54 protein-coding genes (2 of these 54 running past the window's edge) are annotated in these 55859 nt (G+C 70.9%); 33 read left to right on the top strand and 21 right to left on the bottom strand.

Annotated features, from left to right (window positions below):
* Nucleotides 1-188: the 3' portion of an RNA polymerase sigma factor gene (locus ACGFNV_RS09755; protein WP_393620897.1), read on the top strand. It extends 430 nt beyond the left edge of the window; 188 of the gene's 618 nt are visible here — the last part of the coding sequence; its start codon lies off the left edge, out of view; its stop codon occupies nucleotides 186-188.
* A 177-nt stretch (nucleotides 189-365) separates the two neighbouring features.
* Complete coding sequence (locus ACGFNV_RS09750) at nucleotides 366-1235, top strand: hypothetical protein (RefSeq protein WP_393620895.1); 870 nt, start codon at nucleotides 366-368, stop codon at nucleotides 1233-1235.
* A 19-nt stretch (nucleotides 1236-1254) separates the two neighbouring features.
* On the opposite strand, the gene ACGFNV_RS09745 is transcribed toward ACGFNV_RS09750, so the two are convergent.
* Nucleotides 1255-1833, bottom strand: coding sequence for a CGNR zinc finger domain-containing protein (locus ACGFNV_RS09745; protein ID WP_393620893.1), 579 nt, complete (start codon nucleotides 1831-1833; stop codon nucleotides 1255-1257).
* Nucleotides 1834-1936: 103 nt separating this feature from the next.
* Between ACGFNV_RS09745 and ACGFNV_RS09740 the strand changes: the two genes are divergently transcribed.
* From ACGFNV_RS09740 to ACGFNV_RS09730, 3 genes are all read left to right on the top strand, one after another.
* Nucleotides 1937-3100: an epoxide hydrolase gene (locus ACGFNV_RS09740; RefSeq protein ID WP_393620891.1), complete on the top strand. Its 1164-nt coding sequence runs from the start codon at nucleotides 1937-1939 to the stop codon at nucleotides 3098-3100.
* Nucleotides 3101-3449: 349 nt separating this feature from the next.
* Nucleotides 3450-4112, top strand: coding sequence for an RNA polymerase sigma factor (locus ACGFNV_RS09735; RefSeq protein WP_393620889.1), 663 nt, complete (start codon nucleotides 3450-3452; stop codon nucleotides 4110-4112).
* Entirely contained in the window at nucleotides 4112-5341 is a 1230-nt protein-coding gene (locus ACGFNV_RS09730) for a hypothetical protein (RefSeq protein ID WP_393620887.1), read from the top strand. Before ACGFNV_RS09735 ends, ACGFNV_RS09730 begins: the two co-directional genes overlap by 1 nt.
* A 199-nt stretch (nucleotides 5342-5540) precedes the next feature.
* Here ACGFNV_RS09730 and ACGFNV_RS09725 read toward each other — a convergent pair whose 3' ends face one another.
* Nucleotides 5541-6401, bottom strand: a complete 861-nt coding sequence (locus ACGFNV_RS09725) for a L,D-transpeptidase family protein (RefSeq protein WP_393620885.1) — start codon at nucleotides 6399-6401, stop codon at nucleotides 5541-5543.
* 277 nt (nucleotides 6402-6678) lie between these two features.
* Between ACGFNV_RS09725 and ACGFNV_RS09720 the strand changes: the two genes are divergently transcribed.
* Entirely contained in the window at nucleotides 6679-8259 is a 1581-nt protein-coding gene (locus tag ACGFNV_RS09720; RefSeq protein ID WP_393620883.1) for a methylmalonyl-CoA mutase, read from the top strand.
* 93 nt (nucleotides 8260-8352) lie between these two features.
* Nucleotides 8353-8934, top strand: a complete 582-nt coding sequence (locus tag ACGFNV_RS09715) for a Uma2 family endonuclease (RefSeq protein WP_393620881.1) — start codon at nucleotides 8353-8355, stop codon at nucleotides 8932-8934.
* A 23-nt stretch (nucleotides 8935-8957) separates the two neighbouring features.
* On the opposite strand, the gene ACGFNV_RS09710 is transcribed toward ACGFNV_RS09715, so the two are convergent.
* Nucleotides 8958-10349, bottom strand: coding sequence for an FAD-dependent oxidoreductase (locus ACGFNV_RS09710; protein WP_393620879.1), 1392 nt, complete (start codon nucleotides 10347-10349; stop codon nucleotides 8958-8960).
* Between the two features lie 71 nt (nucleotides 10350-10420).
* Between ACGFNV_RS09710 and ACGFNV_RS09705 the strand changes: the two genes are divergently transcribed.
* Nucleotides 10421-11071, top strand: coding sequence for a TetR/AcrR family transcriptional regulator (locus ACGFNV_RS09705; protein WP_393620877.1), 651 nt, complete (start codon nucleotides 10421-10423; stop codon nucleotides 11069-11071).
* An 11-nt stretch (nucleotides 11072-11082) separates the two neighbouring features.
* Here ACGFNV_RS09705 and ACGFNV_RS09700 read toward each other — a convergent pair whose 3' ends face one another.
* The 4 genes from ACGFNV_RS09700 to ACGFNV_RS09685 all read right to left on the bottom strand — a co-directional run bounded on the left by ACGFNV_RS09700 (nucleotide 11083) and on the right by ACGFNV_RS09685 (nucleotide 15833).
* Nucleotides 11083-12018 carry a class I SAM-dependent methyltransferase gene (locus ACGFNV_RS09700; protein WP_393620875.1) on the bottom strand — a complete coding sequence of 312 codons (936 nt, stop codon included), beginning with the start codon at nucleotides 12016-12018 and terminating at the stop codon, nucleotides 11083-11085.
* A gap of 110 nt (nucleotides 12019-12128) precedes the next feature.
* Nucleotides 12129-13322: an acyltransferase family protein gene (locus ACGFNV_RS09695; protein WP_393620873.1), complete on the bottom strand. Its 1194-nt coding sequence runs from the start codon at nucleotides 13320-13322 to the stop codon at nucleotides 12129-12131.
* Between the two features lie 202 nt (nucleotides 13323-13524).
* Entirely contained in the window at nucleotides 13525-14859 is a 1335-nt protein-coding gene (locus tag ACGFNV_RS09690) for an alpha-2,8-polysialyltransferase family protein (RefSeq protein WP_393620871.1), read from the bottom strand.
* Nucleotides 14856-15833 carry a glycosyltransferase family 2 protein gene (locus ACGFNV_RS09685; RefSeq protein WP_393620869.1) on the bottom strand — a complete coding sequence of 326 codons (978 nt, stop codon included), beginning with the start codon at nucleotides 15831-15833 and terminating at the stop codon, nucleotides 14856-14858. The genes ACGFNV_RS09690 and ACGFNV_RS09685 overlap by 4 nt, the downstream gene beginning before the upstream one ends.
* A 198-nt stretch (nucleotides 15834-16031) precedes the next feature.
* Here ACGFNV_RS09685 and ACGFNV_RS09680 point away from each other — a divergent pair, with 198 nt between their 5' ends.
* The 15 genes from ACGFNV_RS09680 to ACGFNV_RS09610 all read left to right on the top strand — a co-directional run bounded on the left by ACGFNV_RS09680 (nucleotide 16032) and on the right by ACGFNV_RS09610 (nucleotide 32836).
* Nucleotides 16032-17342 carry a DUF6716 putative glycosyltransferase gene (locus tag ACGFNV_RS09680; protein ID WP_393620867.1) on the top strand — a complete coding sequence of 437 codons (1311 nt, stop codon included), beginning with the start codon at nucleotides 16032-16034 and terminating at the stop codon, nucleotides 17340-17342.
* Nucleotides 17343-17374: 32 nt separating this feature from the next.
* Nucleotides 17375-18637 carry a cytidylyltransferase domain-containing protein gene (locus ACGFNV_RS09675; RefSeq protein WP_393620865.1) on the top strand — a complete coding sequence of 421 codons (1263 nt, stop codon included), beginning with the start codon at nucleotides 17375-17377 and terminating at the stop codon, nucleotides 18635-18637.
* Nucleotides 18638-18651: 14 nt separating this feature from the next.
* Nucleotides 18652-19587 (top strand): N-acetylneuraminate synthase family protein, encoded by a 936-nt coding sequence (locus ACGFNV_RS09670; protein WP_393620863.1) that lies wholly within the window; start codon nucleotides 18652-18654, stop codon nucleotides 19585-19587.
* A 38-nt stretch (nucleotides 19588-19625) separates the two neighbouring features.
* Nucleotides 19626-20720: a hypothetical protein gene (locus ACGFNV_RS09665; RefSeq protein ID WP_393620861.1), complete on the top strand. Its 1095-nt coding sequence runs from the start codon at nucleotides 19626-19628 to the stop codon at nucleotides 20718-20720.
* Nucleotides 20721-20881: 161 nt separating this feature from the next.
* On the top strand, nucleotides 20882-21232 hold the full coding sequence (locus ACGFNV_RS09660; RefSeq protein ID WP_133927478.1) for a DUF1330 domain-containing protein: 351 nt from the start codon (nucleotides 20882-20884) through the stop codon (nucleotides 21230-21232).
* 286 nt (nucleotides 21233-21518) lie between these two features.
* Nucleotides 21519-22760 carry a M20 family metallopeptidase gene (locus ACGFNV_RS09655; RefSeq protein WP_393620859.1) on the top strand — a complete coding sequence of 414 codons (1242 nt, stop codon included), beginning with the start codon at nucleotides 21519-21521 and terminating at the stop codon, nucleotides 22758-22760.
* 269 nt (nucleotides 22761-23029) lie between these two features.
* Nucleotides 23030-24058, top strand: coding sequence for a BMP family protein (locus tag ACGFNV_RS09650; RefSeq protein ID WP_393621482.1), 1029 nt, complete (start codon nucleotides 23030-23032; stop codon nucleotides 24056-24058).
* A gap of 554 nt (nucleotides 24059-24612) precedes the next feature.
* Nucleotides 24613-25668 (top strand): BMP family protein, encoded by a 1056-nt coding sequence (locus ACGFNV_RS09645; RefSeq protein ID WP_393620857.1) that lies wholly within the window; start codon nucleotides 24613-24615, stop codon nucleotides 25666-25668.
* Nucleotides 25669-25891: 223 nt separating this feature from the next.
* Nucleotides 25892-27574, top strand: coding sequence for an ABC transporter ATP-binding protein (locus ACGFNV_RS09640; RefSeq protein ID WP_393621481.1), 1683 nt, complete (start codon nucleotides 25892-25894; stop codon nucleotides 27572-27574).
* Nucleotides 27571-28689, top strand: a complete 1119-nt coding sequence (locus tag ACGFNV_RS09635; protein ID WP_393620855.1) for an ABC transporter permease — start codon at nucleotides 27571-27573, stop codon at nucleotides 28687-28689. The genes ACGFNV_RS09640 and ACGFNV_RS09635 overlap by 4 nt, the downstream gene beginning before the upstream one ends.
* A complete protein-coding gene (locus ACGFNV_RS09630; protein WP_393620853.1) occupies nucleotides 28689-29948 on the top strand; it encodes an ABC transporter permease in 1260 nt (419 codons plus the stop codon). The genes ACGFNV_RS09635 and ACGFNV_RS09630 overlap by 1 nt, the downstream gene beginning before the upstream one ends.
* Nucleotides 29945-30358 (top strand): cytidine deaminase, encoded by a 414-nt coding sequence (locus ACGFNV_RS09625; RefSeq protein WP_393620851.1) that lies wholly within the window; start codon nucleotides 29945-29947, stop codon nucleotides 30356-30358. Before ACGFNV_RS09630 ends, ACGFNV_RS09625 begins: the two co-directional genes overlap by 4 nt.
* Before the next feature lie 77 nt (nucleotides 30359-30435).
* On the top strand, nucleotides 30436-31719 hold the full coding sequence (locus tag ACGFNV_RS09620) for a thymidine phosphorylase (protein WP_393620849.1): 1284 nt from the start codon (nucleotides 30436-30438) through the stop codon (nucleotides 31717-31719).
* A 118-nt stretch (nucleotides 31720-31837) separates the two neighbouring features.
* Nucleotides 31838-32431, top strand: coding sequence for a Uma2 family endonuclease (locus ACGFNV_RS09615; protein WP_393620847.1), 594 nt, complete (start codon nucleotides 31838-31840; stop codon nucleotides 32429-32431).
* Nucleotides 32432-32449: 18 nt separating this feature from the next.
* Nucleotides 32450-32836 carry an STAS domain-containing protein gene (locus ACGFNV_RS09610; protein WP_393620845.1) on the top strand — a complete coding sequence of 129 codons (387 nt, stop codon included), beginning with the start codon at nucleotides 32450-32452 and terminating at the stop codon, nucleotides 32834-32836.
* On the opposite strand, the gene ACGFNV_RS09605 is transcribed toward ACGFNV_RS09610, so the two are convergent.
* The 3 genes from ACGFNV_RS09605 to ACGFNV_RS09595 all read right to left on the bottom strand — a co-directional run bounded on the left by ACGFNV_RS09605 (nucleotide 32720) and on the right by ACGFNV_RS09595 (nucleotide 36358).
* Nucleotides 32720-33736: a sigma-70 family RNA polymerase sigma factor gene (locus ACGFNV_RS09605; RefSeq protein WP_393620843.1), complete on the bottom strand. Its 1017-nt coding sequence runs from the start codon at nucleotides 33734-33736 to the stop codon at nucleotides 32720-32722. The genes ACGFNV_RS09610 and ACGFNV_RS09605 overlap by 117 nt on opposite strands.
* A gap of 106 nt (nucleotides 33737-33842) precedes the next feature.
* Nucleotides 33843-34985: a DNA polymerase III subunit beta gene (gene dnaN, locus ACGFNV_RS09600; RefSeq protein ID WP_393620841.1), complete on the bottom strand. Its 1143-nt coding sequence runs from the start codon at nucleotides 34983-34985 to the stop codon at nucleotides 33843-33845.
* A gap of 98 nt (nucleotides 34986-35083) precedes the next feature.
* Nucleotides 35084-36358 (bottom strand): MFS transporter, encoded by a 1275-nt coding sequence (locus ACGFNV_RS09595; RefSeq protein WP_393620839.1) that lies wholly within the window; start codon nucleotides 36356-36358, stop codon nucleotides 35084-35086.
* A gap of 63 nt (nucleotides 36359-36421) precedes the next feature.
* Here ACGFNV_RS09595 and ACGFNV_RS09590 point away from each other — a divergent pair, with 63 nt between their 5' ends.
* The gene (locus tag ACGFNV_RS09590) at nucleotides 36422-37375 is read left to right on the top strand and encodes a LysR family transcriptional regulator (protein WP_393620838.1); all 954 of its coding nucleotides are present in this window, start codon (nucleotides 36422-36424) and stop codon (nucleotides 37373-37375) included.
* A 14-nt stretch (nucleotides 37376-37389) separates the two neighbouring features.
* Here the strand turns inward: ACGFNV_RS09590 and ACGFNV_RS09585 are convergent, their stop codons facing one another.
* Nucleotides 37390-38151, bottom strand: coding sequence for an alpha/beta hydrolase (locus ACGFNV_RS09585; protein WP_393620836.1), 762 nt, complete (start codon nucleotides 38149-38151; stop codon nucleotides 37390-37392).
* Nucleotides 38152-38264: 113 nt separating this feature from the next.
* Between ACGFNV_RS09585 and ACGFNV_RS09580 the strand changes: the two genes are divergently transcribed.
* Nucleotides 38265-39428: an adenosine deaminase gene (locus ACGFNV_RS09580; RefSeq protein ID WP_393620835.1), complete on the top strand. Its 1164-nt coding sequence runs from the start codon at nucleotides 38265-38267 to the stop codon at nucleotides 39426-39428.
* A gap of 138 nt (nucleotides 39429-39566) precedes the next feature.
* Nucleotides 39567-39923, top strand: a complete 357-nt coding sequence (locus ACGFNV_RS09575) for an ATP-binding protein (protein ID WP_393620834.1) — start codon at nucleotides 39567-39569, stop codon at nucleotides 39921-39923.
* Nucleotides 39924-39998: 75 nt separating this feature from the next.
* Here ACGFNV_RS09575 and ACGFNV_RS09570 read toward each other — a convergent pair whose 3' ends face one another.
* The 5 genes from ACGFNV_RS09570 to afsQ1 form a co-directional block, all read right to left on the bottom strand.
* Nucleotides 39999-40202 carry a PspC domain-containing protein gene (locus ACGFNV_RS09570; RefSeq protein WP_133927460.1) on the bottom strand — a complete coding sequence of 68 codons (204 nt, stop codon included), beginning with the start codon at nucleotides 40200-40202 and terminating at the stop codon, nucleotides 39999-40001.
* Between the two features lie 113 nt (nucleotides 40203-40315).
* The gene (locus ACGFNV_RS09565; protein ID WP_393620833.1) at nucleotides 40316-40867 is read right to left on the bottom strand and encodes a VanZ family protein; all 552 of its coding nucleotides are present in this window, start codon (nucleotides 40865-40867) and stop codon (nucleotides 40316-40318) included.
* A gap of 207 nt (nucleotides 40868-41074) precedes the next feature.
* Nucleotides 41075-41689, bottom strand: a complete 615-nt coding sequence (locus ACGFNV_RS09560) for a hypothetical protein (RefSeq protein WP_393621479.1) — start codon at nucleotides 41687-41689, stop codon at nucleotides 41075-41077.
* A 26-nt stretch (nucleotides 41690-41715) separates the two neighbouring features.
* Nucleotides 41716-43272, bottom strand: a complete 1557-nt coding sequence (locus ACGFNV_RS09555) for a sensor histidine kinase (protein ID WP_393620831.1) — start codon at nucleotides 43270-43272, stop codon at nucleotides 41716-41718.
* Nucleotides 43269-43946: a two-component system response regulator AfsQ1 gene (gene afsQ1 / locus ACGFNV_RS09550; protein WP_037683450.1), complete on the bottom strand. Its 678-nt coding sequence runs from the start codon at nucleotides 43944-43946 to the stop codon at nucleotides 43269-43271. The genes ACGFNV_RS09555 and afsQ1 overlap by 4 nt, the downstream gene beginning before the upstream one ends.
* A 233-nt stretch (nucleotides 43947-44179) precedes the next feature.
* Here afsQ1 and ACGFNV_RS09545 point away from each other — a divergent pair, with 233 nt between their 5' ends.
* Complete coding sequence (locus ACGFNV_RS09545; protein WP_133927456.1) at nucleotides 44180-44926, top strand: SigE family RNA polymerase sigma factor; 747 nt, start codon at nucleotides 44180-44182, stop codon at nucleotides 44924-44926.
* A gap of 166 nt (nucleotides 44927-45092) precedes the next feature.
* On the opposite strand, the gene ACGFNV_RS09540 is transcribed toward ACGFNV_RS09545, so the two are convergent.
* On the bottom strand, nucleotides 45093-45728 hold the full coding sequence (locus ACGFNV_RS09540; protein ID WP_393620830.1) for a uridine kinase: 636 nt from the start codon (nucleotides 45726-45728) through the stop codon (nucleotides 45093-45095).
* A 128-nt stretch (nucleotides 45729-45856) separates the two neighbouring features.
* On the opposite strand from ACGFNV_RS09540, the gene ACGFNV_RS09535 reads away from it, so the two are divergent.
* Nucleotides 45857-46255: a hypothetical protein gene (locus tag ACGFNV_RS09535; RefSeq protein ID WP_393620828.1), complete on the top strand. Its 399-nt coding sequence runs from the start codon at nucleotides 45857-45859 to the stop codon at nucleotides 46253-46255.
* Between the two features lie 93 nt (nucleotides 46256-46348).
* Here ACGFNV_RS09535 and ACGFNV_RS09530 read toward each other — a convergent pair whose 3' ends face one another.
* The 3 genes from ACGFNV_RS09530 to deoC are packed head-to-tail and all read right to left on the bottom strand — an operon-like array spanning nucleotide 46349 to nucleotide 49630.
* Nucleotides 46349-47233 carry an aldehyde dehydrogenase family protein gene (locus ACGFNV_RS09530; RefSeq protein ID WP_393620826.1) on the bottom strand — a complete coding sequence of 295 codons (885 nt, stop codon included), beginning with the start codon at nucleotides 47231-47233 and terminating at the stop codon, nucleotides 46349-46351.
* Nucleotides 47226-48662, bottom strand: a complete 1437-nt coding sequence (locus ACGFNV_RS09525; RefSeq protein WP_393620824.1) for an aldehyde dehydrogenase family protein — start codon at nucleotides 48660-48662, stop codon at nucleotides 47226-47228. The genes ACGFNV_RS09530 and ACGFNV_RS09525 overlap by 8 nt, the downstream gene beginning before the upstream one ends.
* Before the next feature lie 5 nt (nucleotides 48663-48667).
* Complete coding sequence (gene deoC / locus ACGFNV_RS09520; protein ID WP_393621477.1) at nucleotides 48668-49630, bottom strand: deoxyribose-phosphate aldolase; 963 nt, start codon at nucleotides 49628-49630, stop codon at nucleotides 48668-48670.
* A 148-nt stretch (nucleotides 49631-49778) separates the two neighbouring features.
* On the opposite strand from deoC, the gene ACGFNV_RS09515 reads away from it, so the two are divergent.
* Both ACGFNV_RS09515 and ACGFNV_RS09510 read left to right on the top strand, forming a co-directional pair.
* Nucleotides 49779-50486: a PH domain-containing protein gene (locus tag ACGFNV_RS09515; protein ID WP_393620823.1), complete on the top strand. Its 708-nt coding sequence runs from the start codon at nucleotides 49779-49781 to the stop codon at nucleotides 50484-50486.
* 108 nt (nucleotides 50487-50594) lie between these two features.
* A complete protein-coding gene (locus ACGFNV_RS09510) occupies nucleotides 50595-52280 on the top strand; it encodes a hypothetical protein (protein WP_393620822.1) in 1686 nt (561 codons plus the stop codon).
* A gap of 96 nt (nucleotides 52281-52376) precedes the next feature.
* Here the strand turns inward: ACGFNV_RS09510 and ACGFNV_RS09505 are convergent, their stop codons facing one another.
* Nucleotides 52377-53558, bottom strand: coding sequence for a hypothetical protein (locus ACGFNV_RS09505; RefSeq protein WP_393620820.1), 1182 nt, complete (start codon nucleotides 53556-53558; stop codon nucleotides 52377-52379).
* Between the two features lie 197 nt (nucleotides 53559-53755).
* Here ACGFNV_RS09505 and ACGFNV_RS09500 point away from each other — a divergent pair, with 197 nt between their 5' ends.
* The 3 genes from ACGFNV_RS09500 to ACGFNV_RS09490 all read left to right on the top strand — a co-directional run.
* Nucleotides 53756-54247 carry a hypothetical protein gene (locus ACGFNV_RS09500; RefSeq protein ID WP_393620819.1) on the top strand — a complete coding sequence of 164 codons (492 nt, stop codon included), beginning with the start codon at nucleotides 53756-53758 and terminating at the stop codon, nucleotides 54245-54247.
* A 4-nt stretch (nucleotides 54248-54251) separates the two neighbouring features.
* Nucleotides 54252-54794, top strand: a complete 543-nt coding sequence (locus tag ACGFNV_RS09495; RefSeq protein ID WP_393620818.1) for a DUF1707 domain-containing protein — start codon at nucleotides 54252-54254, stop codon at nucleotides 54792-54794.
* A 116-nt stretch (nucleotides 54795-54910) separates the two neighbouring features.
* On the top strand, nucleotides 54911-55859 hold the 5' portion of the coding sequence (locus ACGFNV_RS09490; protein ID WP_393620816.1) for an FG-GAP-like repeat-containing protein. Its footprint extends 272 nt past the window's final position; 949 of the gene's 1221 nt are visible here — the first part of the coding sequence; it begins with the start codon at nucleotides 54911-54913; its stop codon lies off the right edge, out of view.

Below are 55859 nucleotides of genomic sequence, written 5' to 3'. Positions count from 1 at the left end.
ACCAGGCCGAGGCCGTGCTGCTGCGGGTCGTGGTGGGCCTGGACGGCCCGTCCGCGGCCCGCGTGCTCGGCAAGCGCCCCGGCGCGGTCCGCACCGCCGCGCACCGGGGCCTGAAGCGCCTCGCCCTCCAGTTGGGCGCGGAGAGTGTGACGGATGACGTCCCCCGGACGCTGGGGGAGTCGAAATGAACGGTGACGGCGGCAGACCGTATGGATCAGTGGGATCCGGATCGATCGGGTCCGGGTCGGGCTCGGTGGCAGCGGCAGCGGCAGGCTCCGAGCGGTTCGGTTCGCGCCGATGCGGCCGGTGGGACGGACAGGGACCCAGGAGCACAGGAGTACAGGGACACAGGGACGGAAACGGACATGGGTGAACGGCTGAACGGCGGCGGGCTTCCCGGCCGTCGGCGGGTGCACCCTGGCGACGCCGGGCCCGGCTCGGGACGGGTGGACGACGCGGCCGGGGTGGAGGCACTGCTCGCCGCCGCCATGCGCGGGAACGGTGTCGACACCGAGGCCGAGCAGCGTGCCGTGGCCGCGTTCCGCGCCGCCCGCGACTCCGGGGAGCACCGGGCGCGTACGCGGCGCCGGGACGACTGGCGGCCGCGTGAGCAGCGGGGCGGGGCGCGGTCGGTGAAGGCCACGCTGTCCGTGCTGGTCGCGAGCCTCACCCTGGGCGGTGTGGCGTTCGCGGCGATCGGCACGGGCGGCTCCTCGGACCACGGCGCCGGTGACGGCAGGGGCCGCGCCGAGCAGACGGCCGACACCCCGGGCGGGTCCGGCGGGCGGCCCACCGCCACGTCGTCGCCCGTGGGCTCCGGCCGACCGGACCACCCGGTCACCGCCCAGGACACCGAGGCCCACTGCCGGGCGTACGAGCAGGTCGGCGGCCGGGGCAAGGCGCTGGAGTCGACCGCCTGGCAGCGGCTGATCGAGGCCGCGGGCGGCGAGGAGAAGGTCGCCGCGTACTGCGCCGGGCAACTGGCGGGCAAGTCGGCCGCGCCCAAGCCGGGCAAGAGCGGGAAGACGGACGGCAACGGCCAGGGAGCCGGGAACGGCAACGGCCAGGACTCCGGGAACGGCAACGGCCAGGGCGCGCGGAGCGGCGGCGGCCAGAACGCCGGTGACGGTGGCGGCGGCGGTCAGGGTGCCGGCAACGGCGGCGGGGAAAAGGCCGAGCAGTCCAAGGACCAGGGGACCGCGTCCAAGGCTCAGAGCAAGGAGCAGGGCCGGTAGCGTCCATCCCGGCCTGCCCTCAATTGCTTTCTTGTCCGGGGTTTTTTCGCTTGTTGGCGTTGAAGCGCGCCTTCTTCTCGCGATTCCCGCACGTGTTCATTTCGCACCATTTGCGGGTACGGCTCTGGCTGGTGTCGAAGAAGGCGGCTCGGCAGGTCGGCGATGCGCACAAGGCCAGTTTTCCGTCTCGTTCGCCTGCGATGATGCTGATCGAGTCGGCGGCGATAACGCTGAGGGCGTCCTCTACGCAGGAAGCCGAGCTGAGTCGCCATTGTCGGTTGCTCTCGGGCGTCAGGACAGCCGCGGCGCGACCCCGAATGCTGCAGTCATTGATGACCTGGACGGCAGACGCAGGGAGAGGGTCCTGGATCGCGGCCGCTGTCAAGGCGGCGTGAATTGATTCCCTGAGTTCCCGAGCGAGTTCGTGCTGGGCGGTGGTGCAGGACTCCACGGCGAGGCCGTTCACCGCCAGCCAGTCGACGAGCCGCTGCGGCGTGGGAATGCGTTCCACAGCGTCGCCGCGACGCTCCGTCAGCGTCGCCGTGAAGCTGGTCGCCAGCACCTTGCCGAGGCGGAAGTCAGGGAACCGAGCCTGCATGGAACCACCTTAGCCGGTTGCATGTCGGCGTCGAGTCGCGCTAGAACCGTCTAAGCCGGTTCGCGACTGGCCCGGGCCGGTTCCCCCATGACCAGGAGGCCTCATGCCCAGCGACGTGCAAGCATTCGCAGCCCACGCGACTGACGCCGACCTCGACGATCTGCGCGCGCGATTGGCCGCGGCGCGGCTGCCGGAGGCCGAGACGGTCCATCGCGCCGCGCCCGGTCCGCGCCGGTGGGAACAGGGCGTTCCTCTGGCCGACCTCGTCGATGTCGTGGACTACTGGCGCACCGGGTACGACTGGCGGTCGTTCGAAGCGCGCCTCGACCGGATCGGCCAGTTCCGCACGACCATCGACGGCCTGGGAATCCACTTCCTGCACCGCCGATCCCCGCGCGCGGACGCCACTCCTCTGATCCTGACGCACGGCTGGCCGGGCAGCATCGCCGAGTTCATCGACGTAGTGGACGAGCTGGCAGATCCGAAGGATGCGGACACACCGGCGTTCCACGTCGTGATCCCGTCGTTGCCGGGCTTCGGCCACAGCGACAAGCCGACCACCACCGGGTGGGGAATCGAAAAGATCGCTGCCGCATGGGTGGAACTGATGGGAAGGCTCGGCTACAGCAGGTTCGTAGCCCATGGCGGCGACTGGGGAGGTGTGATCACCACGGTCCTGGGCGGCAGGTTCCCGGCGCACGTTCTCGGCATCCACACAACGACCCCGCAGGCACCGCCCGGGTCGGCAACGGACGGGCTGACGGCGGCCGAGCGCGAATGGGCCGAGGAAACCCGCGATTTCTGGCGCCACCGCGCGGCGTACGCGAAGCAGCAGGCGACCCGACCGCAGACCATCGGCTACTCGCTTGTCGACTCACCCGTCGGGCTTCTCGCCTGGATCCTCGACAAGTTCGCCGAGTGGACGGATACCGAGGACAGCCCGTTCGAGGCGATTTCCCGGGACAGGATTCTTGACGACGTCACCCTGTACTGGCTGACGCGGACCGGAGCGTCGGCGGCCCGCATCTACTACGAAAGCCACAACTCGCTCGACCCCGAACTTCGGGTCGACGTCCCGTCGGCGATCAGTGTGTATCCCCGCGACATCGAGAAGTGCCCGCGCGTATGGGCACAGGAGCGGTTCCGGCGGATCGTCCGATGGAGGTCGCCCGAAACCGGGGGACATTTCCCGTCGCTGGAGGTTCCCGAGTATTTCGTCAAGGATCTGCAGGAAGGCCTCGCGGCCGTGCTGGCCGCCGACCGGTGAACGCGGCCGGGTCCGAGCAGGAACGGAAACCGCGGAGACGACCGGGGCCGCCACCCCCCACAGGAGAGGCCCCGGCCGTCACACGGCACGGGCGCGCGCGGCGGCCCGTACTCAGTACAGCGCCGAGCGTGCGGTTTGTGTCACACCTCATGAGTCACGAGTTAGTTGCATGCTCTACGGACATGGACGCGCGGGGGTTTCACGCCGTAACGTGCCTTTCGCGCCGGACCGTGGAGGCCGGAGACCAACGCGACCACCGCGGTCCCGCAGGCCGCGACCATCGAAGGAATCACGACGGCGAGAACCCGGTCCGCGACAGCGGCCGGATTGGGCGCAAGAGGGGCGCGCGGTGCTGGGGGACGACGCGGAGCTGACAGCCGCGGTGCTTGCGGCACAGAACGGGGACGAGACCGCGTTCCGGGCTGTGTACCGCACGGTTCATCCACGGCTGCTCGGGTACGTCCGGACGCTCGTCGGCGACCTCGACGCCGAGGACGTCGCCTCCGAGGCCTGGCTGCAGATCGCCCGTGACCTCGCGCGGTTCAGCGGTGACGCGGACCGGTTCCGGGGCTGGGCCGCCCGTATCGCCCGTAACCGCGCGCTGGATCACATCCGTATGCGGGGGCGGCGGCCGGCGATCGGCGGTGACGAGACCGAGCTGACCGGGAAGGCGGCCGAGTCCGACACGGCGGGCGAGGCGATGGAGTCCCTGGCCACCGACCACACCCTCTCCCTCATCGCCCGGCTGCCGCAGGACCAGGCCGAGGCGGTCGTCCTGCGTGTGGTCGTGGGTCTGGACGCGAAGACCGCCGCGGAGACGCTGGGCAAGCGGCCCGGGGCCGTCCGCACGGCGGCGCACCGGGGGCTGAAGAAGCTCGCCGAGTTGCTCGGCGGAGATCCCGAATCGGCCGACGCACTCGACGCACTGCCCTCGCAGCGGGAGTCGCGCGGACGTGCGGTGACGCCCGCGGGTGTGACGCCGGCGAGCGCGCGGACGCAGAAGGGCATGTGATGGCCGACGAGCGCTGTGTCTCTCCGGGCAACAACCCCCGGACCCCCGGCCGGTGGCTGAACCGCGACACGGCGGAGCGTCTGCTGCGCGGGGAGCCCTTGGACAACGCTGTCGCCCCCGAAGCCCGTGACCAGGCACAACGCCTCGCCCAGGCCCTCGCCGCACTCTCCGCGCCACCTCTCCCGGCCGACGCCGAGCCACCGGGGGAGGCCGCGGCGCTGGCCGCGTTCCGCAAGGCGCGGGACGAGAGGGCGGCGGAGGCGTTCCCGGAGACCGGTGAGGTCAGGGAGCTCGACGCCGGGGTCGTCCGGATCGGCGGTCGGGGCGGCGGCCGGGCCTCGCAGGGTGAGCGGCGGCCCCGGTGGGGGCGGTCGGTGCGGCTCGGGTTGTCCGCCGTACTCGCCGCCGGGATGGTCGGCGGGGTCGCGGCGGCCGTCGGGGTGGGCGTTCTGCCGAAGCCCTTCGGCGGCTCCGAACCCGCACCCGGCGCCTCCGTGTCGGCCCCCGGGACCCCCGACGAACATCCGCTGCTGTCCCCCTCGCCGGAACTCGCACCGGGCGGCGAGGCCGCACCGACCACACCCGACGGCTCCTCCGGCAGCGCTTCGCCGAGGGAGACGCCCGGCGGCACACAGGACGAGGACTCCGGCGACCCGAGTGCTCCCGACACCGGCTGGAGCGGGGCCCCCTCCGCGTGCCGCGACCTGCGCGACGGCCGGGAACTGGACGCGACCCGCCGGCGCACGCTGGAGGAGGCGGCCGGCGGCTCGTCCCGAGTCCCCGGGTACTGCCAGGAAGTCCTCGCCGGTGACGCGGCCGGCCGCAACACCGGGAACGAGGGCAAGAACAAGGGCAAGAACAAGGGCGACGAGAAGGACAGGGGCCGCAACGACAACGGCCAAGGTCAGGGCCAGGGGCAGGGCCAGGGCCGGGGTCACGGTGGCAAGGGCGGCAGCGGCGGCAGGGGAGGCGACGAGAACCCGGGCGGCGACGACGCCCGGGGTCACAGAGGCGGCCGGGGCGGCAAGGCCGGAAAGCCCCACGCAGGCGGCCACGGCGGCGGCCACGGCCGCGGCCACCACCAGGGCACCGGCTCGGGCGACCATTCCGGCACCGGCACCGGCCACCACCACGGCGGCGCCCTGACCCCCACCCTCCTCCGCGCCCTGGAACCCCCGCACGTCACGGCCGTAGCGCCCCACCCCATAAACCCGCTCACCCCCTCCTGACCTGCGACATCACACCCCGCCAAAATTTTTTCGCGCGGGGTGTGACGTTTTTGAGGGGTGGTGCGCAGTACTCAGTGAGCCGACTGGTCATCGGCCCTCGCACAGAGCCGGGGTTCCCCCCGTACCCGCGGCTCGTGCACCTGGCGCGGGCGGGACACGTTCCCCCGGTCCCGTCCGCGCCCCAAACCCTTCCTCGCGCTCACCAGTAGACGACGACCTTGTCGCCGTTCCTCACCTGGGCGAACAGCGCCGAGATCGCCGCCTCGTCCCGTACGTTCACGCACCCGTGCGACGCACCGGCGTAGCCCCGGGCCGCGAAGTCCGCCGAGTAGTGCACGGCCTGGCCGCCGCTGAAGAACATGGCGTACGGCATGGGGGAGTCGTAGAGCGTGGACACATGGTTCCGGGACTTCCAGTAGACGTGGAAGACACCTTCCCGGGTCGGCGTGTACTGGGAACCGAAGCGGACCGCCATCGTCGACACCGTTCGCCCGTCGACCATCCAGCGCAGTGTCCGCGTCGTCTTGTTGATGCACAGCGCACGGCCCGTCATGCAGCGCGGGTCCGGTGCCGCGGCCGACTGACCGCCGGTCAGATACAGCTCCCACCGCCCCGGTTCGTGCGTCATCCCCACCAGCCGCTGCCAGGTGACGGTGTCCGTCTTGCCCGTCTGCGGCAGCCCCCGCTTGCCCTGGAAGCCCCTGACGGCCTTCTCGGTGGCGGGACCGTACGTCCCGGTCGGCCCCTCGAAGAGCCACGCGACCTGCCGCAGCCGTGCCTGGAGTTCGCGGATGTCCCGCCCGGTGTCGCCGCGGGACCACAGCACCCGCGCGGGCGGCGCCGTCGAGACGGGCGGCGCGGCGCTCGGCTCGTCGTCGTCCTCCGCGGGGGAGGACTTGGGCGTCGGTGTCCGCGTCGACGGAACCGTCGGCGTGGGGCTCGGCACCTCGACGTGCACCGGCGACCGCGACCGGTCCTGAGCCCCGTCGCCCTCGACCTTGCAGCCGCACACCGCCACCAGGGCCGCCACGCCCGCGAGTGCCGCGATCGATCTCCCCATGCCCGTAGTACGCACCACTGCCCCCCATCGACTCACCGTTGACCCGCGCACGAGTCCCCCGTGACATGTTTCCCCCGGAAGACGGGTGGCGAACGGGACGGCATTGCGGTGTCCGGGACCGCGGCGCAGGCTGTGAGACAGGTCCCAGCGAGGCTGTGAGGAAGCTCCCAGCGTGCTCCCCTCCACGGGGTGCACGCCCGCCGCTACAGTCCGTCGAAGGGTCGGTCTGTACCAGCAGGTAACTGCGAAGAACTGCTCAGCGGGAGGCATCACACCAATGGCGCGCGAGTCGGAGTCCGGACTGCCCATCGAACCGGTCTACGGGCCCGACGCCCTGGCGGGCTGGGACCCCGCCGAGAAACTGGGCGATCCGGGGTCGTACCCCTACACCCGTGGCGTGTACCCGTCGATGTACACCGGCCGGCCCTGGACGATGCGCCAGTACGCCGGCTTCGGCACCGCGACCGAGTCCAACGCCCGCTACAAGCAGCTCATCGCCAACGGCACGATGGGCCTCTCGGTCGCCTTCGACCTGCCCACCCAGATGGGCCACGACTCCGACGCCCCGATCGCCTCGGGAGAGGTCGGCAAGGTCGGCGTGGCCATCGACTCGCTCGACGACATGCGGGTGCTGTTCGGCGGGATCCCGCTGGACAAGGTCTCCACGTCGATGACGATCAACGCGCCGGCCGCCCTGCTGCTGCTCCTGTACCAACTGGTCGCCGAGGAGCAGGGCGTCAGCGCCGACAAGCTCACGGGCACGATCCAGAACGACGTGCTGAAGGAGTACATCGCGCGTGGGACGTACATCTTCCCGCCGAAGCCGTCCCTGCGCCTGATCGCCGACATCTTCAAGTACTGCAGGGCCGAGATCCCGAAGTGGAACACGATCTCGATCTCCGGCTACCACATGGCGGAGGCGGGCGCGTCCCCCGCGCAGGAGATCGCGTTCACCCTCGCCGACGGCATCGAGTACGTGCGCACGGCCGTGGCCGCGGGCATGGACGTCGACGACTTCGCCCCCCGCCTGTCGTTCTTCTTCGTCGCCCGTACGACCATCCTGGAGGAGGTCGCCAAGTTCCGCGCCGCCCGCCGGATCTGGGCCCGGGTCATGAAGGAGGAGTTCGGGGCGAAGAACCCGAAGTCCTGGATGCTGCGCTTCCACACGCAGACGGCGGGCGTGCAGCTGACGGCCCAGCAGCCGGAGGTGAACCTGGTGCGCGTCGCCGTCCAGGGCCTCGCGGCGGTCCTCGGCGGCACCCAGTCCCTGCACACCAACTCCTTCGACGAGGCGATCGCCCTCCCCACCGACAAGAGCGCCCGCCTGGCCCTGCGTACCCAGCAGGTCCTCGCCTACGAGACGGACGTGACGGCGACCGTCGACCCCTTCGCGGGTTCCTACGTCATCGAGAAGATGACCGACGAGGTCGAGGCGGCGACGCTGGAGCTGATGACCAAGGTGGAGGACCTCGGCGGCGCGGTCTCCGCGATCGAGCACGGCTTCCAGAAGAGCGAGATCGAGCGCAGCGCGTACCGCATCGCCCAGGAGACGGACTCCGGCGAGCGGGTGGTCGTGGGCGTCAACCGCTTCCAGCTCGACCTGGAGGAGCCGTACGAGCCCCTGCGCGTCGACCCGGCGATCGAGGCTCAGCAGGCGGAGCGGCTGGCGAAGTTGCGCGCCGAACGCGACCAGGCGGCGGTGGACTCGGCCCTGGCGTCCCTGAAGAAGGCCGCCGAGGGCGAGGACAACGTGCTGTACCCGATGAAGGACGCCCTCAAGGCGCGGGCGACCGTGGGCGAGGTGTGCAACGCGCTGCGGGAGGTCTGGGGGACCTACGTGCCGTCGGATGCGTTCTGAGCTGGGCGGTTGCGCCGTTTGGGTGATCACGGGCTGAATCCGCTCGGCCCCGGTTACGCTCGTTGCAGAGTGGGCCCCGAATAGGAGGACGCCATGGCCGTACTGCAGCAGGAGCTGACCCTGGCTGAGGCTGCCGACCAGCTCGCCCGTGCACTGCCTGGCCACCGCGTGGAGATTCTCCAGGGGAGGCTCATTGTGACACCGCCGCCGGATGGCTCGCATGCGCTTGCGCTGACGAAACTGGGCAGGGCTTTCGACCGCGCGGGGCTTGTTGAGGCGGGGTATGAGTACGTTCAGGGCGTCGGTCTCTGGCTGCCCACGTTGCCCGAGGACTTCGCGATTCCTGACTTCTCCATCGTCGACCTGGACTTCCGCGACGCCCACGTCACGAAGAACTACTACGCACCGAACGTCTTCCGCATGGTCGTGGAAGTGACGTCCTCGAACTGGTCCGACGACCTCGGCCCGAAGGTCGAGTGCTACGCAGCGGCCGGCCTCCCCGCCTACCTCATCGCCGACCGCAAACACGACGAGGTCCTCCTCTACACCGACCCGGCCGACGGCAAGTACCCCGACCCGCTCCGCTACAAGCGAGGCCAGACCGTCCCCGTCCCCGAATCCGTCCGTGTCACCCTCGACCTCTCCGTCGACACCCTCCTCGACGGCGACGACTGACCGGCCCGGTGGGTGCGTTGCTCCTAGAGGCCGACGCGCCGGGTGTACTCCGCCAGCCCCCTGGACGTTTCGCCCGCCCAGCCCACGTAACCGTCCGGGCGGATCAGGAACAGACCGGTGCCGTACGCCTCGTATGGGGGGCCCTGCACCAGACGTACCGCCGTGACCACGTCCGGGGCCTCGACGCCCAGCGCCAGCAGAGTCCAGTGCGGCCCTCTGAACGCGTCGAAGAGGCGTACGCCGTCGACCGTCGCGTCGGGGGCGCGGTCACCGGCACGCAGCGGGCCCGGAGTCGTGCGGGTCTCCGTCGTGAGGGACGACTCCCGGTAGCCCAGCCCTAGTTGACGGGTCGCCTCGCCGCGGCGGACCTCGCCGCGGTGGACGCGGGTGGACAGGCCCAGCATCTGGGCCGCGACGGCCCGCCGCTCCTCCTCGTACGAGTCCAGCAGGGCCGGGTCCGCCCCGTCCCGCAGGACCGCGCCCAGCTTCCAGCCCAGGTTGTAGGCGTCCTGGACGCTGGTGTTCAGGCCCTGCCCGCCGGCGGGGGAGTGGACGTGCGCCGCGTCGCCGGCGAGGAACACCCGGCCGGAGCGGAAGCGGTCGGCGAGGGCCGCGCGGGGGCGGAAGTCCGAGGCCCAGCGCACCTCGGTCACGTCCTCGGGGGCGAGATGGGAGCGGGCGGCGACGACCTTGCGGATGCCGTCGAGGGAGCAGTCGACGTCGGTGCCCTCCGGGAACTGCGCGACGACCTGGAAGTCCTCCGTGCCCGCGAGCGGGCAGATCGCGAGGAAGCCGTCGCCCTCCCCGCGCGGCGGGAAGACATGCCAGTTGCCGCGGTCCAGGCCGCTGATCCGCACGTCCGCCACCAGCATCGGGCTCGGGTCGACGGTCTCGCCGGTCATCCCGATGCCGAGCGCGCGCCGCACCGCCGAGCGGCCGCCGTCCGCGGCGACGACGTACCGGGCGCGCAGTGCCTCACCGGAGGCGAGGCGCAGGGTCACGCCCTCCTCGTCCTGGGCGAGGGAGACGACGTCGCGCCCGAAGGCGACCCGCCCACCGAGCTCCGTCAGCCGCTTGTGGAGGATCTCCTGCGTGCGCCACTGCGGCACCATCCACGGCGCGGTGTACGGCGAGTCCTCGCTCGCCTCGGCCGGGTCGAACATGTGGTGCTCGCCGACCCGCTCGCCGTCCTGCCAGATCACCTGGACGGGATAGTCACCGCCGGCCGCGAGGATCGCGTCGAGGACCCCGAGGTCGTCGAAGACCTCCATCGTGCGCGGCTGGACGCCCTTGCCGCGCGACCCGGGGAAGAGCGCGTCGGCCCGTTCCAGCACGAGCGCGTCCACGCCCCTGCGCGCCAGGTCGATGCCGAGTGCCAGGCCGGTCGGGCCCGCGCCGACGATCAGTACGTCCATGATCTGTCTCCTTAACGTTGTTAAGTGCCGCTGGGTATGAGCGTGCCCTTAACGCTGTTAAGCTGTCAAGCGTGGTTACGGAACGACGCGCGCCCCTCGATCGCACCCGGGTCGCGGACACCGCCCTGAAACTCCTGAACGAGGTCGGTCTCGAGGGCCTGACCCTGCGTGCCATCGCCAAGGAGCTGGACGTCAAGGCGCCCGCCCTGTACTGGCACTTCAAGGACAAGCAGGCACTGCTCGACGAGATGGCGACCGAGATGTACCGCCGGATGGTCGCCGGCACCGCCCTCGACCCGGACGACACCTGGCGGGAGCGGCTGCTCAAGTCAAACCGCGGCCTGCGCACCGCGCTGCTCGGCTACCGCGACGGCGCGAAGGTCTTCAGCGGCTCACGCTTCACCGGCATCGAGCACGCCGACCAGATGGAGGAGACGCTGCGCCAGTTCACGGCTGCGGGCCTCACCCTCGCCCAGGCGGTCCGGGCCACGACGACCGCGTATCTCTACACCCTCGGCTTCGTCACCGAGGAGCAGGGCGTGCGGCCCCTGCCCGACGAACGCCGTGAGGGCTACGACGTCGAGGAGCGCGCCCGCACGATGGCCGACTTCCCGCTGTCGGCGGCCGCGGGCGCGGAGATCTTCGAGGACTACGACCGGCATTTCGAGGAGGGCCTCGCGCTGGTGGTGGCGGGAATCGAGGCCCGGTACGGGATCACCTGAAGGAGCAGACCTCAGCGCGGAGTCGGGCGGCTCCGGCGCTTGGCGTTGCGCAGCGCCCGCGTGACGACGGGCGGCAGCAGGTCCTTGGCGATCCGACGGGCGTAGCGACGGGAGGCCGGGGTGGCGGGCTTGGCGGGCGTGGCCGCCCGGGGCTCCGCGGGAGCCGGGGCGACGACGGGCTCCTCGACGTGGTGCCGGGACGGCGGGAACGCCGGGGCCTTCATGCCCTTGGACTTGAGGCGGATGATGCGGTTCCCGGCCGCCTCCTGCACGCTGAGGTGACAGTCCGTGCGGGACCGCACCATCTCCAGCAGCTCCTCCTGCACCGGCCCCGGGTCCTCCCAGGTGGCGTAGAGCTTCTGGGTGCTGAGGCAGATCGGGCGCAGTCCCCGGTTGAGCACGGCCTCCCAGACGGCTATCGAGACGCCGGGCGTGTGCTCGGAGCGGAAGTCGTCCAGGACGACCATGCCGCCGGGCAGCAGCGCCTCCCGGGCGGCCGTGATGTCGCCCTCCACGTGCTCGTACAGGTGCGAGGCGTCCACGTGGACCCACCGGCAGGAGTGCGGCTCCACCTCCTCCGGCACCACCGAGCTGGGGCCGTGCAGGACGCGCGGCAGCTCGTCGTGGAAGGCGAGGTAGTTCTCCTCGAAGGCCCGTCGGGTGAGGGTGGAGTACGACTTCGCGGACTCGGCCCGGTTGGCGTCGTCCGGCGCGTCGCCCTCGAAGAGGTCGCACACGGTGTAGCGCTCGCCCTCGCGCAGATGGCGCCCGGTGAAGATCGCGCTCTTGCCCATGTACACCCCGACCTCCAGCAGGTCACCCCGCAGCCCGGCCTTCTCCTGCCGGTCGAGGAACCAGTCGAAGAGCACCTGGTCGAGGACGGGGAACCAGCCCTTGACGTCGTCGAGCGTGTGGGGCGGTCGGATCGAGCCTGATGTCGCGGTCATGAGAAAGAGCACTCCCTGGTTCGGCCGTGAACTGCCTGGCGCCTGCCCGAACGGCGGATTTCACTCCTCGCCGCGGATGAATTCCGGGCCAACTCCAGCTTTCGTGCGACTTACCGGACCGGCGGGCGCGAGAGCGCCTTGCGGATCCTCGGGGTGAAACGGTCCTCCACCAGTTTGTTCAGGAGCCACGCCAGCACCAGCATCGAAACGACGGTCAGTGCCAACGTGGCGTACGACGGGATGCCCAGCTTGCGGTGCAGGACCTCGACGACGACCCAGCCCAGGTGCTCGTGCACCAGGTAGAAGGGGTACGTCAGCGCGCCCGCGACGGTCAGCCAGCGCCAGTTGGCCCAGTGCAGCCAGCCGAGGGCGATCGCCGTGACGGCCAGGAAGCCCAGCGTCACCACCAGCATGATCCCGACGGAGGTGCGGTACGAGAAGAACTCCGGGTTCGGCGCGTGCCACAGCCGGTCCACCGCGTAGTGCTGGCCGATCAGCCAGCTCACCACGACGATGCCCCAGGCGTAGGGGTCGCGCCGGTTGCGGTGCACCAGGTACAGGCCGACCCCGCCGATGAAGAACGGCGCGTACTCGGGCATCAGGACGATGTCGAGCAGCGGCATCTTCGCGTTCTCCGCGATGGCGGCCGCCAGGGTCCAGCAGGCGCAGAACATGATCACGCGCCGGCGGTTGGCGCCGGGCAGCACCACGCACAGCGCGAACAGCGCGTAGAAGCGGACCTCCGCCCACAGCGTCCAGCACACACCGAGCACCCGGTCGACGCCCAGCGGCATCTGCAGCATCGTCAGGTTCACCAGCGCGTCGCTCGGCGACACCGCCTTGTACGTCACCACCGGCAGCGCGAACACCGCCGTGACGAGGATGATCGCCGCCCAGTACGCGGGCAGCAGCCGGGCGGCGCGGGAGGCGAAGAAGGAGCGCAGGGGGCGCCCCCAGCCGCTCATGCATATGACGAAGCCGCTGATCACGAAGAAGACCTGCACGCCCAGGCAGCCATAGGCGAAGTACCCGTGCAGTGTGGGGAACTGGTGCTTCGGCGACGTGCCCCACGCGTGCGCTATCTCGCCGTCCCGCCCGCCGTAGTGGTACGCGGCCACCATCAGCGCCGCCACCAGACGCAGCCCGTCCAGCGCGCGCAGCCTGCTCTCCCGGGGCTTGCCGGGCGTCACGGACTGCGGCGGGCTCGGCGTGCTCGCCGCGGGCGTGGCCGTGGCGGGCGGAAGGACGGCGCGGACCACGTTGCCCGTGGACGTCACGCGGGTGTCCCCGGGCGTGTCGATCACAAGATTCCCCTCGCTGGAACTCAGCCGGATCACAGCACACTAATTCGATTCAAACGTCGACTTTGGTTGACGACGCAAGGCTTCGCCCGGCTGTCCACGCGTGTTCACCCGGGCTTCGCCTCCCGGTCCGACGCCGGTCGCTCTCCAGGGCCCGACCGACCCCAAGGCCAGGGCCCGGCCGACCTCCGGAGTCCGACCGGCCTCAGCGCCCCACGGCCCGCCGCAGCGACCGGGCCCGCCGTGCCACCCGGCGCACGGTCGCGTTGCGCGGGATGAAGGCGAGCTGGGCCGGGACGGCGCCGGGCAGCCCGAGGGAGGTGAGGCGGCGGCGCTTGAAGTACCGCCAGGTGTGCGGGTTCAGATGCCGTGCCAGATACGTTTCGGCGGCCGCCCGCAGGCTCGGGTAGATCTTCGGCTGCATCGCGAAGCCGACCGCCCGCACCAGCTCGTTCAGGCCGTCCACGTCCACGCTCCGGCGCTGCTCGGCGACCGCCTCGCGGTCCGTCAGCTCCGGCAGCAGCGCGTCCACGATCGTCACCGGCACCCGGTTGCTGTTCTCGTACGGCGTCAGCCGCTCCAGCAGCGTGACGGTGCCGACGCGGGCGACGGGCAGGTTGAACAGCGCGGAGGCGGTCAGCAGGGCGGTGGAGAAGCACCCGACGACCAGCGCGGGACGCATCCGCTGGTAGAGCACCTCGGCCAGGACCGGGGTGTCGAGCACCGTCAGCTCGGCGCCCAGCTTCTCCGCCTCCTGCTCCAGCGCGCGCGACCAGCGGGCCGGCGCCGAGGGGTGCGGCTTGAACACCACACGCGTGTGGCCGAGCGCGACGGCGCCCTTCAGCATCCGTACGTGCAGGTCCTCCTCCTCCTCGGCGGTGAGGATGCCGAGCGCGGAGAGGTACTGGCCGAGCAGCAGGGCCGGTTCGTCGATGGAGGGCAGCTCGTCGCCCGTGTCGACGAGCTCGGCGAGGACCTTCACGAAGGCGTCCGTGGGCACGATCTCCGGCGGGACACCGAACTCCGTCAGCAGCAGCGGCGTCAGGCCCGGCACCAGGTCCAGGTGGAGCACGCGGTCGATGCGGGTGCCGACCAGCGGGTCGATCTTGTTGCGGGTGGGCCCGTAGCTCATCAGGCCGTCGGCGTAGACGGTGACGGGCGCGCCGGTGAAGATCTGGGTGAACCCGAGCGCGGGATTGACCTGGATCGACTCGACGGCCAGCTCCACGTCGTCCTCGCCCAGCCCCCACAGCAGCCGGAGGTGCCGCTCCCACAGCGGGACGTCGTCCAGACGCGGCGACCAACCACCGGGGTGGAAGGGGGAGATGGCCTCGTTCCACGACACCACGTCGTCGAAACGGGTACGCAGCTGCTCGAAGCCCGGCATCTCGTCCAGGGCCGCGGAGACCTCCGGGGTCGCTGCGTTGTTGCAGACGAGCAGGATCCGCCGGTCGGCGGGGCGGAAGCAGTCGGAGTCGAGGGCGGCGGCGAGCGTGGCGGTGCCGTACAGCGTCGACGCCATGAAGATCTGCGTGGTCACGCGGCGACCCCCGTGCCGGCCGGGCGACGGCGCAGCCGGCGCAGACGGGTCGCGCGCTGCAGGTCCATGGAGTCCAGCGCCTCGTCCAGGACGTCCTGCGGCATGCGGCGCAGGGCCACGGCGCTCATGGACTTGAGTTTTCTCGCCACCGCGGGCTCGAACCTTTCGATGGATCCCAGATGATGGGAAATGATCGCGCAATACGTGCGAACGGCCTTCGGCAGGAGTTTCTCCGCCTCGCGGTCCTGCGCGGTTTCCGCGATGACCTGGTCGAACGCGCGAATGAAATCGAGTTGTCGCACATCACCGATCTGGGTGAGCGACGAGGCGACGCCGCGCCGGTAGTAGACGCCCAGCAGCCCCACCGTGGCGAAGGATTCCGCCTCCCGGTGCAGCTTCCAGATCCACGGCCGGTCCTCCGCGGTCCGCAGCCCGTCGGTGAAGTGCAGCACCCCCTTGTCGACCAGCCGGCGGTGGTAGACACCCGCCCACGCGTACGCGTAGTCGACGGAGGTGGAGCGGTCGGCGGGCAGGATCGCGTCCCGCGGGTTCATCACCACGTTGCGCCGGCCGTGCGGCACCCGGTGGATCGAGCGGGCGCGAGCGGTGCACTGCACATGATCGGTGCGCAGGAAGTCGCAGCCCAACTCCTCTATCGCGGAGACCAGTCGGGGGTAGTAGCCGGGCGCGAGCCAGTCGTCCCCGTCGAGGAACGTCAGGTACTCGCCCCGCGCCTTGTCGATCCCGGTGTTGCGCGCGGTGGCCAGCCCTCCGTTCTTCGCGTGTCGGACGAGCACCGCGCCTGGCAGCTCGCGCTCCGCGCGCGCGAGAATGTCCGGCGTCTCGTCGCGCGAGCAGTCGTCGACGAGGATGAATTCGAAGTCCTCACGCGCGTTCGCACGCAGGCTCTTCAGGGTGTCGGGCGCGTATTGCTGCACGTTGTAGAACGGCACGATGACGGAGAGCTTGACCACGAGGTTGACGTTAGGCGCAGGCCCGGCATTCGTCTTTACCGTCGACTTGATGCCAGGTGAACGGCATGTGGCGAAGCGGTGAACCAGGTCTTTTTGCGGGCCGTTGACGACCTGATTCGCCTTTCGTCGATGTGCTGTTAACCGTTTGTTGCATTCGGGTTGGGCGGAACCTCGGAATGCCTTCCTACGGTCTTGGACGTGCCAGCAAGTGCAACGAAGGGCCTGCGAGTCGCCGTTCTCGCGGATTCCGACACCCGGTGGAAATGGGGTGCGCTCACAGCGAAGCGTACGGTTTCCGTCGAATCGGACATCCGTCTGGACGGCTATCTCCTGCGCGGCCGAGCCACCCCCACCGCCCGTCAGCTCCGCGAGGTCGGCGTTCACGCCGACTCCCTGCGCGAGGTGACCGCCGTGGAGTTCCTGCGCGCGATGACCGAGGAGTCGTACGACGTCCTCGTCCTCTCGCTCGTCGGCGGCGGCGTCCAGGCGATGCTGCACGGCCTGCGGCGCGCCTGGGAGGGCCGGTCGAAGCGGCCCGTCGTCGTCACCGGCTACGTCGGCGTCGTCTACGAGAAGCTCGCCGACGGCCTGCTCCTGCGGCACGGCGCGGACCTCGTCCTCGCCAACTCCCGCCAGGACGCGGACCGTTTCCGCGACGTGTACGAGGGAGTCGGCGCCGACGCCTCGTCCGTCACCGAGGTCGCCCTGCCCTTCCTGGGCGGAGCGCCCTACGAAGGTGAACACGACCCCTACACGGTGGTGTTCGCCGCGCAGCCCTCCGTGCCGGACAGCCGCAAGGACCGTACGTACCTCCTCGACCGGCTCGTCCAGCACGCCCGGCTGCACCCCGAGCGCGAGGTGCTGCTGAAGCTGCGCTCCAGGCCCGGCGAACACACCACGCACCTGGAGGAGCTGCCGTACCAGAAGCTGGCGCAGCGCTCCGACCTGCCGCCCAACTTCCGCCTGGTGTACGGGCACATGGGCGAGGTGCTCGACCGCACCGACCTGCTGGTCACAGTCAGCTCCACGGCCGCCCTGGAGTCCCTGCACCGCCGCATCCCCACCGTGGTCCTCACCGACCTCGGCGTGCGCGAGGTGCTCGGCAACCACCACTTCGTAGGCTCCGGCTGCCTCGCCTCCTGGGACCAGCTCGACGCCGGACACCGCCCGGTGCCCGACGAGGAGTGGGTCGCCCGGCAGGGCGTCGCCGCCGACGGCGCGTACGAGACCGCCTTCGACGCGGCCCGCGAGCGGATCGCCAAGCTGCTCGCCACGCCCGCACTGCCCCCGCTCGCGCCGTACTACACGCCCGAGACCGCGCCCGGCTATCTGCCCGGCATCCTCGCCCGCCACCACCTCGGCCCCGACGGCACCCCGCTGCCCGGAGCCCCCGCCGCCGACAAGGAACCCGGACCGGTCCGGCAGATCGTGCGCCGGGCGGCGCGCGGCGCCTACCGGCACGGAGTGCAGCGGGTGGCGCCCGTCATCCGGCGGATGGGCGAGCTGTGAACGAGCCGAACCCTGCCCAAGGAGTAGACCCCATGTCCCAACCGGAAGCGGGCCCAGGCACCGCGGTGCGCCGGGTGCTCGCGGTGATCCCCGCGCGCGGCGGCTCCAAGGGCGTGCCCGCGAAGAACCTCATCCCCGTCGGCGGCATACCCCTGGTCTCCCGCGCCGTGCGCGAGTGCCGGGCCTCCCGACTGGTGACCGACGTCGTCGTCTCCACCGACGACCAGGCCATCGCGTCCGCCGCCCGCCAGGCCGGCGCCGAGGTCGTGCTGCGGCCCGCCGCCATCGCCGGCGACACCGCGACCTCCGAGGCCGCCGTCCTGCACGCCATGGACGCCCACGAGGCGCTGCACGGCGCGGCGGTCGACGTGGTGCTGCTCGTGCAGTGCACCAGCCCGTTCATCGTCCGCGAGGACATCGACGGGGTGGCCGGCGCGATCGTCGAGAACGGCGCCGACACGGCCGTGACCGTGGCTCCCTTCCACGGGTTCATCTGGCGGGACGAAGACGAGGCCGGCATCGCGGACACCGGGGCCGGCTCCCGTGAGACGACCGGCGGTTACGGCGTCAACCACGACAAGTCCTTCCGCCCGCGCCGCCAGGACCGCCCCCAGGACCTCCTGGAGACCGGCGCCGCCTACGCCATGAACGCGGCGGGCTTCCGCAAGCACCAGCACCGCTTCTTCGGCCACACCGAACTCGTACGGACCGACCCGGCCCGCGTGCTGGAGATCGACGACCCGCACGACCTCGCCCGCGCCCGGGCCCTGGCGCCGCTGTTCGACGCCGACCGGCCCGGCGCCCTCCCGACCGCCGACGACATCGACGCGGTCGTCCTCGACTTCGACGGCACCCAGACCGACGACCGGGTGCTGGTCGACTCCGACGGACGGGAGTTCGTCTCCGTGCACCGCGGGGACGGACTCGGCATCGCAGCGCTGCGCAGAAGCGGCCTGAAGATGCTGATCCTGTCCACGGAACAGAACCCTGTGGTCGCCGCCCGGGCCCGGAAGCTCAAGCTCCCGGTCCTGCACGGCATCGACCGCAAGGACCTCGCGCTGAAGCAGTGGTGCGAGGAGCAGGGCATCGCGCCGGAGCGCGTGCTCTACGTCGGCAACGACGTCAATGACCTCCCGTGCTTCGCCCTCGTCGGCTGGCCCGTGGCGGTCGCGAGCGCCCACGACGTCGTGCGCGGCGCCGCACGCGCGGTCACCACCGTCCCCGGCGGCGACGGCGCGATCCGAGAGATCGCCAGCTGGATCCTCGGCCCCTCTCTCGATTCCCTCACCAAGTAAGGACACCCCCTGCCATGAGCAACTCCCGCCTCCGCCAGTTCGGTTCGAAGACCGCCGGCCCCGGTCACCCCGTCTACGTCGTCGGCGAGATCGGCATCAACCACAACGGCGAGCTCGAGAACGCGTTCAAGCTGATCGACGCCGCCGCCGAGGCCGGCTGCGACGCCGTGAAGTTCCAGAAGCGCACCCCGGAGATCTGCACCCCGCGCGACCAGTGGGACATCGAGCGCGACACCCCCTGGGGCCGGATGACCTACATCGACTACCGCCACCGCGTGGAGTTCGGCGAGGACGAGTACCGCCAGATCGACGAGTACTCCAAGAAGAAGGGCATCGACTGGTTCGCCTCCCCGTGGGACACCGAGGCCGTCGCCTTCCTGGAGAAGTTCGACGTCCCCGCCCACAAGGTGGCCTCCGCCTCCCTCACCGACGACGAGCTGCTGCGCGCCCTGCGCGCCACGGGCCGCACGGTCATCCTCTCCACCGGCATGTCGACCCCGAAGCAGATCCGCCACGCGGTCGAGGTCCTCGGCAGCGACAACATCCTGCTGTGCCACGCCACCTCGACCTACCCTGCGAAGGCCGAGGAGCTCAACCTCCGCGTCATCAACACCCTCCAGGCCGAGTACCCGAACGTCCCGATCGGCTACTCCGGCCACGAGACCGGCCTGCAGACCACGCTCGCCGCGGTCGCCCTCGGCGCCACCTTCGTCGAGCGCCACATCACCCTCGACCGCGCCATGTGGGGCTCCGACCAGGCCGCCTCCGTCGAGCCGCAGGGCCTGACCCGCCTCGTCCGCGACATCCGCACCATCGAGGCCTCCCTCGGCGACGGCGTCAAGAAGGTCTACGACTCCGAGCTCGGCCCGATGAAGAAGCTGCGCCGCGTCGCCGGCGTCGTCGCCGAGGCGGAGATCGCGGCGGCGGCGGGCGAGCCGGTGGCGGTGTGAGTCCAAGAGACTCCGACTTACGGGACGGTCACACGCCGATGAGCCCCCGCGCCGGGAAACCCGGCCCCACCCCTCACACCCTGGCCTTCGTCGAAAGTCCGGTGCAGCTGCTCAACACGCTGGAGTGGGCGCACGCACACGCACCCACGCTCCGGACCGAGGAGGGTCCCGGCGCGGGGTTCACCCTGGTCGTCCTGTCCCCGACCGACCCGATGACCCGTGGCCAGTTGCGCCGTATGGCCGAACTGGCCCGCGAGGAGGGTCACGAAGTCCGCTGGGAGGAGGCACGGGGCGGTCCCGCGGCCCCGTTCCAGACGATAGGCGGACTGACCTCGCTGCTGCGGCGGGCGCGGCGGGTGGTCATGGGGGACCCGTTCTCCCGCTATGTGCAGCTGTTGCTGACCATCACCCGCGCCCGTGAGCTGGTCGTCGTCGACGACGGCACGGCGACGATGGAGTTCGTCGGCCAGCTCTCCCGGGGCGAGCGCCTGGTGCGCTGGCACCGCAAGGGGGGCCGCCCCGGCCCCCGCGACCTGCTCTTCGCCCCCGTGTCGTCCTCCGCCCGGCGCCGGCTCACGCCGGGCGGGGACCGTGGCGTCGAGGTCTTCTCGTCGATGCCGATCGAGGAGACACCCCGGGGCGTCACCGTCACCGCGAACGACTTCTCCTGGACCCGCGCCCGCTTCGGCCCGCCCCGCATCACCAAGGGCGCGGACATGGTGGGCACGTCGCTGGTGGAGACCGGCGTGGTGGACGGGGACCGGTACCTGGAGGCCGTCAAGGCGCTGGCCGGCGCCCACGGCGCGGCACGGTACTTCGCGCACCGCAGGGAGAGCGCGGAGAAGCTGCACCGGCTGGCGGCCGAGACGGGTCTGGAGATCGTCCGCCCCGACCTGCCGCTGGAGCTGATCGCCCGCCGTGGCCCGATCGGCCGAACGATCCTGAGTTTTCCCTCGACGGTCGTGCACACCCTGCCGCTCGCCCTGGCCGGCACCGACGTCAAGGTCGCGGTCTGCGACATCGACCCCGCCTGGCTCACGGAGAACGCCTCCCCGAGGGCCCAGGGCTTCCTGTCCGGGGTGACGGGGACGGCACGGGACGTGCACCGGCTGTCGATGGTCCGCGCGGTCTAGTCGGCAGAAGCGGGGTTCTGGGGGCTTGGGGGGCGATTACCTTCGAGGTAATCGCCTCAGGCGGCCGGCTGCGCCTACGTTCGCAGGGCGTCCCCTCCTGGACGCGCCCGAACGGGCGCCCCCTCCTGGACGCGCCCGAACGAGCGACCGAGGGAGCCACCGTGTCCGACACGCCCGCCTACGGCTTCGCCCATCTGCGCAGCCGCCGCCCCCACCCCGACATCCTCGCCTACCTGGAGCGCATCCAGGCCACCCTCGACCCCTTCCGGGGCCGCTTCGTCATCCACGGACCGCCCACCGAGGTCGTCGAGGGAACCTGGCCCGGCAGCATGGTGCTCATCGAGTTCCCCGGCCTCGCCGAGGCCCGCGCCTGGTACGAGTCACCCGCCTACCAGGCCATCCTGCGCCTGCGCACCGACCACATCGAGGGAGACGTCCTCCTCATCGAGGGTGTCGGCCCCGACTACGACCCGCGCGAGCGGGCGGCGAAGCTGCGCGCGGAGGAGACGTAGGACTGGCTAGTGCCCGTCCCCCCGCCCCCCGGGCCCCGTCCCGGAGTCCGGGCGCCGATCCCGCGTAGCGGACAGATCGGCGTGATGCACACGGGGCGTGGTATCCGTGAAGGGAGTGGATGGGCTCTGAAGATCCGGCCGACGTGCCGAAAATCACGGAGCTTACCCATCACCCCTGGTACCTATGCGCCAGGCCGCCAATTTTTCTTCCCGAAGGGGTTGAACTTTTGTTGATCGAGCCAGTTGGCGGCCTCGGCGTCCTACCCTTCAAAGGGTGACGCAATTGATGTCCTCAGAGTCCGAGGTCGATCCGGCCGGGGAAGCGAGTCTCCCCGGCGAACTGCCCGAGGCGCTCCGCGCCGAGCTCATCGCGTTCCGACGCGACCTGCACATGCACCCCGAGCTCGGCAACCAGGAGTTCCGTACGACCGCCGCCATCAAGGCCCGGCTGGAGAAGGCCGGGCTCAAGCCGCGCGTACTCGCCGTCGGGACCGGACTCGTCTGTGACATCGGCGTCCCCGACGGGGGCCGGGTCGACGGGCCCCCCATCCTCGCCCTGCGGGCCGACATCGACGCCCTGCCCATCCCGGACGCCAAGACGGAGTGCCCGTACCGCTCCACCGTGCCCGACCGCGCACACGCCTGTGGACACGACGTGCACACCACCGTCGTCCTCGGCGCCGGGCTGGTCCTCGCCGAACTGCACCGGCAGGGACGGCTGCCCCGGCCCGTACGGCTGCTCTTCCAGCCGGCCGAGGAGGTGCTGCCCGGCGGTGCCGCCGACGCCATCGACTGCGGGGTGCTCGAAGGGGTCGGCCGTATGATCGCCGTCCACTGCGACCCGCGCGTCGACGCCGGGAAGGTCGGGCTGCGCAACGGAGCCATCACCTCCGCCTGCGACCGCCTGGAGATCGCCCTCGACGGCCCCGGCGGCCACACCGCGCGCCCCCACCTCACCACCGACCTCGTCACCGCCGTCGCCCGCGTCGTCACCGACGTGCCCGCGCTGGTCGCCCGCCGCGTCGACACGCGCGCCGGGCTCGCCGTGACCTGGGGCCGGATCGAGTCCGGCCACGCCCCGAACGTGATCCCGCAGCACGCCGAGCTCTCCGGGACCGTGCGGTGCCTGGACATCGACGCCTGGCGGCAGGCACCCGACATCGTGGTCGCCGCCATCGACGAGGTCGCCAACCTGCACGGCGCCAAGGGCGAGATCAACTACGTTCGTGGCGTCCCGCCCGTGGTCAACAACGGGGAGGTGACCGACCTGCTGCGGGAGGCCATGATCGCCCGGCGCGGGGACGACTCCGTGGAGAGCACCGAGCAGAGCCTCGGCGGCGAGGACTTCTCCTGGTACCTGGAGCACGTGCCCGGAGCCATGGCCCGGCTGGGCGTCCGCCCCCCGGGGGAGCGCACCGTGCGCGATCTGCACCAGGGCGACTTCGACGTCGACGAGTCGGCCATCACGGTGGGCGTCGAGCTCTTCACCGCGGCGGTTCTGCTGGACGCGGCGACCCGAACGGCATAGGCCGAAGGGGTGTCCGTTCGACGCCCCTTCGTCCCTTTGCGTCACGGGCGTGTAACCGGCGGTAAAAGCTTGTAACTCGCTGGCGCCACGAATCGATAACGGCCCCGGAAACTCCGTTCCCCCTGCCCTTCTACGCGCGTTACCGTTCGCCGCAATCGCCACCTGAGGCGGCACAAGTGGGGAAAGCGGGCCGGCGACGGTGCCGTGGGGACGAAGGGGTGCTTGCTGTGCGTCTGAACTCTCGTAGGACCAGGTTCTCCCAAGCGGCGGTGACCGTCGCGGTCGTCGCACTCGCGGCCGCGGGCTGCGGCGAGTCCAGCTCGGGCTCGAAGAGCAGCGACACGTCGTCCGGCTCCTACTCCGGCAAGGGCATCGGCCTCGCGTACGACATCGGCGGCAAGGGCGACCAGTCGTTCAACGACGCCGCCTACGCCGGGTTCCAGAAGGCCGAGAAGGAGTTCAAGATCGGCGGCCGGGACATCGAGCCGCAGGACGGCGAGTCCAACGCCGACAAGGTCCAGCGCCTGGAGCAGCTCGCCCAGGCCGGCTACAACCCGGTGATCGGCGTCGGCTTCGTCTACGGGCCTGCTGTCAAGGAGGCCGCCGCCAAGTTCCCCAACACCACCTTCGGGATCATCGACGACGAGACCGTCAAGGCCAAGAACGTCGCCGACCTGGTCTTCCACGAGGAGCAGGCCTCCTACCTCGCCGGTGTCGCCGCGGCCAAGGCCAGCAAGAAGAACCACATCGGCTTCATCGGCGGTGTCGACATCCCGCTGATCCACAAGTTCGAGGCCGGGTACGTCCAGGGCGCCAAGTCGGTCAACCCGAAGATCAAGATCGAGTCGCAGTACCTGACGGAGACCGCCCAGGAGGGTGGCTTCTCCAGCCCCGACAAGGGCAAGGACGCGGCGAGCGGCCAGATCGAGGCGGGCGCCGACGTGCTCTACCACGCGGCGGGCCTGTCCGGTCAGGGCGTGATCTCCGAGGCCGCCGGCAAGAAGGTGTGGGCCATCGGCGTCGACTCCGACCAGTACTCCCAGAGCGCGCTCGCCGCGTACAAGGACTACATCCTCGGCTCCGCCCTCAAGAACGTCGGCGGCGCGGTCTACGACCTCGTCAAGTCCGTCTACCAGGGCAAGCCCCTCACCGGCGTCGTCCGCGGCAGCCTCGCCAACAACGGCGTCGGCTTCGCCGACACCAACCCCAAGTACCAGTCCATGAAGGACGTCGTCGCCGCCGTCGACAAGGCCAAGCAGGACATCATCGACGGCAAGATCACGGTCAACACGAAGTAACCCACCCCCGCGTGCAGCCCCCTGCGCCGGCCCGGCGCGGGGGGCTCCGCCATGCGTGCGCGGCGGAAATCCCGCTGACCCGCCCGATCCGCTGGGCACCGATCGCCCGGCAGTGCGATCAGTTGATCAAGTACGCCACGGCGATCCGTACACGGACCGCGTCGACCGAGGCGATCCCGGGGACATTCCAAAGAGGGTGAAGTCGTGCAGCGCGTACGGGCCGATCTTGCTGGATGAGCGTCTTGGGTACGCGGGTCATCCAGTGGCGGCGTTGCTCAGTCCGGGCGCCCTCGCTGTCGGGGCCGCTGGAGGGGGCCGCCGGCAATGCGGTGGAGGCCGCCGAGGTGGCCGGTTTCTGCCTGCGGCGCGTATGAGCGGGGTTGCGCTCCGAAGTCGTTCCAGGTGGCGTGGGGGTGCGCTGAGCAGGGGCAGTGATCCGTTCAAAACGGTCGGATAACACTGTTGCAAGCTGGGTTTCATGTTGAATCTACGCGCGTTACGCTGCGGCGGAACCAGCGCCTGGTACGGGCGCTTGCACAAAGGAGTCTCGTTCCATGCGCCGGGTGTCCCGAATCGCCGCTGCGGGTGTTGTTACCGCGGCTCTCGCTGTCACCGTTTCCGCCTGCGGAAGCTCGTCCACCTCGTCGTCCAGCTCGTCCTCCAACGGTGGCGGCGACAAGGGCCTCGCCCTGGCGTACGACGTCGGCGGCAAGGGCGACCAGTCCTTCAATGATGCCGCCACGGCCGGCCTGGACAAGGCCGACAAGGAGTTCGGCTACAAGAGCACGGCCGTCGAGCCGCAGGACGGCGAGTCGGACGCCGACAAGGTGCAGCGCCTGGAGCAGCTCGCCAAGTCCGGCTACAACCCGGTGATCGGTGTCGGCTTCGCCTACGCGTCGGCCGTCAAGGAGGTCGCCGCCAAGCACCCGAAGACGACCTTCGGCATCGTCGACGACGAGCAGATCAAGGCCGCCAACGTCGCGGACCTGGTCTTCCACGAGGAGCAGGCCTCCTACCTCGCCGGTGTCGCGGCCGCCAAGGCCACCAAGACCAACACCGTGGGCTTCGTCGGCGGCGTGGACGTCCCGCTGATCCACAAGTTCGAGGCCGGCTTCAAGCAGGGCGTCGAGGACACCAAGAAGGGTGTCAAGGTCAAGTCGCAGTACCTCACGGAGACCGCCCAGGAGGGTGGCTTCGCCAGCCCCGACAAGGGCGAGAACGCCGCCGAGGGTCAGATAGACGCCGGCGCGGACGTCGTCTACGCCGCAGCGGGCCTCTCCGGCCAGGGCGTCATCAAGGCCGCCAGCGCCCACAAGATCTGGGCGATCGGCGTCGACTCGGACCAGTACAAGCAGGCCGCGCTGGCCAAGTACAAGGACTCGATCCTCACCTCGGCCATGAAGAACGTCGAGGGCGCGGTCTACGAGCTCGCCAAGTCGGTCCACGACAAGAAGCCCGCGACCGGCGTGGTCCGCGGCAGCCTCAGCAACGGCGGCGTGAGCCTGTCGAACTCCAACCCCGCCTTCGCCGGCAACGCCGCGATCCAGGACGCGGTGAAGAAGGCCGAGGAAGGCATCAAGAGCGGCACCATCAAGGTGAAGACCTCCTGACCTTCCGGTTGAGGCCCGGTCAGGGGCTTGGCCGACAGGGCGCTGTGATGACAGCGTTACGGCCACCGAACGGGGTACGGGAGGCATGCCTTCCCGTACCCCGGCCGCGCGGCAGAATGCTCGGAACGGATCGGGCGCTGAAAAGAACCGGTCAGGTCCGGGCACTATTTAAAGCAGGGGCGCTACGCGCGTAGAGTGGCCCCTTTCCCAAGGAGAGTGCGCCATCGACGCGTCCAGCAGCCCTCCGCTCACCGCACAGTCGACGATCGCGGTCGAGCTGGCGGGGATCACCAAACGATTCCCGGGTGTCGTCGCCAACCACGACATTCACCTGACGGTCCGAAAAGGCACCGTCCACGCCCTCGTCGGCGAGAACGGCGCCGGCAAGTCGACGCTGATGAAGATCCTCTACGGCATGCAGAAGCCGGACGAGGGCACCATCGCCGTCGCGGGGAACCAGGTCTCCTTCTCGTCCCCCGCCGACGCCATCGCCCGCGGCATCGGCATGGTCCACCAGCACTTCATGCTGGCCGACAACCTCACCGTCCTGGAGAACGTCGTCCTGGGCAGCGAGAAGCTGCACGGCATCGGCGCCGGTGCCCGCAGGAAGATCAAGGAGATCTCCGACCGCTACCACCTCGGCGTCCGCCCCGACGCCCTCGTCGAGGACCTCGGCGTCGCCGACCGCCAGCGCGTCGAGATCCTCAAGGTGCTCTTCCGCGGCGCCACCACCCTGATCCTCGACGAGCCGACCGCCGTCCTGGTCCCGCAGGAGGTCGACGCGCTCTTCGACAACCTGCGTGAACTGAAGTCCGAGGGTCTCTCCGTCATCTTCATCTCGCACAAGCTGGGCGAGGTGCTGTCGGTCGCCGACGAGATCACCGTCATCCGGCGTGGCACGACCGTCGGGACGGCCGTCCCCTCGGAGACCACCCCGCGCCAGCTCGCCGAGATGATGGTCGGCAGCGAGCTGCCCACCCCGGACACCGCCGAGTCCACCGTCACCGACCGGCCGGTCATCGAGGTCAAGAACCTCACCGTGTACGCCAGCGGCGGCTCCTCCGTCGGCTGGGAGGAGGAGCCCGCGGGCGAGGGACTCACCGAGTTCGCGGGCGGCGGCGAGGTCAAGCGCGTCCTCGACGACGTCACCTTCACCATCCACGCCGGCGAGGTCATGGGCATCGCAGGTGTCGAGGGCAACGGCCAGACCGAGCTCATCGACGCGCTGATCGGCACCAAGCACGCCGACTCCGGCGTCATCCACTTCCTCGGCGAGGACATCACCCCCTGGCCCACCCGCAAGCGCCGCGAGTCCGGCGTCGGCTACATCCCCGAGGACCGCCACCGCCAGGGTCTGCTCCTGGAAGCCCCCCTCTGGGAGAACCGCATCCTCGGCCATGTCACCGAGGCCCCCAACGCCAAGGGCTTCTGGCTCAACCCCAAGGGCGCCCAGGCCGACACCCGCCGGATCGTCGCGGAGTACGACGTCCGCACCCCCGGTATCGACGTCACCGCCGCCTCCCTCTCCGGCGGCAACCAGCAGAAGCTGATCGTCGGCCGCGAGATGAGCCACAACCCGAAGTTCCTGATCGCCGCCCACCCCACCCGGGGTGTGGACGTCGGCGCGCAGGCACAGATCTGGGACCGCATCCGCGAGGCCCGCCGAGAGGGCCTGGCCGTCCTGCTGATCTCCGCCGACCTGGACGAGCTCATCGGCCTGTCGGACACCCTCCGCGTGATCTACAACGGCAGCCTGGTCGCGGACGCCGACCCGGCCACCATCACCCCGGAGGAGCTGGGATCGGCCATGACCGGTGCCGCCTCCGGTCACCTGGAACACGTGGAAGCCCCGCACACCGCTGAAACCACTGAGGAAGCTGCCGGTCCGGAGGACGAGGCCCGATGAAGAAGTTCGACAAGGACCGCGTGCTCATCGCGGTGGCCGGCCCGGTCATCGCGCTCGTGGCGGCGATCCTGCTCACCTCGGTCGTACTGATCGCCTCCGGCAAGAACCCGTTCGAGCCGTACCGGCTGATGCTGGAGCAGGTCGGTTACTCCGACGTGCAGGTGCTGATCATCAACCAGGCGTCGCTGTACTACATCGCCGCACTGGGTGTCGCCCTCGGCTTCCGCATGAACCTGTTCAACATCGGCGTCGACGGCCAGTACCGCCTCGGCGCCATGATGACCGCGGTGGTCGGCGCGCACGTGGCGCTGCCGTCCTTCCTCCAGATCCCGATGCTGCTCCTCGTCGGCGCGCTCACCGGCGCCTTCTGGGCGGGCATCGCGGGCGTACTGAAGGTGACCCGCGGCGTCAGCGAGGTCGTGGCGACGATCATGCTCAACGCGATCGCCACCAGCCTCATCGGCTACCTCACCCTCCGCGACAACTTCGGCGTCCTGGTCGGCGACAACGTCACGACCGGTGAGATGAAGGAGTCCGGCTGGGTGCCCGGCATCAACCTGGGCGCCGACGTCGGCGAGATCTACGGCCTGGTCTTCCTCGCGGTCGCCCTCGGCATCGGCTACTGGCTCGTCCTCAACCGCACCCGCTTCGGCTTCGACCTGCGGGCCACCGGCGAGTCCGAGACGGCCGCCGCGGCCTCCGGCGTCAGCGCCAAGCGCATGGTCCTGACCGCGATGCTGATCTCCGGCGCCGTCGCCGGCATCTCCGGTCTGCCCCTGCTGCTCGGCGACGCCCACACCTACAGCCTGAGCTTCCCCGCGGGCCTCGGCTTCACCGCCATCGGCATCGCCCTGCTCGGCCGCAACAACCCGGGCGGCATCGCCCTCGCGGCCCTCCTGTGGGCCTTCCTCGACAAGGCCTCTCCCGCCCTCGACTACGCGACCCCGGTGGCGTACGAGAAGGAGATCGCCACGATCATGCAGGGCCTGATCGTCTTCGCGGTCGTCATCTCGTACGAGGCCGTACGCCAGTGGGGTCTGCGCCGCCAGCAGAAGCGGGTCGGCGCCGAGCTCGCCGCGGCCGCCCAGAACCAGAAGAAGGAGGTGGCGGCCTGATGAGCACCACGACCATCGCCAAGCCGCAGGCGAAGCAGCCCGGCAAGGGCCGCCGCATGTCTCTCCCGGTACTCCTGCTCGTCATCGCGGGCGTACTGGTCCTCACCTCGGTCGTCCGCCTGATCAGTGGCGCGGACGGCATCACCTCGACCGGCCAGATGTCCACCGCGCTGCGCCTCGCCGTGCCGATCGGCCTCGCCGGCCTCGGCGGCCTGTGGGCCGAGCGCGCGGGCGTCGTCAACATCGGCCTCGAGGGCATGATGATCCTCGGCACCTGGTTCGGCGCCTGGGCCGGCTACCAGTGGGGCCCGTGGACCGGTGTCGCCTTCGGCATCATCGGCGGCGCGCTGGGCGCCGTCCTGCACGCCATCGCCACGGTCACGTTCAACGTCAACCACATCGTCTCCGGTGTGGCGCTGAACATCCTCGCCCTCGGCACCACCCGCTACCTGTCGAAGTTCACCTTCGAGAACGCCCCGCAGGGCTCCTCCAAGCAGTCCCCGCCGATCGACTCGCTCGGCACCTTCGACATCCCGGGCCTGTCCAGCTGGCTGGACACGCTCAACGAGAAGCACTGGTTCCTGATCTCCGACATCGCGGGCCTCATCGGCGGACTGGTCACCAACCTGTCGCCGCTGACGGTCGTCGCCGTCGCCCTGGTCCCCGCCACCTGGTACGTGCTGTGGCGCACCGCCTTCGGTCTGCGTCTGCGTTCCTGCGGCGAGAACCCGATCGCGGCCGAGTCCCTCGGTGTGAACGTCTACAAGTACAAGTACATCGCCGTGATCATCTCGGGCGGCTTCGCCGGTCTCGGCGGCGCCTTCCTGTCGATCGTCGCGTCCAACGTGTACCTGGACGGCCAGACGGCCGGCCGTGGCTACATCGGTCTCGCCGCGATGATCTTCGGCAACTGGATGCCGGGCGGACTGGCGCTGGGCGCGGGCCTGTTCGGCTACACCGACAGCCTCAACCTGCGCGGCGGCACCACCAACGTGCACGCGCTGATCCTGCTCCTGGCGATCCTGCTGGTGATCGGGGCGGCCTACCTGGCGTGGAAGAGGAGGGCCGTCAGCTCCGCGATCACCCTCGCGGTCTCGGCCGTCATGTTCGTCTGGTACGCCGGCGTGGACGAGGTCCCGCGCCAGGTCGTCTCCGCGGCCCCGTACATCGTGACCCTGCTGGTGCTCTCCCTCTCCGCCCAACGGCTGCGCATGCCCAAGGCGGACGGCATGCCGTACCGGAAGGGGCAGGGCAAGTGACCCCCGCCGCCACGCCTGCCGACCCGGTCGACTGGGAGAAGCTGCGCACGGTGGCCCGGGACGCCATGTCCCGGGCGTACGCCCCGTACTCCGGCTACCCGGTCGGCGTGGCGGCCCTCGTCGACGACGGGCGGATCGTCTCCGGCTGCAACGTCGAGAACGCCTCGTACGGCATCGGCCTGTGCGCCGAGTGCGGGCTGGTCTCGGAGCTCCAGAACACCGGCGGCGGCCGGCTCACGCACTTCACCTGCGTGGACGGCAAGGGCGAGATCCTCGTCCCGTGCGGCCGCTGCCGCCAGCTGCTCTACGAGTTCGGCGGCCCGGACCTGCTCCTGGAGACCCCGGCGGGAATCCTGCCGCTGTCGGAGATGCTGCCCCAGGCCTTCGGGCCGGGCCATCTCAGCAAGTAACTACCGTGCGGCCCCTCTGATCCGAACCACTCAGGGGGGTCGCGCACTTTCTGAACGCTCGGAAGGAAAGCCAAGCCATGGCCATGGACGCCATCTCCGTCATCCGCACCAAGCGGGACCGCGGTGAGCTCAGTGACGAGCAGATCGACTGGGTCATCGACGCGTACACGCGCGGCGAGGTCGCCGACGAGCAGATGTCGGCCCTCGCCATGGCCATCCTGCTCAACGGCATGAACCGCCGGGAGATCGCCCGCTGGACGGCCGCGATGATCGCCTCCGGCGAGCGCATGGACTTCTCCTCGCTGTCCCGCCCGACCGCCGACAAGCACTCCACGGGCGGCGTCGGCGACAAGATCACGCTGCCCCTGGCCCCGCTGGTGGCGGCCTGCGGCGCGGCGGTCCCGCAGCTCTCGGGCCGCGGTCTCGGCCACACGGGCGGCACGCTGGACAAGCTGGAGTCGATCCCCGGCTGGCGCGCCCTGCTCTCCAACGAGGAGATGCTCTCCGTACTGGACGGGACCGGCGCGGTGATCTGCGCGGCGGGCGACGGCCTGGCCCCCGCGGACAAGAAGCTGTACGCCCTGCGGGACGTCACCGGCACGGTCGAGGCGATCCCGCTCATCGCCTCCTCGATCATGTCGAAGAAGATCGCCGAGGGCACGGGCTCGCTGGTCCTGGACGTGAAGGTCGGCACCGGCGCCTTCATGAAGACCATCGAGGACGCGCGCGAACTGGCGTCCACGATGGTGGGCCTGGGCACGGACCACGGCGTGAAGACGGTCGCCCTGCTCACGGACATGTCCACCCCGCTCGGCCTGACGGCGGGCAACGCCCTTGAGGTCCGCGAGTCGCTGGAGGTCCTGGCGGGCGGCGGCCCGGCGGACGTCGTCGAGCTGACGATCGCCCTCGCCCGCGAGATGCTGGACGCGGCGGGCGTGAAGGACGCGGACCCGGCGAAGGCCCTGGCCGACGGCTCCGCGATGGACGTCTGGCGCCGCATGATCGCAGCGCAGGGCGGCGACCCGGACGCACCCCTGCCGACCTCGCGCGAGCAGCACGTGGTGAAGGCCTCGGCCTCCGGCATCCTGACCCGCCTCGACGCCTACGACATCGGCATCGCCGCCTGGCGCCTCGGCGCGGGCCGCGCCCGCAAGGAGGACCCGGTCCAGGCGGGCGCGGGCGTCGAGCTCCACGCCAAGCCGGGCGACACGGTGGTCGCGGGCCAGCCCCTCCTCACTCTCCACACGGACACCCCGGAGCGCTTCGAGTACGCCCTCCAGGCGGTGGAGGGCTCGTACGACGTGGAGGCTGCGGGGACGGAGTTCACCCCGTCGCCCGTCGTGCTGGAACGAATCGCCTGACCAGGCCCGCGGCCCGAGGCCGCTGATGTTGCGGCCCTTTCGGGTGAACGGGATCGGTGGACCGCCGCCGGTCCCGTTCGGCATGCTGGGATCGGTGACGCACCGATTGGAGACCGCCATGAGCGCACTCACCGTCGACCACTCGACGGCCAGCGGCCACGAGTGGGACGACCTCGTCCGGATCTGGCAGGAGACGGACGCACCCGAGGGCTGCAAGGTGGAGATCATCGAGGGGATCGTCACCGTGGCACCACCGCCGTCCAACGACCACAACGACATCGCAGACCTCGTGCAGCGCAGTCTGTATGAGGTCATCCCCCGGGAATGGGGGATCTACCAGACGTTGGGGACAGCGGTTCCCTCTCGCGACGGGCTCTACATCCCGGACATCGCTGTGGCGCCACGGACGGCGCTGCGTGCCAACGAAGGCAATTTCATCCCGGCGTCTGCCGCCGAGCTCATCGTCGAGATCACCTCCAGGTCCAACGCGACCCACGATCGGATCAAGAAGGCTGCGGGCTACGCCCAGGCCGATGTTCCCCTGTACCTCCTCATCGACAGCTGGGCTCCCGGGGGCCCCACCATCACGCTGTACGGCGAACCGCAGCGCGAGGTCTACCGGGTGCTGTGCGCCGGCAAGTTCGGCGACGCGATGGCGTTGCCCCAGCCGTTCGGGTTCACCCTGGACACCAGCGAGTTTCCGATCCCCTAGGGGCACAGCCCGTCCCCGATGAATTGTGGCCCCCCACCCGGTCTACCGATCGTGGATGCCACAACACCGCCCGTACTCGTACTCGCAGGCCCCGTCACCCGAGAGGAGGTGACGCGGCTGAGCGATGGCGTGCGGGCGCTCATGGCGGACACCGGCGCCAGAGTCGTCGTATGCGATGTCGGAGGGCTCGGACCACCGGGCCTCGGAGTCGTCGATCTGCTCGCCCGGCTTCAGCTCACCGCGCGGCGATCCGGGGGACGGATACGACTGCGCGACCCCGACCCGGGGCTACACGCTCTCCTCGACCTTGTCGGGCTTCGCTTCGAGGTGGAGGGGGAGGTCGAAGAGCGGGAACCAGCGCTGGGTGTCGAGAAAGCAGTGGAACCCGGTGATCCGGCCGTCTGAGAGCTCGAGGACCTGCACCGCCCAGGCGGTGAAGCCGCCCGTCTCCTCGTCGGGCTTGTACTGGGCGAAGCCCGGGAGGCCATTGACCTGCACGGGCACCAGATGGGAGCCCGCGCAGGCGGCGCCGAGCGTCGTCATGAAGCCGGTGATGTCGTCGGTGCCGCGCAGCCACAGGTCGAACGGCGGCATCGTCATGACGGCGTCCTCGTGCAGGAGGGCGGTCAGGGCTGTCATGTCGTACCCCTCGAACGCCGCCACATAGCGCTCCAGGAGTCTCTGCTGCTCCTCGTCCAGCGGGTCCGAGACCGCCCCCTCGGGCCCCTGGCCGTCCCGCTCGGCGAGGGTCGCCCGGGCCCGCTGCAACGCGCTGTTGACCGACGCGACCGACGTACCGAGCAGCTCGGCCACCTCGCTCGCCTTCCACGCCAGCACCTCGCGCAGGATCAGCACCGCCCGCTGCTTCGGCGGCAGCTGCTGCAGCGCCGCCATGAAGGCCAGCCGGACCGACTCCTTGGCGACGGCCGCCTCGGCCGGGTCCTCCACGGTCGGCAGCACTCGGGTGTCCGGCATCGGCTCCAGCCAGGTGTGGTCGGGGCGCGGGGAGAGGGCCGCCTGGGCGAGCGGGGTGGACTCGCTGAGGTCCATCGGCCGGGCGCGCTTGTTGCCCGCCGTGAGCATGTCCAGGCACACGTTCGTCGCGATGCGGTAGAGCCAGGAGCGGAGGCTGGAGCGGCCCTCGAACTTCTCGTAGCTCTTCCAGGCGCGGACCATCGTGTCCTGCACCGCGTCCTCGGCCTCGAAGGAGGAACCGAGCATGCGGTAGCAGTACCCGGTCAGTTCGACCCGGTACTTCTCCAGTCGCAGATCGATGTCCGTCGGTGTCGCCGTGCTGTTGCTCATCGTCCACCCACCCCTGTGGCCGTTCTGTCACACCCTTGTGCGCCCAGTACCTCGGAAGCTACCGCACCCCACTGACAATGGCCCCCGGAGCGCGCGAAAGCCCAGGTCAGACCAGTTGCCGCACGGACATGAGCAGATGCCGGTGCACCCCGTCCGAGACCCCGTCCGCCGAGACCGATTCCAGCAGCGCCCGCTGCCCCGCCCCCAGCAGCTCCAGCCGCAGCCGGGGCGCCTCGAAGGAGTTCAGCGCGTCCAGCAGATACGCCGGATTGAACGCCACGGTCGCCTCCTCGGCACCGCTCAGCGCCGCGGGCAGCCGCTGTGCCGCCACGTCGTCGCGGTACCCGGCGCGCAGCAGCACCGACCCCGAGCCGGGCCCGCCCGAGAAGTCCAGCCGCACCGGACTGTTCGCCTCCGCCACCACCGCGACCCGCCGCACCGCGTCCCGCAGCTCCTGGCACCCCACCTCGGCGACCGCGGCCCCCGCCGTGTCGAACAGCGAACCGTATGCGGGCAGCCGCCCGTCCAACTGCCGTACGACACTGCGCATCCCACCGCCCTCGAACCCGACCAGCCCACCGCCCGCCGTGGCGTCCAGCCCGATCCGCACGTCACCGCACCGCGCCAGCGACCGCGCCACGTCCAGCAGCCGCCGTGCCGGCAACAGCGCCTCCACCTCCCCGTCGGCCGCTCCCGCCTCCGGCTTCCACTCCAGCCGCCGTACCGCGTACCGGTAGCGGTCCGAGGCGGCCAGCGTCATCGCGTCCCCGGCCAGCCGCAGCTGGACGCCGGTGAGCACGGGAAGCGTGTCGTCACGGCCCGCCGCCACGGCGACCTGTCCCACGGCGGCCGCGAAGGCGGCGGCGTCCACGGTGCCGTACACCCCGGGCGGTGTCGGCGGTGTCGGATACTCCTCGCGCGGCAGCGTCGACAGCCCGAACCGCGTGCCGCCCGCCTCCACCGTGAACCGCGTGCCCTCCAGGGCACAGCTCACCGGCCCGTCCGGCAGCACCTTGCAGATGTCCAGCAGCCTGCGCCCCAGCACGAGCACCGCACCGTCCGCCGCCACCTCCGCGTCGGTGTCGATGCGTGCCGCCGTCTCGAAATCGAACCCGGAGACGCTCAGCCGGCCCGCCGTCGCCTCCAGCAGCAGCCCGCCCAGCACCGGCACGGGCGTACGGGCGGGCAGCGCGCGTGCCGCACATCCGACCGCCTCGGCGAGGACGCCGCGCTCGACCCGGAACTCCATGAACGAACCCCCTGCTCGCACCGGTTGACCCGTGGACGCTAACCGCGCCCACTGACAACCGGCCCCGAGCAGGGGGAACGTACTTGCTTACGAAGGGCTCAGGCGGGCAGCGGCCGGCGCCGCTCCACCCGTGCCGCCCGCGAACCGAACACCGTGATCGTCACGACCCCGAGGACCGCCAGCACACCGACACCGACCGTCCCGGCCCAGCCGCCCGCGTGGAAGGCGATCGCGCCGACCGTGCTGCCCGCGCTGGAGCCGACGTAGTACGCCGACTGGTAGAGCGCCGAGGCCTGCGCGCGGCCGGTCGTGGCCGTCTTGCTGACCGCCGAGGACGCCACCGCGTGGCCCGCGAAGAAGCCCGCCGTGATCAGGACCAGGCCCAGCAGGACCAGCGGCAGGGAGTCGGCCAGCGAGAGCAGCAGGCCCGTCGCCGTAGTCCCGCCGCCCAGGTACAGCGCGCCCCGGCGGCCGAAGCGGCCCACCAGCCGGCCGGCGGTCGACGCCGACAGCGTGCCCACCAGGTACACCAGGAAGATCGAGCCGACGATGCCCTGCGGCAGGGAGAACGGCGCCTCCGTCAGGCGGTAGCCGATGACCGTGTACACACCGCCGAAGACCGTCATGAACAGCGCGCCGATCGCGTACAGCCGGCGCAGCAGCGGGTTCGCCAGGTGGTCGCGGACCGTACGGGCCAGGACCCGCGGCCGCAGCGAGCCCGGCGTGAAGTGCTTCGGCGCCGGGAGCAGCAGCCGGAACGCCACCGCGCAGGCCACCGCGAGTACGCCGATCACCCCGACGGCGACCCGCCAGCCCCACTCCTGCGCGACCCACCCGGTGATGACCCGGCCGCTCATGCCGCCGACGCTGTTGCCCGCGACGAACAGGCCGATCGCCGTGATCAGCGCCTTCGGCCGCACCTCCTCCGCGAGGTAGGCGGTCGCCGACGCCGGCAGACCGGCCAGCGCGGCGCCCTGGAGCGCCCGCAGCACGATCAGGACACCCAGCGACGGAGCGAAGGGGACCAACAGCCCCACGCCGACCGCGACCGCCAGCGAGGCCGTCATCACCGCGCGCCGCCCGAACCGCTCCGACAGCGCGCTCATCGGCAGGACGAACACCGCCAGACCGCCCGTCGCGGCCGCCACCGTCCAGCTCGCCTCGCTCGCCGCGACCCCGAACTCGCCGGAGATCAACGGCAGCAGGGCCTGGGTGGAGTACAGCAGCGCGAAGGTCGCGACCCCGGCGAGGAAGAGCGCGAAACTCATCCGGCGGTAGCCGGGCCCGCCAGGGGCCATACGGGAGTCGGTGACGGCGGGAACGGAAGCGGTGGCGCCCACGACGGTGGACGCCCCGGTATCGGCGGGAGTCATGCTTCGACGGTACGGACGGCCGCGATCATCCGTCCAATGCATGGAATCGGCATAATCGTTCCCATGGAGCATCAACCGAGGTCGCGGCAGCGCCTGTCACGAGACAGTGACACAGAAGACATGACGATGACGCTCGCGCCGCGTCTCGCCTACTTCGCCGGAGTCGCCCGCACCGAGCACGTCACGCGCGCCGCCCAGGAGATGAACGTCCCCCAGTCCACTCTCTCCCGCGCGATGGTCCGCCTCGAACAGGACCTGGGCGTCGACCTGTTCGCCCGCCACGGCCGTACGGTCTCCCTGACCCCCGCCGGCCGCACCTTCCTCGCCTCCGTCGAACGCGCCCTCGCCGAGGTCGAGCGCGCCGCCGAGGAGGTCCGCGCCGACGCCGACCCCGCCACCGGCAAGGTCGCGTTCGGCTTCCTGCACACCATGGGCGCCGAAACCGTCCCCGGTCTCCTGCACGCCTTCCGCGCGGACCACCCCCGCGTCCGCTTCAGCCTCGTTCAGAACTACGGCGAGGCCATGATCGAACGCCTCCGCGCCGGCGAACTCGACCTCTGCCTCACCTCGCCCGTCCCCGACGCCCCCGACCTGGTCGCCCGCCGCCTCGACGAACAGAAACTCCGCCTGGTCGTCCCCGCCGACCACCGCCTCGCCGCCCGCCGCCGCATCCGCCTCTCCGAGGCCGCCGACGAAACCTTCGTCACCCTCGAACCCGGCTACGGCCTCCGCCGCATCACCGACGACCTCTGCCGAGACGCCGGTTTCACCCCTCGAATCGCCTTCGAGGGCGAGGAGGCGGAGACACTGAGGGGCCTGGTGGCGGCGGGCCTGGGCGTGGCCCTCCTGCCGCCGCCCGCCGTGCCCCGCCCGGGGGTGGCGGAACTGACGGTCACGGGCCAACGGGCGGTGAGAGAAATCGGCGTGGCATGGCTGGCGGGCCGCCCGGACACACCGCCGGTGGCAGCATTCAAGAGTTTTCTGCTGTCGAGAAGGGGCCAACTGCTTCCCACCTGAGCGCCCCTATGGCCCTACCGCTTCACCGACTTCCCGAATCCGGAAGCCAACGGCATCCGCAACCCCAGAGGCGGCGGAGCGGCAAGCGCATCCTCGACAGGCCGCGAAAACGAACGCCCGAACAAACACCCGAGCACAAAGTCCGCGGCCAGCGCATGCACCTCATCCCGGTACTGCTGCAACCCGTGCCCGTCGGAATGCACCTCGAACCGACACACCTCCCGGTTCGCCTTCTTCGCCCGCGCCGCCAACCGGAACGACAACTCCGGATCGCTGCGCTCGTCATTCGTGCCGTGCACGATCAACACCCGCCGCCCCACCAACTGCTTCACCGGTTCGGGTGCCACCGCCATATCCTCATCCGGCAGCCAGGGAGCAATCGCCAGCACGGAGTTGACGGCGTCGTGCCCGCCCGCGCGCAACGCGGCCCGTCCCCCCATCCCGAGGCCCACGAGGCAGACCGGCACATCTCCGTACCGCCGTACGACCTCGTCCGCGGCCCACGCCGCGTCCCGCGCCAGATGCGCCTCGCTCCCGTTCCACCCGCGGTAGCGGTAGTGCACGACATGAGAGGCCAACCCCTCCTCCCGCCCCCGCAGGGACAGGCGGCGCCCGAGCGCGCGGACGGACGCGGCCGCGAACATCGGGGACGGCCTGCGATCGGAGACCTCGTCGCCGCCGGGGAGCAGCAGCGCCACCCCGCTCACCGCCGTCGGCTCCGGCCCGATCGCCTTGCCCAGCCGGGCCGTTCGGGCCGGCGTCGCTTGCTGTGCCATGACAGAACAGTGTCAGAAGTGCCGGTGTACGCCACTAGTACGTGCGGTCACCGTTACGTATCGACGGATTCGTACAACGAGCCATCTACGCGCGTAGGCGTTACAGTGCGAAAATGACGAGCCAGACTGACCGGACGGGAACCACCCCGAGCTCGGACCAGATCCGCCGGGCGCCCAAGGTTCTGCTGCACGACCACCTCGACGGCGGGCTGCGTCCCGCCACGATCGTCGACCTCGCCCGGGAGACCGGGTACTCCCACCTCCCCGAGAACGATCCCGCCGCGCTCGGCGTCTGGTTCCGCGAGGCGGCCGACTCGGGCTCCCTGGAGCGGTATCTGGAGACCTTCTCGCACACGGTCGGCGTCATGCAGACCCGGGACGCGCTCGTCCGGGTCGCCGCCGAGTGCGCCGAGGACCTCGCCGCGGACGGCGTCGTCTACGCCGAGGTGCGCTACGCCCCCGAGCAGCACCTGGAAGCGGGGCTGCGCCTCGAAGAGGTCGTCGAGGCCGTCAACGAGGGCTTCCGGGAGGGCGAGCGGCGAGCCAGGGAGAACGGCCACCGCATCCGCGTCGGCGCCCTGCTCACCGCGATGCGGCACGCCGCCCGCGCCCTGGAGATCGCCGAACTCGCCAACCGCTACCGCGACCTCGGTGTCGTCGGCTTCGACATCGCGGGCGCGGAGGCCGGCTACCCGCCCACCCGGCACCTCGACGCCTTCGAGTACCTCAAGCGCGAGAACAACCACTTCACGATCCACGCCGGTGAGGCGTTCGGGCTTCCCTCCATCTGGCAGGCCCTCCAGTGGTGCGGCGCCGACCGGCTCGGGCACGGGGTGCGGATCATCGACGACATCCAGGTCCACGAGGACGGCTCGGTGAAGCTCGGCCGGCTCGCCAGCTATGTCCGGGACAAGCGCGTCCCGCTGGAGCTGTGTCCCAGCTCCAACCTCCAGACGGGTGCGGCGGCCTCGTACGCCGAGCACCCGATCGGACTGCTGCGCAGGCTCCACTTCCGGGCGACCGTGAACACGGACAACCGGCTCATGTCCGGGACGAGCATGAGCCAGGAATTCGAGCACCTTGTCGACGTATTCGGTTACACGCTCGACGACATCCAGTGGTTCTCCGTCAATGCGATGAAATCAGCGTTCATTCCTTTCGATGAACGACTGGCGATGATCAATGACGTGATCAAGCCTGGATATGCGGAACTGAAGTCCGAATGGCTGTTCCAGCAGACCGCTTCCACCAGCGGTTCTGTGGGTTCGGAGGGCTGATCGGCGGATCGTGCGGGGATCGGAATGCGGAGAGGTGTTCACAATCCGTCCGCATTTCGAAGTTTGCGGTCGGCGTGGTCGCAAGTTTACGGTCCATTACCGCTCGGTTCCCCGTCATCCCATTCGAGGACGCATTTCATGAAGCAGTCTGCTGCCAAGACCCTCGGTGTCGCCGCCCTCGGTGCCGCCTTCGCCGCCGCCGGTGCCGGTGCCGCCAACGCCGCCCCGGCCGTCCCGGACGCCACCCAGGCTCTGGACGGTGTCACCAAGACGCTGCCGGCGGAGAACGTGTCCAAGGCGCTGCCGGGTGCCGGCGAATCGCTGGACCAGGGGCGGACCGCTCTCGGCACGGGCCTGACCGCCGCCCAGCCGGCCGCCCGGCAGGCCGTGGCCGACAGCCCGGCCAAGCCGGTCTCCGGGCTCCTCGGCGGCCTGCCGGTGGGCCAGGTCCTGTCCAACAACAACCTGCCGGTGAAGGGCCTCCCGCTCGGCTGAGCCGCACCCGCACACGCCGTTGGGGCGCTCCCGTCAGCATCGGGAGCGCCCCAGCGGCGTTCAGGTACGGCGGATTCACCAGGCCGTGCGGGCTGCCTTGTCCTCCGAGGGCAGCAGGATCCACAGGGCGATGTAGAGCAGGAACTGCGGTCCCGGCAGCAGGCAGGACACCAGGAAGATCACCCGCATCGTCGTCGCGGAGGTGCCGAAGCGCCGCGCCAGCGCTGCGCACACTCCGCCGATCATGCGGCCGTGGGTCGGGCGGGCAAGGGCGGTCATCTGCGGCTCCTTCGTGTGTGACCCGGACGGCCCCGAGGCTTGGTCGAGGCTGCCGGGTCGGTCGCCTCATCGTGTTTTCAACGGTACGGCGACGAAGGGGACGAAGCGTCGCTCTACGGGGCGATCCCGACCCTGGGAATCGTCGGGGTCATACCCTGAGCCGCGTCGTCCTGCCGGACCACCGCCTGCTCGTGCCGCTCCGCCCTGCGGCGCAGTCGGCGGCGGGCCGCGGGAACGACCGCGAGGTGGGCGAGGGCCACGCCCACCGTGTTCAGCAGCACCGAGTCGACGTCCACGACCTGTCCGGGCACCCCGGTCTGCAACAGTTCGATGCCCAGTGACAGCAGGGCACCCACGGTGACCGTACGGACCAGGGACGACAGGGGCGAGACCGCGACCCTGCCGTGCGCCAGGGGCAGCAGCACGCCCAGCGGCGCGAGCAGCGCGAGCCCCTCACCGATGCGCCGGGCCGCCTCTGGCCAGCCGAGCGCCAGATCGGCGCGGATGCCGGCGAAGGGATGCAGGTTGGCCTGCACCACCCAAGGGACGTCGAGCGGCCGCAGCGTCAACCAGGCGACGAACACGAGGTGTGCGACCAGGAGGACACCCCCTGTCACACGGATGCGGATCGCGGCGCTGCCGCCGATGGAGCCTTGACGCTGCACGCCCCCCAAGACGCGCCCCCCGGCACTTCCGGTTCCGGCGCGGCTGTTTTTGGGGCTCGGTTCGCCTCCGACGCGCCCCTTCGGCTCACTCGCCTGACAGCCGAGGGGGCCGAGAGGCGGGCGGCTTTCGACGGCGGCCGGAGCGGGACGGTCGCCGTCCGGGCTCTCAGGGCGCCCCCGTCCCCTTGCCCGGCCGGGACGGCGTCCTCAGCTCTCCGTGACCGTCGAGGACGGTGGCTCCTTGGTGCCGGGGCGGGAGCGGACCTCGTCGGTGCACTCGTAGCGGAGCAGGGGGTCGGCGCCTGGGCCGCCGAGGATGACGGAGCCGTCGCCCTCCGCGGCCGCCGAGTCGGAGAACGTGCAGACGATCTGCGCGAGGGCGTAGGAGGTGAGGTCGCCGGGCGGGGTGCTCAGCCGCAGCGTGTCCTTCGGGTCCTTGGGCCGGGGCCCGCCCACCGACATGCCGCCGCGCACGTCCGTCGTGTACCCGGCCTCCTTCTCCGCGGACGTGGGTGTCTCGGCGAGCTGGTCCAGCAGGCCCTGTGCCACCAGCACGCGCCGCTGCGTGTCCGCCGTACCGTCCGGGACGCGTACGGCACGGTCGACTGCCACCAGCGACGAGCCGCACAGCAGGAACACCCGCACGGGGACGCCGCGCGAGGACTGCGTCGAGATCTCCGGCCCGGTGAGCGAGCAGCGCGCCCGTGAGGGCGCGGCACCGAAGTCGGTCGGCACCTCCGTGGCCCTGATCCCGCACCCGCTCAGCAGCCCGGCGAGCGTCCCGGCCAGCAACGGAAGCGCGAGCGCGCGGCGCACGTTCAAGAGACGCACGTTCAAGAGACGCACCTTCACGAGGCGTCCTCCTTGTCCTTCTCGCCCTGTTCCGCCAGCTCGGAGGCGTCCCGCGGCAGCCGGAGCGTGAACACCGCACCGCCGTCCGGCGAGTTCGCGGCGGTGATCTCACCGCCGTGGATGTGGGCGTTCTCGAGGGCGATGGACAGGCCGAGGCCGCTGCCCTCGGAGCGCGGGCGGGAGGCGCTGGCCTTGTAGAAGCGGTCGAAGACGTGGGGCAGGACGTCCTCGGGGATGCCGGGGCCGTGGTCGCGCACCGCGATGACGAGCGACTCGTCCTCCAGCCGCACCGACACCCGCACCGGCGACCCGCCGTGCTTGAGGGCGTTGCCGATGAGGTTGGCGAGGATCACGTCCAGGCGGCGCGGGTCGAGCACGGAGTGGATGCCGCGCTCGGCGTCGAGCTCGACCGCGTCCAGCCAGGCACGGGCGTCGATGCAGGCGGTGATCTGGTCGGCGATGTCCACGTCGTCGAGGACCAGCCGGGCGGTGCCCGCGTCGAAGCGGGTGACCTCCATCAGGTTCTCGACCAGGGAGTTCAGCCGCCGCGTCTCGCTCACCACCAGCCGCACCGCGGGCTCGATCATCGGGTCCATGCTGCCGGCCTCGGAGTCCAGCTCCTCCTCCAGCACCTCCGTCACGGCGGTGATCGCGGTGAGCGGCGTACGCAGCTCGTGCGACATGTCCGCCACGAACCGGCGCGAGGCGTCGTCCCGGGCGGACATGTCCGCCACCCGCTTCTCCAGCGCCTCGGCCGCCAGGTTGAACGTCCGTGACAGATCGGCCAGTTCGTCCGTGCCCGACACCCTGAGCCGGGTGTCCAGCTTGCCCTCGCCGAGCCGGCGCGCGGCGATCCCCAGCCGGTGCACCGGCTTCAGTACGGTCGTGGCGGCGGCCTGCGCGAGCAGCGCGGCCCCTATCAGCGCCAGGCCGGTCGCGATCCCCAGCGACCACGCGAGCGAGTTGAGGTCCTTCGCCTCCGGCTCCAGCGACTTCAGCATGTAACCGGTCGGCCCACCGCCGATCACGCGGGTACCGGCGACCAGATACGGCGTGCCGTCGTCGACGACCCGCTGCCAGTACAGGTGGTACGGCGACTTGTTGCTGTCGCTGACGTCCTGCTTCTTGTTCACGGCGGCCCGCAGCGACCGGGGAACGGCCTCCAGCGAGAAGCCGCTCAGGCCGCCGGAGCTGCCGTAGACGGTCTTGCCGTTGGAGTCCTCGGCGACGAGGAGCACGCTGAAGTGCTGGCTGCTGTTGGCCATCTGGCCCGCGGTGTGCTGGAGCTCGTCCTGCGACGGGTGCTCGGGCAGCGCGCCCGCGCGGTTCTGCATCTCCTGCTCGAAGTCCCGCAGCACCGCGCCCTGGGTACGGGTGAGCACCGCCTCCCGGTTGAGCCAGTAGGCGATCCCGGACGCGGACACGGCGGCGGTCAGCGCCACCAGGCCGAAGACGACCACCAGCCGCAGCCGCAGACTGGTGAAGCGCAGCCGTGACAGTTTTCCCTTGCGTACCGCGGACCAGCCGCGGCCCCCCTGCTCGCCTTGTGTCACTGAGGAGTGTCCAGCCGGTAGCCCACGCCACGCACGGTACGGATCAGCGTCGGCGACGACGGCACGTCCTCGACCTTGGCGCGCAGCCGCTGCACGCACGCGTCGACGAGGCGCGAGTCACCGAGGTAGTCGTGCTCCCACACCAGCCGCAGCAACTGCTGCCGCGACAGCGCCTGACCGGGACGCCGGCTCAGCTCCAGGAGCAGCCGCAGCTCGGTCGGCGTGAGCTGGAGGTCCTCGCCGTTCTTCGTCACCGTCATCGCCGCCCGGTCGATGACCAGGCTGCCGAACGACGCCGCGTCGTTGGACTCCCGCTCGCCGCGCCGCAGCACCGCCCGGATCCGGGCGTCGAGCACCCGGCCCTGGACGGGCTTGACCACGTAGTCGTCGGCACCGGACTCCAGACCGACGACCACGTCGATGTCGTCGCTGCGCGCGGTCAGCAGGATGATCGGCAGCTGGTCCGTGCGCCGGATGCGCCGGCACACCTCGAAACCGTCGATGCCGGGCAGCATCACGTCCAGCACGATCAGATCCGGCCGCTGCTCACGCAACAGCTTCAGACCGTCCTCACCGCTCGCAGCGGTCGCCACACGGTGCCCCTGGCGCGTCAGTGAGAGCTCCAGGGCCGTACGGATGGCGTCGTCGTCCTCGATCAGCAACAGGGAAGGCACGGGCTCATTCTGGCCCATGGCAGGCCGGGGTAGCGACACCTGTACGGCTACGTGCCCGTACCGCTCTTCTCTGTCACCGGACTGTGCGGACCCTGGGAGCCGCGACGGACGGCGACCCCTGTGACAGCTCTGTGACAGTCGGCGGACACGGCGATGAAGTGACCCCGGCAACATTTTCGGCACAGGCAAGGAAGCAAGGCGAAAGACCGGAAGTCCACGACGGGGGGCGCGAGATGAACACGCTGCACGGCATCAGCACCAGGGCAGTCGTCACTCGCCTCCACGACGTGAACGGGGGCCGGGGGTCCGAGAAGTCCGGTGCTGTGAGCGGGCGGGGGTGCGCTCGCGGCACCGGGCGTCAGCACACCGCGTACATGACGGTGGTTGACGCACAGACGGGGGAGGCGGCTCACGGGGGAGCCGCGTACAGGGAGGACACGGGGGAGCGTCGTTCGCTGTCGGAGGCGGAGTTCACCGCCTACGTCCAGGAGCGCCGCGCCTCCCTGTACGCCACCGCCTACCACCTGACCGGCGACCGCTTCGAGGCCGAGGACCTGCTGCAGAGCGCGCTGTTCTCGACGTACAAGGCGTGGGACCGGATCAGTGACAAGGCCGCGGTCGGCGGATACCTCCGCCGGACGATGACCAACCTGCACATCAGCGCGTGGCGCCGCCGCAAGCTGAACGAGTACCCGACCGAGGAGCTGCCGGAGACGCCCGGCGACACGGACGCGATGCGCGGCACCGAACTGCGCGCGGTCCTGTGGCAGGCGCTGGCTCGGCTGCCCGAACTCCAGCGCACCATGCTGGTCCTGCGCTACTACGAGGGCCGCACGGACCCGGAGATCGCGGAGATCCTCGACATCAGTGTCGGCACGGTGAAGTCCAGCATCTGGCGGTCGCTCCGCCGGCTGCGCGAGGACGAGGTCCTCAGCTTCGGCCGTGACGAGGAGAACGCCTTCGGCGAGCTCGTCGCCTGAGGCTGGGGGAACACGGGGGAGCAACAAAAAGCGGGGGACCCACGGGGGACAGTGGGGAAGCACGGGGGACACGGGGGAATCACGGGGGAAAGGAAGCGGGACTGGAGGGCCGGGGGGTCCGTCCAGTCCCGCTTTTCGTGTGCGCGACCTCTTCGGGCCGGCTCGCTCAGGCCGCCGTGCGCGTCTGCGCGGAGCGCCCCGCCGCCGCGGCCGCCAGGCGGCCCATCGCCTCGTCCCGGTCGCAGGCGTACGCGCCCAGTGCCGTCTGGCGGGCCACGATGGAACGCTCGGCGCGCATCAGGCGCCAGCCGCGCCGCAGCAGGAACGGCACCGACTTGCGGCCCTCCTTCAGGTCCCGCAGGAAGCGTCGCCGGAAGGTCGTCACCGGGCCGCGGCTCAGGCACAGCGCGTCGGCGAGGACACCCAGTTCACGGCAGCGGTTCACGATCTCGGCGGCGAAGATGCCCTCCGCGATGAACAACGGGGTCCGCCCGATGTCCACGGCGTCCTCACCGGTGCGGGCGCTCAACGAGATGTCGTACACGGGGACGTTCGTACGGCCGCTGCGGCACAGCTCCACGATCGCGGCGATCGCCGTGTCCGCGTCCCAGGAGTCGGGGTGGTCCCAGTCGATGTCGGAACTGCCCAGCACCAGCGGCAGTGTGGGGTCGTCGCCCTCCTTGTAGAAGTCGTCGAGCCGCAGCACCGGGAGGCCGGAGCGGACCGCGAGAAGGGACTTGCCGGAGCCCGAGGGGCCGCAGAGCAGCACGACGCGCGCGGATATGGGCGGATGGGAACTCACGGGACACCAGTGTGAGGCATGGACGCCACCCCGGCGACACCGCGGGTCCGCTTTGAAGCCCGCATCACACCTCAACTACCCTTCGTGTCGATCCCCTTACCTTCCGCAGTAGAAAGTGGGCGCCGCGCATGGCCCGACACGCTTCCCCCAGGACCCCGACCGGCCGCCGTGCCCTGGCCGCCCTCGCGACGGCGGGAGTGGCGCTGGGCGTGGGCGCGGCGACCGCGGCCGCAGCCGAGGCGCCGGTCCCGGTCGGCTCGGAGCCCACCTCGATCGGCGAGCTCGACCCCCAGGCCGGCACGCAGGCCGTGTCCGACTCGGTCGGCCACGTCACGGGCTCGGCCACGGGCGTCAGGCCCAACCCGCTCGCGGGCACCGGCGCCGATCCCCTCGACAACGGCGTCGGCACCCAGGTCGCCGACTTCCAGCCGCTGGACTCCCGGGCCGTGACGAGGCCGGTGGCGCAGGCCGAGTCGATCGGGGCGCTTCCGGTGGTGGGGCAGGTGACGGGGCCGCTGGGCGGCTGACCCGCGCGCACGGGAAGCAGGCCGCGCCCCTCCGGACGGGGAGGGGTGCGGCCTGCTCGTTCTTGGCAGGGGCCTGCTGGGCGGGAGCCGCCGTCAGTACGACGAGCCCGAGGCGCCCAGCGACCCCGTCGGGTGCCAGACCGTCTTCGTCTCCAGGAAGGCCGTCATGCGGTCGATGCCCGGAGTCGCGGCGTAATCCACAGGCTGTGGACGCAGGACGCGCTTCAGGTTGTCCGCGGCCGCGATCTCCAGTTCCTTCGCCAGTACCTCGTCGGCGCCCGCGAGGTCGATCGCGTTGACGTCCTGGTGCGCGGCGAGCGGCGTCGCGATCTCCGCCGTACGGCCGGACAGGACGTTGACGACACCGCCGGGGACGTCGGAGGTGGCGAGCACCTCGCCCAGGGAGAGGGCGGGGAGCGGGGACTTCTCGGAGGCCACCACGACCGCCGTGTTGCCGGTGGCGATCACCGGGGCGAGCACCGAGACCAGGCCCAGGAAGGACGACTCCTGGGGGGCCACGACGGCCACGACGCCGGTCGGCTCGGGGGAGGAGAGGTTGAAGTACGGGCCGGCGACCGGGTTGGCGCCGCCGATCACCTGGGCGATCTTGTCGGTCCAGCCCGCGTACCAGACCCAGCGGTCGATGGTCGCGTCCACCTGCTCGGCGGCCTTCGACTTCGACAGGCCCTCGGCGTCGGCCACCTCGTGGACGAACTGCGCCCTGCGGCCCTCCAGCATCTCCGCGACGCGGTACAGGATCTGGCCCCGGTTGTACGCCGTCGCGCCGGACCAGCCGCCGAACGCCTTGCGGGCGGCCACGACCGCGTCACGGGCGTCCTTGCGGGAGGAGAGCGGCGCGTTCGCCAGCCACTTGCCCTTTGCGTCGGTCACCTCGTACACCCGGCCGCTCTCGGAACGCGGGAACTTCCCGCCGACGTACAGCTTGTAGGTCTTCAGGACGTTGAGCCGATCAGACATCGAGGTACGCCTCCAGGCCGTGGCGGCCGCCCTCGCGGCCGAAGCCCGACTCCTTGTAGCCGCCGAACGGCGAGGTCGGGTCGAACTTGTTGAACGTGTTGGACCAGACGACACCCGCGCGGAGCTTGTTCGCGACGGCGAGGATCCTCGACCCCTTCTCGGTCCAGATGCCCGCCGAGAGGCCGTACTGGGTGTTGTTGGCCTTGGCGACCGCCTCGTCCGGCGTACGGAAGGTCAGCACCGACAGGACGGGGCCGAAGATCTCGTCGCGGGCGATGGTGTGCGCCTGGGTGACGTTGGTGAAGAGCGTCGGGGCGAACCAGTATCCGGCGGAGGGGAGTTCGCAGGCCGGGGACCAGCGCTCGGCGCCCTCCGCCTCGCCCTGCTCGACGAGCGAGGTGATGCGGGTGAGCTGTTCCTCGGAGTTGATCGCGCCGATGTCGGTGTTCTTGTCGAGGGGGTCACCGAGGCGGAGGGTGGACAGGCGGCGCTTCAGCGACTCCAGCAGCTCGTCCTGGATCGACTCCTGGACCAGCAGCCGGGAGCCCGCGCAGCAGACCTGGCCCTGGTTGAAGAAGATGCCGTTGACGATGCCCTCGACGGCCTGGTCGATCGGGGCGTCGTCGAAGACGATGTTCGCGCCCTTGCCACCCAGTTCGAGGGTGAGCTTCTTGCGGGTGCCCGCGACCGTGCGGGCGATCTCCTTGCCGACGGCCGTGGAGCCGGTGAAGGCGACCTTGTTCACGTCCGGGTGCGCGACGAGCGCGGCGCCCGCGTCGCCGTAGCCGGGGAGGATGTTGACGACGCCCTTGGGCAGGCCCGCCTGGCGGCAGACGTCCGCGAAGAACAGGGCCGAGAGGGGGGTCGTCTCGGCGGGCTTGAGGACGACCGTGTTGCCGGTGGCCAGCGCCGGGGCGATCTTCCACGCCAGCATCAGCAGCGGGAAGTTCCAGGGGATGACCTGGCCGGCCACGCCCAGCGGACGCGGGTTCGCGCCGAAGCCTGCGTGGTCGAGCTTGTCGGCCCAGCCCGCGTAGTAGAAGAAGTGCGCGGCGACCAGGGGGAGGTCGGCGTCGCGGGTCTCCTTGATGGGCTTGCCGTTGTCCAGGGTCTCGAGGACGGCGAGCTCGCGGCTGCGCTCCTGGATGATCCGGGCGATGCGGAACAGGTACTTGGCACGCTCGGCGCCGGGCAGCGCCGACCACTTCTCGAAGGCCCTGCGGGCCGCCTTCACGGCACGGTCGACGTCCTCCGCGCCGGCCTGGGCGATCTCGGAGAGGACCTCCTCGCTCGACGGGGAGACGGTCTTGAAGACCTTGCCGTCGGCCGCCTCCGTGAACTCGCCGTCGATGAAGAGGCCGTAGGAGGGGGCGATGTCGACGATCGAGCGGGACTCGGGCGCCGGTGCGTACTCGAATGCGGAAGCCATGTAGATCAGTCCACCGTCACGTAGTCGGGGCCGGAGTAGCGGCCGGTGGCCAGCTTCTGGCGCTGCATCAGCAGGTCGTTCAGGAGCGAGGAGGCGCCGAAGCGGAACCAGTGGTTGTCCAGCCAGTCCTCGCCGACGGTCTCGTTGACCAGGACGAGGAACTTGATCGCGTCCTTGCTGGTACGGATGCCGCCGGCGGGCTTCACCCCGACCTGTACCCCGGTCTGGGCGCGGAAGTCGCGGACGGCCTCCAGCATCAGGAGCGTGTTCGCGGGGGTGGCGTTCACCGCCACCTTGCCGGTCGACGTCTTGATGAAGTCGGCCCCGGCCAGCATGCCGAGCCAGCTGGCGCGGCGGATGTTGTCGTACGTCGAGAGCTCGCCGGTCTCGAAGATGACCTTCAGGCGAGCGCTCGAGCCACAGGCCTCCCGCACGGCGACGATCTCGTCGTAGACCTTCGCGTACCTGCCCGCGAGGAACGCCCCGCGGTCGATGACCATGTCGATCTCGTCGGCGCCGGCGGCGACCGCGTCGCGCACGTCGGACAGCTTCACATCGAGGGCGGCTCGGCCCGCCGGGAAGGCGGTGGCGACGGAGGCGACCTTCACGCTCGAACCCGCGACGGCCTCCTTGGCGGCGGCCACCATGTCGGGATAGACGCAGACCGCGGCCGTGGCGGGGGAGGTGCGGTCGGTCGGGTCGGGGTGGACGGCCTTGGCGCCGAGCGCCCGGACCTTGCCCGGGGTGTCCGCGCCTTCCAGCGTCGTCAGGTCGACCATCGAGATGGCGAGGTCGATGGCGTACGCCTTGGCGGTCGTCTTGATGGAACGGGTGCCGAGCGAGGCGGCGCGCGCCTCCAGGCCGACCGCGTCGACGCCGGGCAGCCCGTGGAGGAAGCGGCGCAGTGAGCTGTCGGACGCGGTGACGTCCGCCAGAGCGTTTGCTGCGGTGGGTGCATTGGTGGGCATGGTCACCAGACGAGCATATCTACGCGCGTAGCGGCTGTACAGCCCCGGGTGCTCGTTCCACGCTGTGCGACCGCACATGAGCGCCGCCGTGCCACCGCTGTGGCACCACTCATGAGCGCCCTCCACCCCGTCGTGCAGAATCGGGACCATGACGACCCCCGACGACCAGTCTCCCGCGCCGCAGCCCCCTGTGCCCGTGTCCAAGGACCGGATCTACCGGTCGCCCGCGGGCATCGCCGGTGGCGTCCTGCTGCTCGCCATCGTGGGCTGGCTCGGCATCGACGCGCTCGTCGCGGGACGCGACCGGACGCCGTGGCTGGCCCTCGCCACGATGATCCTCGTCCTGCCGCTGGTGGTCGCCTTCACCCTGCGGCCCGCCGTCTTCGCCGGCGAGGACCGGCTGCGCGTCCGCAACCCGTTCCGCGTCATCGTGCTGCCCTGGGGGCAGGTCGCCGGGCTCCGCTCCGGCTACTCCAACGAGGTCGTCGCCAAGTCCGGGACCAAGTACCAGCTGTGGGCCATCCCCGTCTCGCTGCGGGCCCGCAAGAAGGCGGCGCGGAACCAGGCGCGAGCCGCGGCGGAGGCGGGCGGTGGGGGCCGCTCGGCCCGGGGCTTCGGCGGCGGTATCGGCGGTGGCCCGGGCGGCTTCTCGGGCGGTGGGCACGCGGGACGCGTCTCGGCCGCGCCGACGCGGGCCGAGACCGACAAGGTCATGGACGACCTGCGGGAACTCTGGGAGGCGCGCGAGAAGGAAGGGTCCGCGCAGGGCGAGGTGACGGTTCGGTGGGCGTGGGAGATCGCGGGGCCCGCGGTGGCCGGGGCGCTGTTGTTGGTGATTTTGCTGGCGGTTGGGTGACTTCTTCTCCACGGCGGCCGACAGTCGCGCCGTGATGGAGCGCGCCCGCGTGGCGGAACGCAGAACGGCACGCCGAGCGCTGGGCTCGGCCGGACACGGAGAACAGACATGAGTACGGCCTCCGGGCGCCCCTTGCCGTTGCCGCCCTCCGCGATACCCGACGGCTGCCTGCCCTGGGACGCGGAGCAGGCACGCCGCTGGACGGAGGTGTTGCCGCCGCGCTGGGTGCCGGTGCGGGTGCGGACGTCGGCCGTGGTGGTGGTGCTGCTGCTCGCCGCCGGAGCGGCCGGGGCGCTGGCCTACGCCACCGAGCTGCCCGCATGGGTCGCCGCTGGCTGCGCGCTGCAGCTCGTCTGGCTGGTGGCGCGGCCCGAGGCCGTACGGGTCTCGGCGCCGGTGACCGTCGCCCTGGTTCTTCTGTACGGGGGTGCGCTGCCGTGGGCGGGGGCGCTGGGCCTCGTACTGGCGTCGGCACTGATCTGGGCGACCACCGAGTTGCGGCTGGCCGCGCGGAAGCGGCAGCGGGAGGCGGTGCGGGCGGCCACCGGGGGCGTGACGGCCGAACTGCCGGACGCGGGAGGCCCGCTGCGGCGGGGACAGCTCCTCCGCTGGCCGGGCGGGGTTCTCGCCGTCACCGGTGTCGTGCTGGTCGCCACCGCGGGGCTCTGGGACGGGGCCGAGGGCCGGCAGTCGGCTCCCGTCCTCGGCTGGTACGTCGTCGGTCTCGGCGTCACCGTCGTCCTTTCCAGCACCCTGGGACGCAGCCGCGCCGCGGCCCTGCGCCGGGCGCCCGCGCCCGTGCTGCGGGTGCTGGTGCGGGAGAACACCGACATCGACGCCGAGGTGTACGCGGCTGACGACACGGCGGCGCTACGGCCACTGTTCACCGTCGCGACCACGGAGGTGGACGAGGAAGAGGACGAGGACGAGGCCGGGGACTCCGACGAACCGGACGATCCCGAAGCCGACGAGAAGAAACTCGCCGAGATCCTCGACCGTCTCGACGACGACACACCGGGCCCCCTGCGCGAGGCCGTCCTGTACGGGCTTCCCTACGACGGCGCCGAGGTCCTGCTGGTCGCCGCCGCCGAGGAGCCGGACGAGCCGCCCGTGGTGGAGCGGTCGACGGGGCCGGTACGCCCCCTGTCCGACGGTTCCGTACGGCAGCGGATCGCCCACCAGAAGCAGACCGCCGCGAGCGCGGCACGGCAGGAGGAGCTGCGGTCGGTGGCCGCGGCCGCCGTCACCGCGGCGCCGAGCGGTGCGCGGCCCGAGTCCGTACGGCACTGGCGCGCCGGCTGGGCCGACCGGCTCTACGCCGCGCTGGGACTGTCGTGGTGCGTGGTCCTGGTCTGGGGCGAGACCGGTGTCTGGCGCTACGTCCTCGGCGTGTGCACCGGCGTCATGGCCGTGGTCATGCTGCCGAACCTCCTCGCCTGGCGGGTCACCGCCGACAGCACCGGCCTGTGGGTCAGTGGGCTGCGCCGGACCCAGCACGTCGCCTGGGACCACATCCGGGTCGTCCTGGCCAAGCGCGGCGAGCTGATGATCGACAGCCGGCGGACGTCCTTCGACGCGTGGACGGTGCCCTCGGCCCGCTGGCAGTGGCTGGAACGGAGGGCCGGCCTGCTTCATCCGCACGAGCGGACGGCCGCCGAGATCACGGCGATGTGGCGAGAGCCCTCGGCCCGCCCGACCGGCGAGACCGACGAGCGGCGGCGCGAGCGAACGCTGTGGCCGCTCGCGGTGGTGGTCGCGGTGGTGTGGACGGCGGCGCTGGTGCTGCTGCCGTAGGCGGGCCGCAGGCAGAGGCAGAGGCAGAGGCAGAGGCAGAGGCAGAGGCAGAGGCAGAGGCAGAGGCAGCGGTGGCAGAGGCAGACGGCGCTCCGCTCACGGTGCGCTCGGCCACACCAGTGCCATGTACGCGCCGCAGTACGCCGAGCCCGCCACGGCCGCCGTGAGGGCGAGCAGACGGTAGCGGCGGGAGGCGTGGGAGAGGTGCAGGGCGAGGGGGAGGAGCAGGGGGAAGGCGGGGAGGAGGAAGCGGGCGCGTGGGAAGTACACGCCGCCGCTGCCCAGCACGATCGCCAGCAGGACACCTGCGAACGCCAGCAGCGGAACCGGCTGCCGGTCCGCCACCGCGAGGCCGAACAGGACCACCGACGCGATCAGCGTCACGGTCACCACCACCAGGAACAGCTCGGGCGTCGAGTCGTACGCCAGCAGCTCCCGCATCCTGCGCAGGGTCTCCCGACCGCCGTCCCACTCGTTGTGCCACAACCGCTGTACGGCGAAGTACCCGTCCCAGCGGCCCAGCCTGAGCGCCACCCAGCCGACGTACGAGCACCAGCCGAGCGGCGCGAGAACGGCTGCCACGAGTGCCGTGGGCCGACCACGCAGGCGCAGCAGGGCGGTGACGGTGACCGCGGCCGCCACCGCGACACCGGTCGGCCGGGTCACCCCGGCCAGCGCGGCCAGGGCACCCGCCCACAGCCACCGGTCGACGAGGACGGCGTACAGCGCCCAGGCGGCGAGGGCCGTGAAGAGGGACTCCGTGTAGCCCATCCACTGCACCAGCCCGACCGGGAGCGAGGCCCACAGCACGGTGAGCAGCACACCGACGCGCCGCCCGTGCAGCCGGTCGCCGACGGCGAAGATCCCCCAGGCGGCCAGCAGCGAGGCAACGACGGCGAGGCACAGACCGACGGTGGCGCGGGAACCCGGGGTGACGGCCGCGACAGCCTTCACGAGGACCGGGTGCAGCGGAAAGAAGGCGAGGTTGTTGGCGTCGTACTCCGTACCCAGCGCGCGGGCGTACCCGTGATCGGCGATGCCGAGATACCAGTCGGCGTCCCACCGCGTCGCCAGGATCGGCCAGACCCCGTGATGCCTGCGGTGCGCCCACAGCGCGAGAACCAGCAGCCCGGCGGCGCGTACGCCGGTGTAGGCCATCAGCGCCGGGGCCGCGCGGCCGAGTTCCGTGACGGGCCGGACCGGTTCAGGAGTGCGAGGACGTCGCCGGGTGCCCGGCACGAGGCCGCTACGGGCGGTTTCGGGGGCGGTCGAGGACACGGCACGGTCTCCAGGACTCGGCGGACGAGTACCGGTCCACCGTTTCCCGGGGAGGGAGGCGGCGCGGGGAGCGGGCGTCGGCTGTCGCGACGAAATCACTCGATGGGGTGCGCGTCCGGGCCCACCAGGACGCGGATACCGGGGCCACAACAGTAATCGGCTGGTCAGAACGTCCCCGCCGCCTTCACGATGGCCGCATGGACCAGTTGCAGCACAGCGCTTGGCTCTACGTGGCGGAAGTACTCCCTGCCGAGGAACTCCCGATGCTCGCCGCGCACGCGCTCGTCGACGGCCACGATTCCCCCGCCCTGCGCGAGCTGGCCGGACTGCCGCGCCGAGGCGATGAGGCCGAGGTGCGCGAGCTGTACGTCCAGGCTCTGCACGAACTCGGCGTGTCCCTTCCGGACGAGGAGACAGCCGGCCGATGGCTCCTCGTAAAGCTCGCCTTCGGTCTCGTGGAAGGCGAGTTGAGTCCCGGGGACGTGGCTGACCGGCTGTCGATGACGGTGGCAGCCCGTACTCAGGAGGAGACACGGTTCCTCTCCGCCGCCGCGCACTACAGCGAATGGATGGCCCCCGAAGACCTCCCAGGGTGGGAACACGATCTACGAACCGCAGCGCACTCGTTGACCGCCTCCACCGACTTGGCTCGTCCCGCTGTGGTGCGCGGGAGGCGCTCGGTAGGGTGAGACGGTGCTCCCCTTGCCGGAAGACTCAGCGTCACTGGTCGGCGAAGAGGCCCGCGACACGGCCGTGCGGCGCCTGCAGGAGGCGTACGCCGAAGGGCTCATCTCGCACGAGGAGTTGGACGAACGCCTCGACCAGGTGCTCACCGCCGAGGCACAGGGCGAGCTCGTGTCGGCGCTGGCCTCACTCCCGGCGGAGCCCACGCACACCACGTCGACGATCGCTGCCGCCGGCGGACGGATCAAGCGGCGCGGCGCATGGCGGGTACCCCGGATCCTCAAGGTCGAGTCCGCATACGGAAGGGTGCGCCTGGATCTGTCCCGGGCGGTCATCGAGCACCCGGTCGTCGACATCGAGCTGCAACTCGGAACCGGAGCGGCCAGGATCACGGTGCCTCGCGACGCGGTCGTCGACGTCGAGGGTCTGCACACCGGGTGGAAGGACCTGCGTTACGAGCCCCCGCGGCGTCCCCGCCCCGGCGGGCCGACGATCCGAATCTCGGGGGCCATGGGATTCGGACGTCTGAAGATCCGCCACGCCCGGCGTTGAGGCTCCGTCCGGCACGGGGACCACACGACCGGCACCGACCAGTGATCGCGTCGGCGAGGTATCTTCCTTCAGCGGCACGTCGAGTGTTTCTCCGTGCCGCCTCAGGGAGGGAAGAAATGCGCATATCACTGCTCCGGCGCCTGGCCGCGTTGGCCACGACGCTGGGGCTCACCTCGCTCGGGCTCCTCGGTGCGGGCGCGGCGCCCGCCGAGGCCGCGATCGGCGACTGCCCGGCGGGCTATTTCTGTGCCTGGAAGTCGGGGGACGGCACGGGCACCATGTTCAAGACGAACACGAACAAGGCGACGCTGGGGACCTGGGACAACACGTTCCAGTCCGTCGTGAACCGCACGTCCAAATTCGCCTGCCTGCACGACGACGCGAACTACAGCAAGTCCGGCGGCGTCACCTCGTGGGCCCCCGACCCCGCGGGCACCGAGTGGGGCGGCTCGCACCGTACCGTCAGCTCCGTGAGCTTCGTCGCCACCGAGCGGGAGTGCTACTACCCGGCCTACCCGGAGTGGTACGCGACGACCGCGCCCCAGGCGGCGGGCTTCGGGGATCTGAACGCCGACCGCAAGGCCGACGTCCTCGTCCGGGACAAGGCGGGCCGGCTGTGGTTCCTGCGCGGCGACGGCACCGGGCAGCTGGTCGGCAACAGCGGCTGGAACGTCATGAACGCCCTCGTGCGGCACGGCGACTTCAGCGGTGACGGCCGCGAGGACGTGATCGCCCGCGAGGCGTCCACCGGGAAGCTGTGGCTGTACCCGGGCGCCGGCAACGGCAGCCTCGGTGCGCGCAAGCTCATCGGCAACGGCGGCTGGAACGCCATGAGCCGGATCGTCGCGTACGGCGACCTCTCCGGCGACGGCCGCTCGGACGTGCTGGCCGTCGAGAAGGCCACGGGCAAGCTCTGGCTGTACCCCGGCACCTCCACCGGCACCCTCGGTGCGCGCAAGCTCATCGGCAACAGCGGCTGGACCGGCATGAGCGCCCTGGTCGGGGCGGGCGACATGAACGGTGACGGCCGTGCGGACCTGATCGCCCGCCAGGCCTCCACCGGGC

Source organism: Streptomyces sp. NPDC048751 (assembly GCF_043198595.1).
In the GTDB taxonomy this organism is placed as follows: domain Bacteria; phylum Actinomycetota; class Actinomycetes; order Streptomycetales; family Streptomycetaceae; genus Streptomyces.
This window is presented reverse-complemented; position numbering and strand designations above follow the sequence as displayed.

What these genes read in the sequence shown, in the direction of transcription:
- ACGFNV_RS09500 (WP_393620819.1), top strand. Translation starts at nt 53,756, where the DNA reads ATGGACCAGTTGCAGCACAGCGCTTGGCTCTACGTGGCGGAAGTACTC.
- ACGFNV_RS09525 (WP_393620824.1), bottom strand. Translation starts at nt 48,662, where the DNA reads ATGGCTTCCGCATTCGAGTACGCACCGGCGCCCGAGTCCCGCTCGATC.
- ACGFNV_RS09700 (WP_393620875.1), bottom strand. Translation starts at nt 12,018, where the DNA reads ATGACCGCGACATCAGGCTCGATCCGACCGCCCCACACGCTCGACGAC.
- ACGFNV_RS09590 (WP_393620838.1), top strand. Translation starts at nt 36,422, where the DNA reads ATGGAGCATCAACCGAGGTCGCGGCAGCGCCTGTCACGAGACAGTGAC.
- ACGFNV_RS09720 (WP_393620883.1), top strand. Translation starts at nt 6,679, where the DNA reads ATGGCGCGCGAGTCGGAGTCCGGACTGCCCATCGAACCGGTCTACGGG.
- ACGFNV_RS09615 (WP_393620847.1), top strand. Translation starts at nt 31,838, where the DNA reads ATGAGCGCACTCACCGTCGACCACTCGACGGCCAGCGGCCACGAGTGG.
- ACGFNV_RS09515 (WP_393620823.1), top strand. Translation starts at nt 49,779, where the DNA reads ATGACGACCCCCGACGACCAGTCTCCCGCGCCGCAGCCCCCTGTGCCC.
- ACGFNV_RS09665 (WP_393620861.1), top strand. Translation starts at nt 19,626, where the DNA reads ATGAGCCCCCGCGCCGGGAAACCCGGCCCCACCCCTCACACCCTGGCC.
- ACGFNV_RS09725 (WP_393620885.1), bottom strand. Translation starts at nt 6,401, where the DNA reads ATGGGGAGATCGATCGCGGCACTCGCGGGCGTGGCGGCCCTGGTGGCG.
- ACGFNV_RS09605 (WP_393620843.1), bottom strand. Translation starts at nt 33,736, where the DNA reads ATGAGCAACAGCACGGCGACACCGACGGACATCGATCTGCGACTGGAG.
- ACGFNV_RS09580 (WP_393620835.1), top strand. Translation starts at nt 38,265, where the DNA reads ATGACGAGCCAGACTGACCGGACGGGAACCACCCCGAGCTCGGACCAG.
- ACGFNV_RS09730 (WP_393620887.1), top strand. Translation starts at nt 4,112, where the DNA reads ATGGCCGACGAGCGCTGTGTCTCTCCGGGCAACAACCCCCGGACCCCC.
- ACGFNV_RS09710 (WP_393620879.1), bottom strand. Translation starts at nt 10,349, where the DNA reads ATGGACGTACTGATCGTCGGCGCGGGCCCGACCGGCCTGGCACTCGGC.
- ACGFNV_RS09620 (WP_393620849.1), top strand. Translation starts at nt 30,436, where the DNA reads ATGGCCATGGACGCCATCTCCGTCATCCGCACCAAGCGGGACCGCGGT.
- ACGFNV_RS09610 (WP_393620845.1), top strand. Translation starts at nt 32,450, where the DNA reads ATGAATTGTGGCCCCCCACCCGGTCTACCGATCGTGGATGCCACAACA.
- ACGFNV_RS09655 (WP_393620859.1), top strand. Translation starts at nt 21,519, where the DNA reads ATGTCCTCAGAGTCCGAGGTCGATCCGGCCGGGGAAGCGAGTCTCCCC.
- ACGFNV_RS09675 (WP_393620865.1), top strand. Translation starts at nt 17,375, where the DNA reads ATGTCCCAACCGGAAGCGGGCCCAGGCACCGCGGTGCGCCGGGTGCTC.
- ACGFNV_RS09645 (WP_393620857.1), top strand. Translation starts at nt 24,613, where the DNA reads ATGCGCCGGGTGTCCCGAATCGCCGCTGCGGGTGTTGTTACCGCGGCT.
- ACGFNV_RS09575 (WP_393620834.1), top strand. Translation starts at nt 39,567, where the DNA reads ATGAAGCAGTCTGCTGCCAAGACCCTCGGTGTCGCCGCCCTCGGTGCC.
- dnaN (WP_393620841.1), bottom strand. Translation starts at nt 34,985, where the DNA reads ATGGAGTTCCGGGTCGAGCGCGGCGTCCTCGCCGAGGCGGTCGGATGT.
- ACGFNV_RS09630 (WP_393620853.1), top strand. Translation starts at nt 28,689, where the DNA reads ATGAGCACCACGACCATCGCCAAGCCGCAGGCGAAGCAGCCCGGCAAG.
- ACGFNV_RS09510 (WP_393620822.1), top strand. Translation starts at nt 50,595, where the DNA reads ATGAGTACGGCCTCCGGGCGCCCCTTGCCGTTGCCGCCCTCCGCGATA.
- ACGFNV_RS09570 (WP_133927460.1), bottom strand. Translation starts at nt 40,202, where the DNA reads ATGACCGCCCTTGCCCGCCCGACCCACGGCCGCATGATCGGCGGAGTG.
- ACGFNV_RS09740 (WP_393620891.1), top strand. Translation starts at nt 1,937, where the DNA reads ATGCCCAGCGACGTGCAAGCATTCGCAGCCCACGCGACTGACGCCGAC.
- ACGFNV_RS09715 (WP_393620881.1), top strand. Translation starts at nt 8,353, where the DNA reads ATGGCCGTACTGCAGCAGGAGCTGACCCTGGCTGAGGCTGCCGACCAG.
- ACGFNV_RS09750 (WP_393620895.1), top strand. Translation starts at nt 366, where the DNA reads ATGGGTGAACGGCTGAACGGCGGCGGGCTTCCCGGCCGTCGGCGGGTG.
- ACGFNV_RS09535 (WP_393620828.1), top strand. Translation starts at nt 45,857, where the DNA reads ATGGCCCGACACGCTTCCCCCAGGACCCCGACCGGCCGCCGTGCCCTG.
- ACGFNV_RS09530 (WP_393620826.1), bottom strand. Translation starts at nt 47,233, where the DNA reads ATGTCTGATCGGCTCAACGTCCTGAAGACCTACAAGCTGTACGTCGGC.
- deoC (WP_393621477.1), bottom strand. Translation starts at nt 49,630, where the DNA reads ATGCCCACCAATGCACCCACCGCAGCAAACGCTCTGGCGGACGTCACC.
- ACGFNV_RS09635 (WP_393620855.1), top strand. Translation starts at nt 27,571, where the DNA reads ATGAAGAAGTTCGACAAGGACCGCGTGCTCATCGCGGTGGCCGGCCCG.
- ACGFNV_RS09670 (WP_393620863.1), top strand. Translation starts at nt 18,652, where the DNA reads ATGAGCAACTCCCGCCTCCGCCAGTTCGGTTCGAAGACCGCCGGCCCC.
- ACGFNV_RS09595 (WP_393620839.1), bottom strand. Translation starts at nt 36,358, where the DNA reads ATGACTCCCGCCGATACCGGGGCGTCCACCGTCGTGGGCGCCACCGCT.
- ACGFNV_RS09745 (WP_393620893.1), bottom strand. Translation starts at nt 1,833, where the DNA reads ATGCAGGCTCGGTTCCCTGACTTCCGCCTCGGCAAGGTGCTGGCGACC.
- ACGFNV_RS09545 (WP_133927456.1), top strand. Translation starts at nt 44,180, where the DNA reads ATGAACACGCTGCACGGCATCAGCACCAGGGCAGTCGTCACTCGCCTC.
- ACGFNV_RS09585 (WP_393620836.1), bottom strand. Translation starts at nt 38,151, where the DNA reads ATGGCACAGCAAGCGACGCCGGCCCGAACGGCCCGGCTGGGCAAGGCG.